Annotated in this window: 52 protein-coding genes and 1 pseudogene (1 of these 53 running past the window's edge); 31 read left to right on the top strand and 22 right to left on the bottom strand. The window is 33.5% G+C overall.

What is annotated here, in order from left to right; all coding sequences use genetic code 11:
- Positions 1–1,486, top strand: the 3' portion of a protein-coding gene (gene gpmI / locus Fokcrypt_RS00370; protein WP_323722232.1) for a 2,3-bisphosphoglycerate-independent phosphoglycerate mutase. 56 nt of this gene lie to the left of the window's left edge; 1,486 of the gene's 1,542 nt are visible here — the last part of the coding sequence; its start codon lies beyond the left edge, outside the window; the stop codon is at positions 1,484–1,486.
- A 597-nt stretch (positions 1,487–2,083) separates the two neighbouring features.
- On the opposite strand, the gene tig is transcribed toward gpmI, so the two are convergent.
- Positions 2,084–3,415 (bottom strand): trigger factor, encoded by a 1,332-nt coding sequence (gene tig / locus Fokcrypt_RS00365; RefSeq protein WP_323722231.1) that lies wholly within the window; start codon positions 3,413–3,415, stop codon positions 2,084–2,086.
- Positions 3,416–3,550: 135 nt separating this feature from the next.
- Between tig and Fokcrypt_RS00360 the strand changes: the two genes are divergently transcribed.
- Complete coding sequence (locus Fokcrypt_RS00360) at positions 3,551–4,264, top strand: RlmE family RNA methyltransferase (RefSeq protein ID WP_323722230.1); 714 nt, start codon at positions 3,551–3,553, stop codon at positions 4,262–4,264.
- Here the strand turns inward: Fokcrypt_RS00360 and Fokcrypt_RS00355 are convergent, their stop codons facing one another.
- Complete coding sequence (locus tag Fokcrypt_RS00355) at positions 4,265–5,191, bottom strand: tyrosine-type recombinase/integrase (RefSeq protein ID WP_323722229.1); 927 nt, start codon at positions 5,189–5,191, stop codon at positions 4,265–4,267. It abuts the gene before it with no gap.
- Between the two features lie 122 nt (positions 5,192–5,313).
- Between Fokcrypt_RS00355 and Fokcrypt_RS00350 the strand changes: the two genes are divergently transcribed.
- From Fokcrypt_RS00350 to ssb, 8 genes are all read left to right on the top strand, one after another.
- Complete coding sequence (locus Fokcrypt_RS00350) at positions 5,314–6,657, top strand: alanine:cation symporter family protein (protein ID WP_323722228.1); 1,344 nt, start codon at positions 5,314–5,316, stop codon at positions 6,655–6,657.
- Positions 6,658–6,777: 120 nt separating this feature from the next.
- Complete coding sequence (locus Fokcrypt_RS00345; protein WP_323722227.1) at positions 6,778–7,401, top strand: thioredoxin domain-containing protein; 624 nt, start codon at positions 6,778–6,780, stop codon at positions 7,399–7,401.
- Between the two features lie 7 nt (positions 7,402–7,408).
- Complete coding sequence (locus tag Fokcrypt_RS00340; protein WP_323722226.1) at positions 7,409–8,410, top strand: cytochrome d ubiquinol oxidase subunit II; 1,002 nt, start codon at positions 7,409–7,411, stop codon at positions 8,408–8,410.
- A gap of 62 nt (positions 8,411–8,472) precedes the next feature.
- Positions 8,473–9,459 carry a pyruvate dehydrogenase complex E1 component subunit beta gene (locus Fokcrypt_RS00335; RefSeq protein ID WP_323722225.1) on the top strand — a complete coding sequence of 329 codons (987 nt, stop codon included), beginning with the start codon at positions 8,473–8,475 and terminating at the stop codon, positions 9,457–9,459.
- Between the two features lie 109 nt (positions 9,460–9,568).
- Entirely contained in the window at positions 9,569–10,966 is a 1,398-nt protein-coding gene (locus tag Fokcrypt_RS00330; RefSeq protein ID WP_323722224.1) for a hypothetical protein, read from the top strand.
- Entirely contained in the window at positions 10,966–11,685 is a 720-nt protein-coding gene (gene ubiG, locus Fokcrypt_RS00325; RefSeq protein ID WP_323722223.1) for a bifunctional 2-polyprenyl-6-hydroxyphenol methylase/3-demethylubiquinol 3-O-methyltransferase UbiG, read from the top strand. Before Fokcrypt_RS00330 ends, ubiG begins: the two co-directional genes overlap by 1 nt.
- A 111-nt stretch (positions 11,686–11,796) precedes the next feature.
- A complete protein-coding gene (gene glyS, locus Fokcrypt_RS00320; RefSeq protein ID WP_323722222.1) occupies positions 11,797–13,449 on the top strand; it encodes a glycine--tRNA ligase subunit beta in 1,653 nt (550 codons plus the stop codon).
- Positions 13,450–13,592: 143 nt separating this feature from the next.
- Positions 13,593–14,015 (top strand): single-stranded DNA-binding protein, encoded by a 423-nt coding sequence (gene ssb / locus Fokcrypt_RS00315; protein ID WP_323722221.1) that lies wholly within the window; start codon positions 13,593–13,595, stop codon positions 14,013–14,015.
- Between the two features lie 220 nt (positions 14,016–14,235).
- On the opposite strand, the gene Fokcrypt_RS00310 is transcribed toward ssb, so the two are convergent.
- From Fokcrypt_RS00310 to Fokcrypt_RS00290, 5 genes are all read right to left on the bottom strand, one after another.
- Positions 14,236–15,693, bottom strand: coding sequence for a peptide MFS transporter (locus Fokcrypt_RS00310; RefSeq protein WP_323722220.1), 1,458 nt, complete (start codon positions 15,691–15,693; stop codon positions 14,236–14,238).
- Between the two features lie 258 nt (positions 15,694–15,951).
- Entirely contained in the window at positions 15,952–16,785 is an 834-nt protein-coding gene (locus tag Fokcrypt_RS00305) for an adenylate kinase family protein (RefSeq protein ID WP_323722219.1), read from the bottom strand.
- A 60-nt stretch (positions 16,786–16,845) separates the two neighbouring features.
- Positions 16,846–17,853 carry a methionyl-tRNA formyltransferase gene (locus tag Fokcrypt_RS00300; RefSeq protein WP_323722218.1) on the bottom strand — a complete coding sequence of 336 codons (1,008 nt, stop codon included), beginning with the start codon at positions 17,851–17,853 and terminating at the stop codon, positions 16,846–16,848.
- Positions 17,854–17,877: 24 nt separating this feature from the next.
- The gene (locus Fokcrypt_RS00295) at positions 17,878–18,621 is read right to left on the bottom strand and encodes an adenylate kinase family protein (protein WP_323722217.1); all 744 of its coding nucleotides are present in this window, start codon (positions 18,619–18,621) and stop codon (positions 17,878–17,880) included.
- A 198-nt stretch (positions 18,622–18,819) separates the two neighbouring features.
- The gene (locus tag Fokcrypt_RS00290; RefSeq protein WP_323722216.1) at positions 18,820–19,140 is read right to left on the bottom strand and encodes a hypothetical protein; all 321 of its coding nucleotides are present in this window, start codon (positions 19,138–19,140) and stop codon (positions 18,820–18,822) included.
- Between the two features lie 550 nt (positions 19,141–19,690).
- On the opposite strand from Fokcrypt_RS00290, the gene Fokcrypt_RS00285 reads away from it, so the two are divergent.
- Positions 19,691–19,978 (top strand): HU family DNA-binding protein, encoded by a 288-nt coding sequence (locus Fokcrypt_RS00285; protein WP_323722215.1) that lies wholly within the window; start codon positions 19,691–19,693, stop codon positions 19,976–19,978.
- A gap of 83 nt (positions 19,979–20,061) precedes the next feature.
- Here the strand turns inward: Fokcrypt_RS00285 and Fokcrypt_RS00280 are convergent, their stop codons facing one another.
- Positions 20,062–20,829, bottom strand: coding sequence for an enoyl-ACP reductase FabI (locus Fokcrypt_RS00280; protein WP_323722214.1), 768 nt, complete (start codon positions 20,827–20,829; stop codon positions 20,062–20,064).
- Positions 20,830–21,164: 335 nt separating this feature from the next.
- On the opposite strand from Fokcrypt_RS00280, the gene Fokcrypt_RS00275 reads away from it, so the two are divergent.
- Entirely contained in the window at positions 21,165–22,535 is a 1,371-nt protein-coding gene (locus Fokcrypt_RS00275) for a TolC family protein (protein WP_323722213.1), read from the top strand.
- Between the two features lie 17 nt (positions 22,536–22,552).
- Here the strand turns inward: Fokcrypt_RS00275 and Fokcrypt_RS00270 are convergent, their stop codons facing one another.
- A complete protein-coding gene (locus Fokcrypt_RS00270) occupies positions 22,553–23,110 on the bottom strand; it encodes a NuoB/complex I 20 kDa subunit family protein (RefSeq protein WP_410519732.1) in 558 nt (185 codons plus the stop codon).
- A 337-nt stretch (positions 23,111–23,447) separates the two neighbouring features.
- Here Fokcrypt_RS00270 and rpsQ point away from each other — a divergent pair, with 337 nt between their 5' ends.
- From rpsQ to uvrA, 8 genes are all read left to right on the top strand, one after another.
- Positions 23,448–23,687, top strand: a complete 240-nt coding sequence (rpsQ, locus tag Fokcrypt_RS00265) for a 30S ribosomal protein S17 (RefSeq protein WP_323722514.1) — start codon at positions 23,448–23,450, stop codon at positions 23,685–23,687.
- 45 nt (positions 23,688–23,732) lie between these two features.
- Positions 23,733–24,104, top strand: coding sequence for a 50S ribosomal protein L14 (rplN, locus tag Fokcrypt_RS00260; RefSeq protein ID WP_323722211.1), 372 nt, complete (start codon positions 23,733–23,735; stop codon positions 24,102–24,104).
- 35 nt (positions 24,105–24,139) lie between these two features.
- Positions 24,140–24,487: a 50S ribosomal protein L24 gene (rplX, locus tag Fokcrypt_RS00255; RefSeq protein WP_323722210.1), complete on the top strand. Its 348-nt coding sequence runs from the start codon at positions 24,140–24,142 to the stop codon at positions 24,485–24,487.
- A 281-nt stretch (positions 24,488–24,768) separates the two neighbouring features.
- Complete coding sequence (locus tag Fokcrypt_RS00250) at positions 24,769–26,082, top strand: hypothetical protein (RefSeq protein ID WP_323722209.1); 1,314 nt, start codon at positions 24,769–24,771, stop codon at positions 26,080–26,082.
- Positions 26,083–26,143: 61 nt separating this feature from the next.
- Positions 26,144–27,073, top strand: a complete 930-nt coding sequence (locus Fokcrypt_RS00245) for an ABC transporter substrate-binding protein (RefSeq protein WP_323722208.1) — start codon at positions 26,144–26,146, stop codon at positions 27,071–27,073.
- Position 27,074: 1 nt separating this feature from the next.
- Complete coding sequence (locus Fokcrypt_RS00240) at positions 27,075–27,929, top strand: ABC transporter permease (RefSeq protein WP_323722207.1); 855 nt, start codon at positions 27,075–27,077, stop codon at positions 27,927–27,929.
- On the top strand, positions 27,913–28,653 hold the full coding sequence (locus Fokcrypt_RS00235) for an ATP-binding cassette domain-containing protein (RefSeq protein ID WP_323722206.1): 741 nt from the start codon (positions 27,913–27,915) through the stop codon (positions 28,651–28,653). The genes Fokcrypt_RS00240 and Fokcrypt_RS00235 overlap by 17 nt, the downstream gene beginning before the upstream one ends.
- A 257-nt stretch (positions 28,654–28,910) precedes the next feature.
- Positions 28,911–31,868 (top strand): excinuclease ABC subunit UvrA, encoded by a 2,958-nt coding sequence (gene uvrA, locus Fokcrypt_RS00230; protein ID WP_323722205.1) that lies wholly within the window; start codon positions 28,911–28,913, stop codon positions 31,866–31,868.
- A gap of 319 nt (positions 31,869–32,187) precedes the next feature.
- On the opposite strand, the gene Fokcrypt_RS00225 is transcribed toward uvrA, so the two are convergent.
- The 3 genes from Fokcrypt_RS00225 to pheT all read right to left on the bottom strand — a co-directional run bounded on the left by Fokcrypt_RS00225 (position 32,188) and on the right by pheT (position 37,843).
- Positions 32,188–34,497, bottom strand: coding sequence for an AAA family ATPase (locus Fokcrypt_RS00225; protein ID WP_323722204.1), 2,310 nt, complete (start codon positions 34,495–34,497; stop codon positions 32,188–32,190).
- Between the two features lie 111 nt (positions 34,498–34,608).
- Positions 34,609–35,268, bottom strand: a complete 660-nt coding sequence (locus Fokcrypt_RS00220) for an O-methyltransferase (RefSeq protein WP_323722203.1) — start codon at positions 35,266–35,268, stop codon at positions 34,609–34,611.
- 67 nt (positions 35,269–35,335) lie between these two features.
- Positions 35,336–37,843, bottom strand: coding sequence for a phenylalanine--tRNA ligase subunit beta (pheT, locus tag Fokcrypt_RS00215; protein WP_323722202.1), 2,508 nt, complete (start codon positions 37,841–37,843; stop codon positions 35,336–35,338).
- 134 nt (positions 37,844–37,977) lie between these two features.
- On the opposite strand from pheT, the gene yajC reads away from it, so the two are divergent.
- Together yajC and Fokcrypt_RS00205 are read left to right on the top strand one after the other, a co-directional pair.
- Entirely contained in the window at positions 37,978–38,394 is a 417-nt protein-coding gene (gene yajC, locus Fokcrypt_RS00210) for a preprotein translocase subunit YajC (protein WP_323722201.1), read from the top strand.
- A gap of 128 nt (positions 38,395–38,522) precedes the next feature.
- Positions 38,523–39,125: an ATP-dependent Clp protease proteolytic subunit gene (locus tag Fokcrypt_RS00205; protein WP_323722200.1), complete on the top strand. Its 603-nt coding sequence runs from the start codon at positions 38,523–38,525 to the stop codon at positions 39,123–39,125.
- A gap of 62 nt (positions 39,126–39,187) precedes the next feature.
- On the opposite strand, the gene mnmE is transcribed toward Fokcrypt_RS00205, so the two are convergent.
- From mnmE to Fokcrypt_RS03585, 3 genes and pseudogenes are all read right to left on the bottom strand, one after another.
- Positions 39,188–40,579: a tRNA uridine-5-carboxymethylaminomethyl(34) synthesis GTPase MnmE gene (mnmE, locus tag Fokcrypt_RS00200; RefSeq protein WP_323722199.1), complete on the bottom strand. Its 1,392-nt coding sequence runs from the start codon at positions 40,577–40,579 to the stop codon at positions 39,188–39,190.
- 19 nt (positions 40,580–40,598) lie between these two features.
- A complete protein-coding gene (locus Fokcrypt_RS00195; RefSeq protein ID WP_323722198.1) occupies positions 40,599–41,144 on the bottom strand; it encodes a ComF family protein in 546 nt (181 codons plus the stop codon).
- Between the two features lie 48 nt (positions 41,145–41,192).
- Positions 41,193–41,378: pseudogene (locus Fokcrypt_RS03585) on the bottom strand (double zinc ribbon domain-containing protein); the annotation flags it as partial.
- Between the two features lie 108 nt (positions 41,379–41,486).
- Between Fokcrypt_RS03585 and Fokcrypt_RS00190 the strand changes: the two are divergent.
- Positions 41,487–41,963: a ClpXP protease specificity-enhancing factor SspB gene (locus tag Fokcrypt_RS00190; protein ID WP_323722197.1), complete on the top strand. Its 477-nt coding sequence runs from the start codon at positions 41,487–41,489 to the stop codon at positions 41,961–41,963.
- On the opposite strand, the gene Fokcrypt_RS00185 is transcribed toward Fokcrypt_RS00190, so the two are convergent.
- Genes Fokcrypt_RS00185 through Fokcrypt_RS00175 form a run of 3 tightly spaced genes read right to left on the bottom strand, consistent with a single transcriptional unit; the run spans position 41,956 to position 45,566 of the window.
- Positions 41,956–43,746, bottom strand: a complete 1,791-nt coding sequence (locus Fokcrypt_RS00185; protein WP_323722196.1) for a M24 family metallopeptidase — start codon at positions 43,744–43,746, stop codon at positions 41,956–41,958. The two genes, Fokcrypt_RS00190 and Fokcrypt_RS00185, sit on opposite strands and share 8 nt — an antisense overlap.
- An 18-nt stretch (positions 43,747–43,764) precedes the next feature.
- Positions 43,765–44,421 carry a DNA polymerase III subunit epsilon gene (dnaQ, locus tag Fokcrypt_RS00180; protein ID WP_323722195.1) on the bottom strand — a complete coding sequence of 219 codons (657 nt, stop codon included), beginning with the start codon at positions 44,419–44,421 and terminating at the stop codon, positions 43,765–43,767.
- Complete coding sequence (locus Fokcrypt_RS00175) at positions 44,418–45,566, bottom strand: cation:dicarboxylate symporter family transporter (protein WP_323722194.1); 1,149 nt, start codon at positions 45,564–45,566, stop codon at positions 44,418–44,420. The genes dnaQ and Fokcrypt_RS00175 overlap by 4 nt, the downstream gene beginning before the upstream one ends.
- A gap of 70 nt (positions 45,567–45,636) precedes the next feature.
- Between Fokcrypt_RS00175 and pdxY the strand changes: the two genes are divergently transcribed.
- The 3 genes from pdxY to Fokcrypt_RS00160 are packed head-to-tail and all read left to right on the top strand — an operon-like array spanning position 45,637 to position 49,245.
- Positions 45,637–46,521: a pyridoxal kinase gene (pdxY, locus tag Fokcrypt_RS00170; RefSeq protein ID WP_323722193.1), complete on the top strand. Its 885-nt coding sequence runs from the start codon at positions 45,637–45,639 to the stop codon at positions 46,519–46,521.
- Between the two features lie 42 nt (positions 46,522–46,563).
- A complete protein-coding gene (locus Fokcrypt_RS00165) occupies positions 46,564–48,156 on the top strand; it encodes a glutamate--tRNA ligase (protein ID WP_323722192.1) in 1,593 nt (530 codons plus the stop codon).
- Positions 48,157–49,245, top strand: coding sequence for an RluA family pseudouridine synthase (locus tag Fokcrypt_RS00160; RefSeq protein WP_323722191.1), 1,089 nt, complete (start codon positions 48,157–48,159; stop codon positions 49,243–49,245).
- Here the strand turns inward: Fokcrypt_RS00160 and lnt are convergent.
- From lnt to cutA, 3 genes are read right to left on the bottom strand one after another with little or no spacing between them, the layout of a single operon-like run.
- Positions 49,218–50,819, bottom strand: coding sequence for an apolipoprotein N-acyltransferase (gene lnt, locus Fokcrypt_RS00155; protein ID WP_323722190.1), 1,602 nt, complete (start codon positions 50,817–50,819; stop codon positions 49,218–49,220). The two genes, Fokcrypt_RS00160 and lnt, sit on opposite strands and share 28 nt — an antisense overlap.
- A 6-nt stretch (positions 50,820–50,825) precedes the next feature.
- Positions 50,826–51,434 carry a recombination mediator RecR gene (gene recR, locus Fokcrypt_RS00150; protein WP_323722189.1) on the bottom strand — a complete coding sequence of 203 codons (609 nt, stop codon included), beginning with the start codon at positions 51,432–51,434 and terminating at the stop codon, positions 50,826–50,828.
- An 18-nt stretch (positions 51,435–51,452) separates the two neighbouring features.
- A complete protein-coding gene (gene cutA, locus Fokcrypt_RS00145) occupies positions 51,453–51,785 on the bottom strand; it encodes a divalent-cation tolerance protein CutA (RefSeq protein WP_323722188.1) in 333 nt (110 codons plus the stop codon).
- A 98-nt stretch (positions 51,786–51,883) separates the two neighbouring features.
- Between cutA and Fokcrypt_RS00140 the strand changes: the two genes are divergently transcribed.
- The 5 genes from Fokcrypt_RS00140 to fusA are packed head-to-tail and all read left to right on the top strand — an operon-like array spanning position 51,884 to position 56,663.
- Entirely contained in the window at positions 51,884–53,092 is a 1,209-nt protein-coding gene (locus tag Fokcrypt_RS00140) for a cation:dicarboxylate symporter family transporter (protein ID WP_323722187.1), read from the top strand.
- A 49-nt stretch (positions 53,093–53,141) separates the two neighbouring features.
- Entirely contained in the window at positions 53,142–53,636 is a 495-nt protein-coding gene (locus tag Fokcrypt_RS00135) for a hypothetical protein (RefSeq protein WP_323722186.1), read from the top strand.
- Between the two features lie 4 nt (positions 53,637–53,640).
- Complete coding sequence (gene rpsL / locus Fokcrypt_RS00130) at positions 53,641–54,018, top strand: 30S ribosomal protein S12 (RefSeq protein WP_323722185.1); 378 nt, start codon at positions 53,641–53,643, stop codon at positions 54,016–54,018.
- 28 nt (positions 54,019–54,046) lie between these two features.
- Positions 54,047–54,520 carry a 30S ribosomal protein S7 gene (gene rpsG, locus Fokcrypt_RS00125; RefSeq protein ID WP_323722184.1) on the top strand — a complete coding sequence of 158 codons (474 nt, stop codon included), beginning with the start codon at positions 54,047–54,049 and terminating at the stop codon, positions 54,518–54,520.
- A 46-nt stretch (positions 54,521–54,566) separates the two neighbouring features.
- A complete protein-coding gene (gene fusA / locus Fokcrypt_RS00120; RefSeq protein ID WP_323722183.1) occupies positions 54,567–56,663 on the top strand; it encodes an elongation factor G in 2,097 nt (698 codons plus the stop codon).
- Positions 56,664–56,912: 249 nt separating this feature from the next.
- Here fusA and Fokcrypt_RS00115 read toward each other — a convergent pair.
- The coding region (locus Fokcrypt_RS00115; RefSeq protein ID WP_323722182.1) for a hypothetical protein at positions 56,913–57,671 on the bottom strand (759 nt) is incomplete at its 5' end.

Genomic DNA, 57,671 nt, shown 5'->3' with positions numbered 1-57,671 from the left:
CCGAGTTTCTTTACCTCTATTACCAGTAGAAAAAAGCAATCCGCTAAGTGTAGCTAGAGTGCCATATTTAAGTCATTTATTTAGCACCAGGGCCTATACTCTTTTACATGCAAGTGGAAAGTATGTTGGAGTGCAAGATGAGGTTATCGGAAACTCTGAGGTAGGACATACTACTATTGGAGCAGGGAATATAATAAAGCAGATTGGAGTTAAGGTTGAGGAATTTATATCTCAAAATGATATGGATTCATCATCAATCTTTACTCAGCTCAAAGTAGAACATATGAACAATTCTTCTAGTAATTGTCATGTTATTGGTATGCTTTCAGATTCTAAAGTACATGGAAGTATTTATCATATGTTAGCGGTAGCAGAATATCTTGCTAAGAATTCTATTAATGTAGTATTGCATCTTATTACAGATGGTAGAGACTCTAGGAGAGGTGAAGGATTGAAAATGGTGAAATTTATAAATACTCTATGCGAAAGGTTTGATAATATAAAAGTAGGTACCTTAGCAGGACGTTACTATGCTATGGATAGAGATAATAGATGGGATAGGACGGAGAAGTATTGTAAAGTATTATACGGAGAGGAATATGAAAATTTTGATTCTGTAATGGAGAAATTAAAGGAATCTTATGAGGTAGGAGTTACGGATGAATTTATTAAGCCTAGTACTAATATACACTATAAAGGTATCAGAAGTGGAGATTCTATCTTCATAACAAACTATAGAACCGATAGAATACGACAGTTAATCCAACTCATATCAGAATATCATACTGCTAAATATATAGAGATAAAGATGAAGGTATGTTTTGCTCCAATCGGTACTGATAGTAAGAATTTTGGCTTTGTGACCCCAATAAATAAAGAAGTAGTTGAAAGACCTATAGGGCAAATAATTGAAAATTATGGATTATCACAGCTTAGGATTTCGGAAACTGAAAAATATGCTCATGTTACGTACTTTCTTAATTGTGGACGAGAGACACCTTATAAATTAGAAGAAAGAATTCTTATACCATCACCCAAGGTATCTACATATGACTTGAAACCTGAAATGTCAGCGTATGAAATGACGAATACATTAAACGGTTTACTGATAAAGGGTGAGTATAAATTTATATGTGTAAATTATCCAAATTTGGATATGGTTGGTCATACTGGTGATTTTCAAGCAGCGGTAAAGGCATGCGAAGCGATAGATCATTGTGTGAGAGAATTAACTGAAGTATGTATAAAAAATGAATATGAAATGTTGATATGTTCAGATCATGGTAATATTGAAGAGATGCTTTTTCAAAGTGGAGAGGTTAATACACAGCATACTACGAATGTTGTGCCGCTTTGTTATGTTGGCGATAAGTCAATTACTTTCAAAAAACTAGATTTAGGGTTAGCGAATATAGCGAGTACAGTATTGGAATTATTGAACTTACCAAAAGAGCCGAAGATGAGAGAGTCATGTATCTTGAAATAAGTACCATAAGTAGTAATTGCTATGGAATTATTTTTTAGAAGAATTGATTTTGAGTGATGGTTTATGAGGAATTTTAGAATGGTATTTTTATTATATTTGCAATATTGCAGTAGAAAAAGCCACTGTATAGATACAGTTGTAAGGGCTATGAAATGTACTTATATAAAAAATTCAGTTATTTCTTTAGTATAAAGTTTTTTTTATATGTATTCTTGCATGTCTTTGATTTTAAGACACTTATATTTTAGAAATGCTTGCTCAAAAATGTACCGTTTTTGCGACATTCAAGAGAGTGCTTCACGGCATTTGCTTGGTAAATTCCAGGACTACCATAATTTGAAGCGATTTTTATATCGAGAACATAAGTTACATCACGCTAAGTAGCAAAGAAGTTTGATGTATGAGGTTATCCTTGAAAATAATAGCAATCGTATATCCGCAAAAGTAACAACCCAGGATTCTTTTCGGTAAAATTAGCAGTGCAGTAACGGATTTCTTCTAGGAAGTCATTAAAATCTTTTTACAAACACTCAACTAATTATAGAAGCTACAAGCATTATTCCTTCTTTTAACTAACAAATTTCACTTAATGTATCTCTATATCATTTCACTTTCATAATTTTTGATTTCTTTGAATGATATCTGTTTATAGGAAGCTGCATTTGTAAGTTTCATCATAAAATCCACCACTTTTTGTTCGAGGATGGATGCTCTTATCCTAGTTCTGTACCCAGAATCTTCTTCCATCTCTTTGAATTTTTGTGCAGATTGAGGATAATCCTTCAATATTTGATCCATTTTTATTCTCATTTCCTCTTCACTTACGACTAGGTGCTGTTCTCGGACGATAGCTCCAATGATAGCACTTACCTTAAGCATATTTTTTACCGCTTTATTTAATCCCTCTTCTCCATCTTTAGCAAGAAGAGCCTCCTTATATTCACCTACTAAGTTGTCTTTTTCCTTTGCTATCATATCAGCAGATGGTTCGAAATCTAGTGAAGTTGCACAAAAATCTAGGAGTCTCTTTTTATTAATAAGAGCGATGATATTATCATACCTTCTCATAATGTCTGTTTGGAGCATAGTTCTGAACTCTTGTATGCTAGAGAATCCCATCTGTGTTGCAAATGCATCGTCCAGAGATGATTCTTTCTGTACTGAGAGTACCGTTGTCACTGTAATGTGGTATCGTACTTTCTTTCCTCTAATTTGAGGATCGTGATAATCTTGAGGAAACATTCCGTCGAATAGATGTACATCTCCAGTTCTTAATCCTATAAGAGAGTCTTCAAAACCTGGCACAACAAAGTAATTGTCACCTATCTTAATGCTTATTCCAGTTCCAGATGAACCGTCAAAGTCAATTTCTTTTTCGTCTTCTAGCAATTTACCAATTAAATCAATAACTACTGTATCCCCTTTTTTTGCTTCATAATCTTTATCCTGCGCTACTTCCTTTGCTAGTTGCTGTGCAATTGCTTGTTCTGCTTCGCTTGTATCAATTACTTCATCTTTATCTAGAGATAGGAATTCTATTTCCTTATCATGTAACATTTTTTTTACATCTACTTTTATCGGTAACATACCAGTTACCTTTACTATTACTCCGTCTTGTTTCATCTCAACAAGTTCTATCTTTGAATCTTTAGATGAAGTATCAATCTCACCTTTCTCATGTAATTGACGAATACCCTCAGATATCAGCTCTCTAATGTATTGACTTGTCACGCCTTCAATTTCTTTCTTTCGTACCATAGCTAGAGGTACCTTACCTTCTCGAAAACCATGCAACTTGTAATTTTGTGATAACTCAAGTATTTTGTTTTCTATGCTTCGACTCATTTCACTATCAGTTATAATAACTTTATATTCTACTTCCACTCCATTAGAATGGAGTTTTTCGAATTCGAAGTTGGCGCTTTTCATATGTAATACATTAAACAAATATTTATTATAGGATAAGTGATTATCTCATAATAGTCAATATACGTATTATATCTGAATGCTAATATGCTGTTATGCAATAAAGTCGATGATACGCACTAACTATACCACTGACTAATGCTGAACAAGAAATTTTCTTACTCTTCTCAAAGGTGGCTTAAAAGAAGAGAGAAAGATAGGTATGCACATATGGCAAAGGAATTGCAATATAGGTCTAGAGCTGCTTTTAAGTTGATAGAAATTTTAGAGAAATTTTGTATTATAAAAACGATAAAAAATGGGGAAGTGATTCTCGATCTAGGAGCTGCTCCTGGAGGTTGGTCTCAAGTTATAAGTGAAAAATTGCGACAAGTTTCAGTATTAGCACCTATTATTGGAATCGATTTATTACGTATTGAGCCAGTGGGGGGAGCTTATTTTATACAGCATAATTTTCTTTCTCATGATCTTGAAAAGAAGATACATGAGATTTTATTTCAACTTAATAGTGAGCATGTGATAGCTCTAGATTCTGAAATATCAGAAGAAAAAAACCTAAAAATTCCGGAAAATTTTAGCACAGCTCTAATAGTAAGTGATATGTTACCTAATTCATCGGGAGATAAGACTACCGATTATTTAAGATTTGCAGAGCTTTTTGACGGAATTTTATTGTTTGCTACGAAATACCTTAAGAAAAATGGTTTTCTTGTGACCAAAGTAATGAGATGTGGTAAAGAGAGCGATATAATAAAAAGATATTCCAAATGCTTTAGTAGCTGTCGATTTTTCAAACCATGTTCTAGCTACTCCAGTTCGGCAGAAATATTCGCCATCTTTAAGAAGAATTAATCATAAGGTCTTTTTCGAAAGAGGATGCTTATCATTGAGCATATTTCTTAGATCGTCGTTCAATACTGATGTATATATCTGAGTTGAAGTAATAGAAGAATGTCCAAGGATTTTTTGTAATATGTGAATTTGTGCTCCTTTTCTTAGTATATGAGTAGCAAAGGCATGTCTTACTTTGTGTGGTGATATCAATTTTCTATCCACATTTGCATATATTGCTACTTCACGAATAATTTGCCCAATTCTTTGTCTTGTAAGATGGGTAGATGGAGAATCTTCAGGGAAAAATAGCCATTTAGAATCATTTGAACTCTTTTTTAAGATGGCAATATATTGCTGTAGACTTGTACATGCGATGTCGTTTAGTACTACGTTGCGTTCTTTATTACCTTTCCCAACTACCTTTATCACTCTTTTTACAGAATCTTCATTTGAAAATTCATTCTCTATTACATCGGAAAATTTAAGTGTCACGAGCTCCGATACTCTAAGTCCAGTAGAATATAATACCGCGAATATTGCACTATTTCGTGATAATAGGAACTTATCGTCTGAGTACAACTCTTGTATACCGGTGAACATCTTCATTATATCAGTTTCACTTGGTACGTTTGGTAATTTATGTTCTCGCTTAGGATATTTAATATTAAGCATTGGATTTTCAGCGATATCTCCTTCAGTCAACAGGAAATTATAAAACCTTTTTAAGACTGATATCTTGCGCCTTATGGTGGCAAGAGACTCTTTATTTAATGTTATAAGATAATTTGTAATATCCGAATGAGTAATGTACAATGGATCGATTTTCTTTTCTTGGATAAATGAGTGAAAAAACTTCAGATCAGATACATACGATATAACGGTATTATTACTTGCTTGAAATTCGCTGATAAGCATTTCTTTGAATTTTTCTATTATTCTAATCATGATATAGGTGTTTTATTTGTTGTATTGAGAAACGTGCAATTACATATTTCATATTTGATATATACTATATTCAAGGATATAAGTGATAGAAAGTAATAAGATAAGCTTACTAAGCTAGATTTATGGGATGTATTTTTTCGCTTTTTGCATGGATAGATCGTTTCATATGGGAGTATTTAGGGATATTCGTAATTTTAATTGGAGGAATATATCTCACTTATAAAGCGCGTTTCCTACAGATGCGTACATTAAAAAATCCAATCAAAAATATAGCTGAAATTTTTGACATAACTTCTCATAAATCTGACTCATCTTATGGACTACTTCCATGGAAGTTATATTTCTCTTCAATTGGAGGGATGGTTGGAGTAGGTAATATAGTTACAATAATGGGAGCCGTAACATTTGGAGGAATGGGGAGTATTTTGTGGATGTTACTGGCTTCTTTTATTGGGATGATTATAAAATATTGTGAGGTTTACCTTGCGATACGATATAGGATTAAGAAAAAAAATGGTGATGGATATGATGGTGGATTGATGTACTACATTGCTGCGAGTTTCGCTGAAGGTAGCGTGTGGAGGATAATATTGCCTTTGGTAATATCTCTATTGATGTGTGTGTATGGAGTAGAGGTTGTACAATTCTTAGTTATCACGGATAGCATTTCTACGTTATTAGGAGTTGATAAAGCAATTATAGTTGTGGTGACTTTATGTTGTGTAATGGCTAGTGCTCTTGGAGGAGTAAAAAGGCTTAGTGAAATATGCGCCATTATGATGCCAGTATTATTAGTATCGTATATCGGGATCGGAATATACGTAGTAGCAGTAAATTATTCTGCCATTCCTGAGATATTATATGAAATCCTATATCAAGGGACTAAATTTTATGATTTTCCCAGAGAAAAGTGGAATATAGTTGGAGTTGTTATAGCTATACATTATGGCTTTGCGAGAGGGATATACTCAGGCGATATAGGAATGGGGTACGACTCAGTTGTTCACAGCGAAGCTAAGATCATTAAATCTCCAGCTTCTTATGCTAGAACGACATTCTTCTCTTTGTTTACCGATACAGTCATATCAATAATAAGTCTCTTGATTGCGAAACTGGGTGGAGCTTTTGAACAAAAAGGATTGAGTCATTTTCAATATGTCTCTTTTTCTCTTGAAAAATTTCTGCCAGCATTTTTTACAGAATTTTATATCACTGTAGTAATCGTAATCTCTGGTTTTAGTACTATTATAGGGTATTTTGTGGTAGGGCAGAAAGCAGCATCTTACATAAATAGTAAATATGGCAGAGCGTTGTATATAGTGTATGCAATAATGGCGTTTAGTGTTTTCGCTTTTCAAGAACAAGAAGACGTGATGTTGATAATGAGTATTTCAGGAGGAATTATAATGATCGTCAATATTATCACGATTTTACGTCTTAGGAATCAGATAAAGTTCCAAGATTAGTTGTATATAATAAAAAATTTCTATTGAATTTCGTGTGTAGAGTTTAGATACTGTTACTTAGCTATTAGTGGCGTTTTATCTTGAAGTATGCTTTTTTTGAGAAATCTGCAGTGCTTTTTGATGGTTGTACTGTATTTTGTATATCTACTTTTTGCATTTAATGATGCATATTCTACAGCGACAGCTTCTGTTGGAGAGCATGCTGTGATCACCAATTCTCCACTATTCAATAAAATGCATGATGATTATTATATTGGAGATCTGAAAGCAAAGAATGTGATGATAGAGTACTCTTCACTTACGTGTCCTCACTGTGCTCATTATCATGCTTCTTTATTTACTCAGATACTGGAGAAGTATATCAAAACTGGCAAGATGTTATACATATATCGACCATTTCCTCTTGATACTCAGTCTCTCGATGCAGCGGCTTTATCATTATGTATTGGCCATGAAAGCCATGAACTCTATTTCAAAACAATAGACATTTTATACAAGAATCAGCTTTCTTGGATTTTTGGAGATTATAAAAAAAAGATGATATCGATACTGGAGTTCAATAACATACCTAAAAGTAGAATAGAGCATTGCAAATCAAGTGATTTATTTAAACGTAGGGTGGTAAAACAGTCGTTTCAAGGAAAACAGGAGTTGAAGATAGAGTATACACCATATTTAATACTTAATGGTGTGCCATTAAAGAGTGATATATCACTTGAGGTGATAGAAAAATTAATAAAATAATTGCTGTATGATAACCTATATACTACAAAATCATCTTCCCGATATTTTTGGGTTTCTTGTGGTTTTTGCACTATGTGCTTACTGTATCCTCGATGGTTTTGACTTAGGTGTTGGTATGTTGCTTGTGCGATATAAATCTCGTGTTCAAAAAGATAGTATCATTGGTTCAATTGCACCTTTTTGGGATGCTAATGAGACGTGGTTAGTGTTATATGTAGGACTTATCACAATAGCTTTCCCTAAAGCACATGGTGAAATATTAGGTAAGCTTTATATTCATATTTTTGTATTGCTTTTCTTTCTTATACTACGAGGTGTATCATTTGAGTTGCGACTGAAGACGGCGAATTATTCGTTATGGAGTAACATTTTTATGATTTCTTCCTTTGGCATGAGTTTTGCTATAGGTCATATGATATTCTACTATATTAGCGGATTTAGTGATGGCATAGTGGAATTTGTTGCGTGTTGTAGCGGTGGGATGGCGTTTATAATGGCTTTCGCGATTCTAGGGGAATTGTGGATAACGTGTACGCAAAAATCGGTAGTTATCGATTTTTCAGCTTATAAAAAGCATTCTGGAAATATAATTGGTTCACTATATGGATTTGTATTATTTGCGATGTTAGCATATGCGTTACTGTTTCATAAAAATGAAATAATGTGGGAAAGGTTGATAGAAATGAGGTATTGTGGTGCTACCGTGATTGCAATGCATATTGTAGCTGGTTGTATTGCGGCGTATGTGTGGCGTTTTATATATAGTTGGGCTAATTTTGTGACTTTAATAGCTATATTTTTCTTCTTTGCTACATTCTTCGCTTTTTCCGCAATGGTAGTATATCCATATATATCTCCTTATAATATCTTACTTGTAGATGGTGCGGCACATGAAAAATCTCTTATAGCGATATTAATATCAGCACTAATATTTGTGCCTTTGCTTTTAAGTTATACCGTGATAGTACACATCGCATTTAGAGGAAAGCTCCATGACATAGATTATTGAGTTGAATCTTTTAGTTATTTTGGTACCTTAACTAAGTCTTGTTGACATCTTGTAACTAACTCATGAAGTCTGTCAGAGAATCTATAAGAGATGGAATTGCTAAAAGTATGCGTGATAACTGTAACGTCGTACTGCTTGGAGAAGAAGTAGGACAGTATCAAGGAGCTTATAAGGTAAGCAGTGGTCTTCTTCAGGAATTTGGTGAAGAGAGAGTGATAGATACGCCAATAACAGAGCATGGTTTTGCAGGTATCGGAGCTGGAATGGCGATGAGTGGATTATTGCCGATAGTGGAGTTCATGACTTTTAATTTTGCTATGCAAGCGATAGATCAGATCGTAAATTCATGTGCTAAGTTGCATTATATGTCTGGTGGCACTATTACATGTCCAATCGTATTTAGAGGGCCAAATGGAGCGGCGTCTAGGGTTGGTGCACAACATTCGCAATGCTATGCATCATGGTATGCTCACGTTCCAGGATTGAAAGTTGTAGCGCCGTATTTTTCCTATGATTTTGAAGCTTTGATGCAAATTTCTGTAGAAGATAAAAATCCTGTTGTGTTCTTAGAAAATGAAATTCTCTATAATGAAGAGCATGTTATGCCAGAAAATTATATACCACCAAAAATAGGGGAAGCTAGGGTAGTAAAAAAGGGAACTGACATTACGATAGTGACGTTTTCTATTCAAGTTGGAAGAGTTTTACGTGCAAGTGAAATTCTTCAATCCAAATATGGTATATCATGCGAAGTAATCGATCTTATTACGTTACGTCCTATAGATACTGCTACGATAATTGAGTCTGTCAAGAAAACAAATAATTTAGTCACAGTAGAAGAAGGATGGCCAAAGTGCGGAATTGGAGCTGAAATCAGTATGATAGCATTGGAATATGCTTTTGATTTTCTTGATTCGCCACCACGTCGTGTAGCTAGTATTGATATTCCACTTCCATATGCAGAGAATCTCGAGAGTGCTACTTTACCAAAGGAAGAGGAAATAATACAAAACGTTCTTCATGCATTAAACAAAGAAAGTACCAGATAATTAGATAATATCTTCTAAGAGACATTTATTAGGGTAAAAGTATTTTTCACTTTCTTTTTTTAACAAGACTTTTTACTATCTGAGGTATAAGTGCTTTTTGTAATCCCGTATGTATATTGTCGGGTTACTTTTCCTGTTATTACCGTTTACTTCTATTTCGGCGGTTGATGATACAGATTATTTTTTCGAGGAAAGAAAAAATTTCACTTTTGGTGGAGGTATAGTTAATATCTCACCAATTATTGGACTGAATAAGGGATTAGAATACGAGACTACTGCAGGTGTAACTTCATGTGAGATTAATTCAATTACAAAGAGTGATATTCAGTCACTAGGTTTTACATTTGGAGTTGGCCGTATGTTTGGTTCATTTAGTGCATTTGCTGGTATAGATTTTTTTAGTGATAAAATAAAAGGAGAGAATCTTACTTTTGCTAATCAGTTACTCATTAACAGTTTTACTACCAGTATTGGGGTCAATAAATATTTCAATAAAAAAAGAATAAGGCCTTTTGTTGGAATAAAGATAGGGATGTTAGATCAGATATATGAGATTTCCAGTGTGAAGGTCATGAACGATAGTGGTCAGATGACCGATGCAATTGCTAGAGCTATTGACAGTAGATGGAGTAAACCAAGTGGTAAAAATATATCATTTTCAGCATCGAAACTTGGTGAAAGTAACCTTGTTAATACAGATCTGATATGTTCTGCATTTTCTTTAGGTGGTGAATGTATAGAAACTCCAGGTGATATAGGTTGGAGTAGCCCTACTTCAAATAAGTGTCAAACAGCATCATTTGTGCATGAATGTTCCGTGACACCAACTGCAGCTTCTCCGTGTTGGTCTGATGGTGTAGGTAATCAGAATATGTGTGTTGGAACAGGTTGTGGAGTATTTTTTGAAAAATCTTATTCTTGCACATATTTATCCATCAGTTGTCAAGAAAATGGACAATATGGAGTTGTAGCTTTTCCTGGGAAAGAAACTGTAGTACAAGAATCTCTTTCTGATTATGTCGATGAAGAAATAAGAACATCTGATGATATTCGTATAGTTACCTCATTTACTGGAGGTCTTGCAACAAGATTTAGTAATGTGCAGTTAGAGGTATTTGGCTCTATAAATGCTACAACACCTGTAGTTTTACAGTCTAAGAATCAATATATTTCCCCAAAAGCTGATCTAAAACAAAGCACTAATACGCTAAGTGTTAACAAAATACCTATCCAATATATGTATGTACCGAATAATGGTAGCTGTCAGATTACTAACTGTTCTGCTTTAAGTGATACAAATATGAAAGAAGCTGTATTTTCAAATGAAGGAACTACACCTATGGCTGGCGATATAAATAACTATTCTTATTACATATACGAGAGTAATAATAATCAATATACCAGATATCAAGCTACCTACGATAATACCGTAAGAATGAAGATAAACGGACAAATAAACCACCAAATAAGCTACACATTAGGTATACGTGCTTTAGCTATGTTTTAGTGCTATATAATGGTTATGTACAAAGAAGTTTAGATAATATGCAATACGAATGTTTTGATAAAATTGCTCAAGAATGGGAAAAAAACGATGGAGCTTTTAAAATGCTTCATCGTATGAATGTTATGAGAGTAGAATATGTAATACGAGTGCTGAGAGAGATTTTTGCCACTTCCAAAGAATTAAAAATACTAGATTTAGGTTGTGGAGGAGGGATACTATCTGTACCACTTGCAAAATTAGGATTTGATGTGACGGGAGTAGATGAAAGTGAAAATTCTATTTATTATGCTTTTAAGTTAGCTGAAAAAGAGAATGTTGCAGTGAATTTTATTTGTGAGAATGCACTCACTTTTTTGAATACAAAATGTTATTTTGACGTATTATTGGTAATGGAGAGTATAGAGCATGTGGAGGAATGGAAAGTTTTACTTCAGAGGATAAAAGAAAACAGTATGGCAAAAGTTGTCATTATCTCTTCTATTAATAGGACTATACTCTCATATATTAAAACTATTTTTTTAGGAGAATATGTTTTAAATCTTGTTCCTAAAGGAACTCATGATTGGTGTAATTATGTAAAACCATCGGAGTTAATAGATACTATGTATCCGTTATATCAATTATATAATGTTCATGGTACGAAATACGATTTTATTAAAAAAAATTGGATTCTTAGTAGTAAAATAGATTCCAACTACATCATATCTTTTATCAAATGAAGAGCTACTTCTGTTACAGGTATATGATATGAAGATATCTGGAAATATTGTATGACATCATATGGAGAAAATGGTATCTAAGTAGAATTACATCATACATTATAAAAATACATGGCTTCTTTAGTCTTAGAACTTTTATCTGGCGAAATACCAATGAGTATGCAGAAGAAAGCTGCTGAGGGTATAGGAAAGAATATAGTAAATGCTATTATAGCTTACTATGAGAATCACGATGATTTTCACAAGGACAACATTATTGTGTCGTATGATTTGTATTCCACAAGGAGGATAGCATTATTTATAGATTATTTACCATCTCTTCATTCAGAACTTGTTTTAGTGAAGGATATAATCAAGGGTCCAAAAATTAGTTGTGACGATGACATACTTACTGCGTTTATGAAAAAGCATGAAATAGCGAATAAAGATACTTTAATGAGTGATGGCGTAAATTATATATATCATCAAAGAATACATGGAAAAAAAGCAATCTTAGAAAATCTTGGGATAATAATACGTAATGCGATTACAGCATATAAGTGGGAGAAGTCAATGAGATGGGGAAGTTATGAGTTAGAATGGGTAAGACCATTATATTCTGTACTATGTATGTATGACGAAGATATAATACCATTTACGTTAGGGCATTTGCACTCATCTAATAAAACAGTTGGGCATAGAATATATAATAATGACGTATATATAGCACCTGTTGTGATGACACAGTGTAGTCTTGAGGTTCTTTCTGGAAGTTATTTTGGTGAATGTGTTACGCTCTCTCATTCCTCTGATTATGTGAATATTTTGAAAAGATATAACGTTATTATATCGAATACAGAACGTATAGAATGTATCAAAAATGCTATATCATCAATTATTCCAAATTATACAAGCGTAATAGAAGATGAGACGTTGTTGTATGTTAATAGTGCAATTACTGAATTTCCTAGTGTGCTACTTGGTACAATACCAGAAAAATATATGTCATTGCCAAGAGAAGTATTGATTACGACCATTAAGCATCATCAGAGATGTATGATGTTGCAGTATGAAAATGGAGATATTGCCCCATATTTTATTATAGTTAACGATATCATCTCGGAGCACTATGATGTAGATAGTATTATTCGAGGTAATGAAAAAGTAGTACAAGCTAGATTGGAAGATGCAAGTTTCATTTTTCTGAAGGAGTGTAATGCTCCACTTGATCTATTAATTAGCAAGCTTAAGGAATTGATATTTCATGAAAAAGTAGGCTCGATGTATCAAAAAGCAGAGAGAATGAAAGATATCTGTGTGAAATTGTATGATGAACTAAGAATAAAAGATGATTTTTTTACTGTAGTAGATTTAAACTCTATCGAGAGAGCTTGCTTTTTATCAAAAGTGGACTTAACTACAGAAATGGTGAGAGAATTTCCAGAATTGCAAGGGATAATAGGAGCATATTATGCTAAAATGCATGGAGAAAGTGATGAAGTTGTGATGGCAATTAAGGAGCACTATCATCCATTAGGTAGAGGAGATAAAATACTTCCAATATCAGCTTTAGGTATAATATTGAGTTTAAGTGATAGACTGGATACTCTGAATCAAATGTTTGCGATTGGAATAAAACCTTCTAGCACTAAAGATCCATATGCACTCAGAAGAGCTGCGATATCAATTAATAGAATATTGAAACATAGCAATATTCTTGAGTATGATATAATGCAAGAGTTTGTACGAACAGACGTAATAGAGTTTCTGCACGAAAAAAGGTAAATTATCGTTTGTTGCAGACATTAGTAAAGTCAGAGTACTATTTTATGTGGTGTAAGCGCTATGTCTTATTTTGTATATTGACTTTCTCTTGTAACATTATCAGACTCAATAAATATTTTTACTGAGACAAGTAGCTGTACAATATGAAAACAAAAAATAAAATAACGTTAGTTGGAATAGTGGATCGTGATCCTATAGTCAGAAAAACATCTGGAACTGATAAAATGGGTGAAGAAAAGGAGGTAGTGAATTTTACCTTGTATACGGTAGAGCATTGGATTACGAGAGATAGAACTAAAGTAACAAAGAAAGAGTATCATAGAGTATGTGTTTTTGTTCCTTGGATTGTTAATTTTATAAAGAAGAATGTACGTGCAGGAGATGCGCTATACATAGAAGGTTCTGTTCATACTAGATTATGGAAAGGTAGCCAAGATGAGAAAAGAAGTGTTACTGAAGTAGTATTGCAAAGTAATTCATCATCTCTATTAAAATTGGAGCATGTAGGGCAACAACAAAAGATAGAGCACGATTCAGAAGAAGATGATGACATTATTGATTTTTAAACTAATTTTTGCTCCATGTTGTGGTGAGTTTTGGAATTTGTGATATCAATTTGATGCTTTGTTTTTTTTAGTTTGTGTATTTTTCAGGGAGAAGGCTATTAGTATTAATTACATATTTGATTGTTTTTAGAGGAAAATACGTAAGAAAGAGCGAAGATTCTTGATTGTTATTCATTTGTGATAACGACCCTTTATTAATCTGTGTTGATTCTATAGAAAATCACTTCCTTTGCGACAGTTTTCTGTGAATATATAAGCCGAATGGAATAAAAGCTACAGCTATATAAAGATTGAAAATAGCTATATTTAAGAAGCCTTCTTTATATATTTGAAGAGAGTTAGATGCTGCGAGTAATCCATTGTCATTCGATATAGACATAAATTCAGCGATTATCACTCCTCCAAGATTAGAAAAAGCAAGAGAAAGTAACATTATTCCCATAATAAGCCCTTTATATTTTTGAGGGGCAAGTAAAGAAACGTATGATTGTACTATAGGAGCAATAAAAATTTCTCCCAGTCCCATAATAGATATACTAACTATAAGATATATGTAATGTACACGGCTTGTAGAATCGGCGTTCATACAGCCAATGTAAAGTATGAAAAAGCATACTGCGATTGCGATTATCCCAATTAATATTCTGAAAGTATCTAGCGACTTCCGCATTTTAAAAAAAGTGTTAAATAAGAGTCCAAATAAAATTACAGAGATTGGGTTAATTGCTTGAGAGATAGCGGCTGGGATTTGTATTCCAAAAACAGTACTAGCAACATTCCTTTCCGTAAATAAATTGATCAATGATCCAAGTTGCATTTCTAGTGCAAAGAATAGCATTAAAAAAACTATCATTATTGCTATAATGTACATATTTTCTCTGTTCTTTGTATCTGTTTTATAAGTGATATATCCAAATATTATAAGAAGCACACAGCCGAAATATTGCAGTGCATTAACGAATAATTCTGAATTTTCGAATGATGTAGCACAAACAAGAGAAAGAATGATACTAAATGCCATAACTCCCGAAAATTGGAGTATATTTGCTGCTTTTGTGTTATCGATAGGGCTTTTCCCTGTATCTCCTAAAACATATTGAAATTTAATAAATGTTATTAATCCTAAGAACATTCCAAACCCCGCTAATCCAAAACCGCAATGCCATCCGTATTGTTGTGCTACAATTCCACATGAGATAGATGCTAGAAATGAGCCAACATTTACACCAACATAGAATAATCCAAATCCTGTACTTCTGTCCTCTTCTTTATTACGATAACACTCTCCGAGAAGATTAGTTATATTGCCTTTAAATAAGCCCGTTCCTACTCCTATCAAACTTAGCCCTAAAAATATTGCGTATGAGTCCATTCCAGAGAATGCTAATGCTGTATGTCCAAATGTCATGATAAGAGCACCTATTATGACCATTTTCCTAAAGCCCATAATGCGATCTGCAAGATAACCACCTATAATCGGTACAGCATATGACACTGCTGCAAAAAGTGAATATATAACGTATGCCTTCTTATCTGTAATGCCGATATACGAAGTTAGAAATAGTATGAGTAGAGCTCTCATTCCGTAATAACTGAAACGTTCCCACATTTCTACAAAAAAAAGCAAACATAGAAAGTTGGGAAATGTTCTATTTGCGAGAATTTTAGTATTACTCATAGAAAAGGAAGTGAAGACTTTACAAAATAATTATGAGCGTTAGATACAAACTTATATCCTATCTAAGGCGGCGATTTTAAAGATTGAGACGTAAGAAGTAAATAGACATTTAAGTATCACAATAGATTTAGAAACTGCCAATTCTTATTACGCATATCGTATAATATTCAAGTTACAAAAAAATAATAAAATGAAAGGATCTTTGGAAAACTACGTGAGCAATAAAAAATGTTCAGATAATTTTCCAATTTCTGGATGTTATTTTTTTAAAGCTAGAAGAGGGCGTAAATTTTGTGCTAGATCGATTGCTTGCTTAGATAAGAGAGAAATATCACAGTTGCCATCGACATCAAAGAAAGCTTGATACTTTTGATAATGCTTTATGAGAGGTAGGGTATTTTTTCGATATTCGCAATACCTGTATAATATCACCTTACGCGTATCATCTTTTCTAGCATAAAACTTACTACTTCCGCAGTGATCACACGTACACATATTACTACGTGCTAACATTTGTTCTCTTGTAATCTTACCGCTATCAAGAGATTTATCATGCACTTTCGGTAAACTAGAATATATGTTGTAGATTGCATCGCATTTTGCACACATAAAGCGTCCAGAGCTTCTTTTTTCTATTGCACTAAGAGTTGCGTTAACATTTACGATGATTAAAGAACCATTTCTATCGCCCAAAGCTTCATCTAGCATTAATCCTTGAGCAACTGTTCGTGGGTATCCATCTAATATAACACCATTTGCGTATTGTGGTTCTAGTAACTTCTGCTTCAAAATTTGAGTGACGGTTTTATCATCCAGCAGCTTACCACTTTGTAGTTGTGCTATTTCAGGATTTGTAGATGATTTGAAGTACTCTCTCATCGCACTACCCATCGAAAGTATTGGGATATTGAGTTGAGATGAGAGCATTGCACCAAAAGTGCCTTTTCCACTACCAGGAGCTCCTAAAAGAACTATCTTTACTCTATGTACAGGATTTTCTGAAACGGAAGTCTTATGATCTGTGTTCTGTGGACTACATGAGCTGAGTAAAGTAACTACAGAAAGCAATACAGCTACTAAGAATTTCTTCATCTTTAAAAAAAAACTTTTATACTCGTAGATATTACTGAAAGGTTTGCAACAAACAACCTTTTATATGAAAAAAAAACAAATAAAGTGAAAAAAATGCATTTTCCCCCATAAGCCATTTAAAAAATCGAGTCCCGACATAATTTTTTTGCCTTCGAGTTGAACTTTTTCAAGTAGAAGTACGCTTTTGTCAAGTGCGAAATATATTCCTATTCCTTTTTTCTTAGCAAATAAAAGATCTGCGTTTTGTAACTCTAACTTAGATTTTGTTTCGATCTTTGAAGAAAATTCCAAATTGTAGATTACTCGAGCTGTATGCAAGTATTCTTCATATTCAATACTTTGGAATCTCAAAAGTGTACTTTTAATTAAATTTAGTCTTTTTTGCTGAAATGCTAAAAAAGCACTTGTAACTTTGGGTAATCCTCTTACTAAGTTATGTATTTCATATCCAGATTTACCGTAGTCTACTATGCATTCTGTGTTCTTGATCTTATTGGCATATGTGATTCCGACTTCGGTTTGTTTTTTTAATGTTACTGAATTTTCTTGTATTAGTTCTAAGACTTGAAGGAGTAGATTACCTCCTATGTTAGAAAGGGTTGGTAAGATCTCGGAGTACGTTTCGTTCTCAATGGCAACCGTTTGAGATAGCATCACATCTCCAGTATCGAGTCCAGCATCCATCTGCATAATGCATACTTGTATATTTTTATCGCCCGATATTATTGCACGTTGAATTGGTGCTGCGCCACGCCATCTAGGTAGAGATGATGGATGTATATTGATAAATCCGTTTGGTGGGATGCTAAGCATAAGTGACGGAATTATGAGTCCATATGATGCTACTATACATGCAGACGGTGCAATTTTGGTCAATTGTATAATATGCTCTTCATTTTTTAAAGAGTTTGGAGTAAAGGCTTGAATGTCGTACTTGTATGCTAAATCTAAAATTGGATTATTTTTTCCGCATTTAGTATATATTGCAACAACCTCATGCTTGCTTTTGAGTAGTTTTAACAATGGATGCAAAGCAAACTCTCCGGTTCCCATAAATACTAATTTCATATAGCATTAGGAATAGTGTGAAAATTAATGTATTGGTGTGTTTTTCCTAATCTGGAGTATCTTTTGTACCTTATCGTATAAAGATTGAGGCGAGTTGTTTCCATCAAAATTAAAGTACAGTCTTCTGTCTTTGTAATATTCGCTAAGTGGTAGGGTATTTTTGACGTATTCTTCGTACCTTTTTAGAGCTATTTCTTCTGTATCGTCTTTACGATTGTAGAATGTTTCACTACCACAATTGTCACATTTACATAACGAAGAGCCATTTAGTAAATCTTTTACAGTCATGTCGTGTGTCAAAATGATACTGTTCGACTTAGGTAATTTGAAAAATAAGTTATATATACTATCGCATTCACTACACATGAATCTTCCAACGATTCGTTTTATCGCGATTTTAGCATCTACTATCACATCAAGTATTACAACATGAGTTCCATTTTCTTTTGTTTCGTCATCTAGTAGTTTTGCCTGTCTAATAGTTCTAGGGTATCCATCAAGTATTACTCCATGAGAATATTCTTTTTTTATTAATGTTTCTTTTAAAATACTTATTATTTTTTCATCTTCTATTAACATTCCGTTATCTATACCACTGCTATGATCTTTTTCTTCATGTGGAAAGCGTGCTCTGAGCAATTTTCCGGTAGAGAGAACCGGAATTGAAAAAAATGTTGATATCCTTTGACCTAAAGTGCCTTTACCACTACCAGGGCACCCTAATAAAATCGCCTTAATGGAGTTTAGCATAAAGAACTTCGTACTCATATAACAACTATTAAATTTACTATGATTTGATATGATATGCAAGGTTGATAAGGTTCATCAGTAGATAGTATTGCGGAAAATTTAAAGTGACTTTGCATGGTGGGTAATAGAAGATAAATATGCTTCATATAAAACACTTATATTGGTTTTATATTTCAAAAAATTGCTAATTATCATAGGTTAATGTGAATGTTTTTTTTACCTTTGTTTATCCTTATTATTACTATTGTGTAGTAATTTTTCCCTAAATGAGCTTACTTTATGCTTCATTTTTTCTATAAGACTTTCTTTTAGAGAAGTTCCTATGTTACGTTTCTTTTCTTTTGTTAATTCCAAAATTTCCGCAGTAGTTTTTGTGATATTTTCCTTTATATCTGGGGTAGCCTTGATAAAAAGTCTATTTTGTATTTTTTTGTATCTTGAATTGCTGAATTTAGCTAATGACATCGCGATGCCTTTTGAAACCTCATCCCCTACTGCTTCGAAGACTTTTGGATTCTTACCGTTATTGATTTGCATTTTAAAACGTAACAAGTATGAAGATATATGTTTAATTATAATATACATTATTCTAATATATCAATAATAATTAAATTTATCTTTAATGTTAAATGGCAGCTATAGGATTTATATTTTATGATAAAAAGATGTTCGAGCTGCTATTATGCGTGTATTTTTTATTGTGTTAAAAGTTCTAAATTTATGTCGTATCAATTCCATTTATATTTGGTAAAAAATCGTAATATTACTCTACTATGGTTAGTAATGATAAAAAGTAGGGAAAATTTTTACTAAATTCACAATAAAGCTAGAAGAAATAAGAGAGACGATATTTCTTTGTTGAGTGATATGATTTTACATACATATTTTATACTTTTAATTTATATCTACATAATATTTCTCTTGTGATAAATAGATGATTGTAGTATACTTCCGTGAAGTGAAGCTTTTAGCATTGTTGCAATATTACATCTCGTTTGTATGATTATGCGGATTTTGTATGTCTGTTATACTCTTGGTGCATCGACTACAATCTAAAAGTAAGTAATAATAAACGTAAACATCTAAAATGGAACCAAATAATTCTATGTTGTTGCTGCAACAGGTATCTAATGATATAGGTTACAGCACAGAGAAAACTTCAAAATGTTTGAAGACGATAGTAAGTGCTATGATAGAAACTCTCGTAACAGAAAAGAAGTTGACCATAAAGTATCTTGGTACAATTTCCGTGGACGAAAAAGATTTACAAGAAATTCTCAAATTTACTCCTACGAATTTCATACTAGAGAAAATGGCTGAGAATAAAATATCGCTCGATCACTTCTTTTTTAAATCAAAGAATGATTTAGTTTGACTTTTATTCAAGGGAGGAGAAATACGGACTAACTATATTAGGTGAATATTGTTCTGCTAGCACTCTCCTCCTGTTTTTTTTAACTACTCTTCCAGCTTCATACCGACGACACTATAGCCAGAGTCAACGAATAAGGTTTGACCTGTGACATTTTTACTCATATCGCTTACGAGATATACTGCACTATCTCCAACATCTGTACCACTTACATTTTCTTTCATGATAGAGTTTTTTTCCACCCAGTGAAGCATTTTGCTAAAACCTCCTATCCCTGAAGCTGCTAGAGTTTTGATAGGCCCCGCCGAGATAGCGTTAACACGTATTTTTTTGATACCAAGATCTAAAGCGGCATATCTAACGCTAGCCTCTAGTGCTGCTTTAGCTACTCCCATTATGTTATAATTTGGTATTACTTTTTGTGAGCCGTAGTATGTCATTGTAACTATGCTTCCTCCATCTTGCATTATTTCTGATGCGACTTTTGCTAAGTAGATAAATGAAAAGCATGATGTATTCATTGTTAATGCAAAATCAGCATATGAAGTATCTAAAAAACGTCCTGATAAGCAATCTTTAGGAGCGAATGCTACGCTATGTATAATAAAGTCTAATTTGCCAAATTTCTCTTTAATCTGTTTGATCATTTCATCAACTGAAGTAGCGTCAATGGCATCGCATTCGTATAATGTTCCTTGTACTTTCTCAGCTAGTGGTATTGCACGAGATGCAAGCTGTTTTTGACATGAAAGAGCGAGAGTAGCTCCAGCACTATGGCACTGTACAGCGGTTTTATATGCGATTGAGTATTCGTTTGATAGACCTACTATAAGACCTACTTTATTCTTTAGCATGTTAGGTAAGGTATATGTTTTTAAAGTAAAGCAGTTGAGAATCCTCAACAGCTGGATACTTGCGGTAATCTATAATCATGGAATGAAATGATCAAGAGTATCGTGAAGTGCTGATAAGATTTTAGTATCTGGAATTTTTTTTAATATATTTCTTGATAGATGTTTATTATGTCTTATCTGAGTCAGTGCTAGAATTAGTTTTTGTCTCTCCAAATTCATGAATGTATATGACTTTCTAGATTTTACTAATTTAAGTAAAGGCATAGCATATTAAGTCAGCCTTGACATTGTTCTGCTATCTCTCCAAAATCCACTAGTGGAAATTTGAATAGTAGATGATAATTATAGTGTCGAAGTTCTTTTTCGTTGTAGTGACGCTTGTGTCGTCGTGTTTTTCGTTTGTGGAGTCTCATGCATATGATGTCTCTATGGCTATAGATGTGGCTCTGCAAAATAATCAGAAAATAGCAGCAGCAAAGGAGCGTGTAAATGTGTCATCCGGTAGAGAAAATGTTGCTCTTGCGAGTTTACTACCGACAGCAAATTGGGGTTATACGATTGCTACTGTAAAGGATGCACGAACGTTTACAGGGCAAAAAGTAGAGCGTGATATCAGCGAAAATGCTTCATTGCAAGTAAGTTGTAATATATTTAAGAGTGGAGCAGATATGATGGAGATCGTTTCTTCAAATGCTGACAAAAATGCTGATACATATGGATTTTATGATACTGTCACTAAGATAGTAGCGCAGGTAATATTGAGTTATGAAAAAATACTGCACGATAAAAGTGTAGTTGTGATTAGGAAAAGACAGAAGAAGTACTATGAAGGTGCCTTAGAAAAAGCAAAGATAAAATTTTCTCTTGGAGTGATTGCATCTTCTGACTTAGCGGAAGCGGAATACCAAATGGCAAATTCAGTCAGTCAGCTTACTACCGCTGAGGAGACCCTTAAGGAGGAAAAAGGGAAATTTCGCTACTTGACAGGAACAGAATTTCCAGAAGATAACATAAAACTCTCTCATGTTGACTTTAGTAGTGTTTCTATTCCTGCTTCTTTAGATGCTCTAATCGACATTACAATGCAATATAACGATACTATCGCTCAAAGCTCTTTTGCATATAAGAAAGAGAAAGCTCATTCTGTAGCTGCATTATCTAGGCTAGGTCCTTCTGTTGATGTATCTTATAATATTGCTCCTGATACTTCTCAGAGTGTGTACGATTCAGAGACTAGTGCTTACTTATTTGGAGGTAGAACGGTTTCTCTTAACGTAAAGATGCCAATATTTGTTCCTGTAGATTATACTAGAATATACACTCAAAATAGCGAGAAAAATCGTGCTAAAATCGTTTGGAGAGATGCAAAAGCGGTTGCTGTCGAAGAAGCTAAGAAATTATGGGGGAGAATGGAGAGTAACATGGTCTTGATGAAGGCTCGTGAAGCTGCATTAATACATCGTACAAAGCTTGCTAAAGATACAGCGGTGGAATATGAGGTAGGCACAAAGAATTTCTCAGATTCTATGAGGGCACAGGTTGACGCATATGAAGCAGAGATAGCGTTTTATGATAGTGTGCTGTATTACACTATTTCAATAGTCGAAATGTTAAGCAATGCTGGTACTCTTAAGTATCTTTCTCCTAAGGTTCTTATAGGAAAAGAATGGATTCAACCAGTAGAATGTGGCAACGAAAATGCCTGAAATTGCTATAAAGAATTTTAGTTCGGAAGTGGTGTGATGTTTTGTTTTAGTTTGTCATAGGTAGCTTCTCTATGTTGTCTTCTAATTTTTCTTTGAAGAATCATAAATCCATATAGTAATGCTTCGGGAGTTGGTGGGCATCCGGGAACGTATACGTCCACCGGTATAATTTTATCACAACCTCTTACTACAGAATATGAATAATGATAATACCCACCACCATTAGCACAGCTCCCCATCGATATCACCCATCTTGGCTCAGGCATTTGATCGTAGACGGTACGTAATGCAGTTGCCATTTTATTGGTTAAAGTTCCTGCAACTATGATTACATCAGACTGTCGTGGTGTTGCACGAAAAAGCATTCCAAATCTGTCCATATCATATCTGCTTCCTGCTGCATGCATCATCTCCACGGCACAACATGCTAGTCCAAATGTCATAGGCCACAAAGAGCCTGTTCTTGCCCATGCAAGTAAATCCATAAATTTAGCTTTTATAAACCCAGTTTTTGAGTACTGAGCTGAGATTTCTTTAATCAAACGCTCTTCCTCTGTAACCGTAACGTATTTAATACCATTATAGCTACACAGTATATCATCACTTTTTTTATTGCTCATACCAATATGTCTTATAGAAAGTAATGTATGTGAAGATCAGTGGAATTTTTCATAAAACTAGTAAAATCCAAGAATTAGTATTTTGCATACCCGACGAATCATAAAAGCATCATAAAATAATTTGATATAACTTATCAATATATGAATACTAAATAAATTACTTCTTAAATGGTCTTATTAAGCTACTTTTGAAGATAGATTGTATGTTAATTGTGTCCATCATAGCTTGACTTTTATTTATGAATTATCTAGCATCCGACGTAGTTCTGGATATGTGAAAAAAATAATAGAAATGCCAAAAAGAGTGCTAAAAGGTGTTGTCGTGAGTGATAAACAACAGAGTACTGTTGTTGTTGAGGTTGAGAGAAAATTCCAGCATCCGAAATATAGAAAAATAGTATCGGTGACGAAAAAGTATCATGCCCACGATCCTAATTCTGCTTTTAAGTGCGGAGATGTAGTTTCTATCATCGAATCGAGACCTATTTCTAAGTTAAAGAAGTGGTTAGTGTTGTACGATAAGGCTCGTTAATTTATCTGTTATTGTGACTACTGAAACTATTTTGTTATTTTTCTTATGATTATACCTGGTACTGTATTGCTAGTTGCTGATAACTCTGGTGCTAAATTTGCCAAATGCATAAAAGTGCTTGGTGGTTCGAGGAGAAGGTTTGGTTCTATTGGTGATAGAATAGTGGTATCTGTAGTTGATGCGATACCAAATCCAAAGCTAGTGAAAGCGGGAGGAGTATATAAGGCTGTTGTTGTGAGAACAAAGAAAGAAATTAGAAGAAAAGATGGCAGTTATATAAAATTTGATGTAAATGCTGCGGTTATAATAAATGAAGCTGGTGAACCTCTCGCGACTAGAGTGTTCGGTGTTATGCCTCGTGAATTGAGAGGGTTGGGTTTTACTAAAATTATTTCCTTAGCACAAGAAGTGTTATAGCTTGTTTTTGATTATTAAATTAATTTATTTTTGTTATGGCTGCTAGAGTTGTAAAGGGTGATGAAGTCGTGGTGATTTCTGGAAAATATAAAGGAAAAACTGGGAAGGTGCTTGCTGTTCTAGTAGACGAGAATGAAGTGGTAGTTTCTGGTGTAAATATTAGGCGTAAAAAGCAAAAAGCTAATGCCAATGGATATCAGAATATAGAATGCCCGCTTTCATTGTCCAAAGTAATGCATATTGATCCTAATGACAGAAAACCATGTCGTATAGGCTTTAAGATACTAGATGGCAAAAAAATAAGATATAGTAAAAGGAGTGGTGCTGATATACATCATCCTGAGTATGTCAAAAAAGTAGACGTAGAGAAATCTCTTAGCTGAAGACCTGATTCCTTTAGATAAAGGTGTGGGTACATAGGGTAGGAAAGTTATAATGCTGCAAATTACTCTCGATTCTTTGTTGGAGGTGTTTGCAGCGTCTCAATTTACGATCTTGCGATTTGTGATTTAATGAAAATTAGAAACGCTGTCAGATTTCTTTTTAGTACAGTTGTTTCAGTTAGGGCTTTGGTAAGAAAAAAGTTTGGTGTTATTGAAATTGTTGACATTTTCGTTGTATGTATACACACTCAGAATCATACGAGAATTAACCAATTTCTGCGATGTGTCTTTCTACTTTTAGGCGCATAGTAGCCTTCTTTCTCTCTTCTATTGTACTTTCTTTAGCATTTGCAAATATATCACATGCTGTTTTAGAGCTGAAGGTTTCTCAAAATAGAGTGCGTTTTGTAGATTGTGCGATTCTTCCATTTCGTAGTAATGCGCTTCCAATATCACAAAAGATTTCTACTATAATTGCAAAAGATCTCTCTTTTTCGGGAGTTTTCAGTGTTCCGGATTCAAAAAGTTTTTTAGAAAAGGTAGAATTTACTGGTATTCCAAATTTCTCTTTGTGGAAGAAAAGCGATACGTCCCTTATAGTGTTAGGTAAAGTGGAGTATAATAAAAGTACCGAATCATTGTCTATATCTTATAAATTATTTGATGTGAGACTAAAGGAACAGGTAGATGCATTTTCTAAAGTAGTGCAAGTTAGTAAATGGAGAGAGGTAGCTCACACGATATCAAACCGAATTTATCAGTATACAACTGGAAGAAGTGGTTATTTCAATACGAAAATTGCATTTGTAAAAGAATTGAAGAAGGCAAAAAAGCAGATTACTAAGTTAGTAATATCAGACTACAACGGAGAGAATGCTGTATATGTTACGAATGGTCGAAATATAGTGCATGATCCGCGATTTACTCCATGCGGTACGAAGCTATATTACATTGAGTACTGGAATCATAGAACAGTGGTAATGAAGCTTGATCTAGAGAGTGGTAGTGTTAAGCCAGTTCTTTCATTAAAAGGGACAATCTTTTCAATAAATTTCTCTCCAGATATGAAGAAGATGATTTTTTCTATTGCATATATGGGGACTACGGGTTTATATGAGCATTTTTTCAAGAATGGTAAGACAGTGCCATTACTTTCTGTGAAAAATGCTATTATCACAAATGCTCAGTATTCATATGACGGAACGAGGATGGTATTTACTTCTGATCATAGTGGTACTAATAGAATCTATTTTCTTGATGCAACTACAAGAAAAATAACACCAGTCAGTACAGGTGAGGGGCAATATTTTACTCCTTCGTATTCTCCTGATGGCAGTTATATAGCCTTTAGCAAGCGTTTAGGTGGCATGTTCTATCTTGGTATTATGAAATCTGATGGCAGTGAAGAGAGGCTTTTGAATAGTGCGTTGTTAGTAGATAATGTTGTATGGGCTCCAAATGGATTTGGTATGATGTTTAGTGCTCGTAAAGGAAATGGAGGTATTAGCAACATATATTTTGTTGACATAAATGGGCATAAAGAGTCTATAGTAGCAAATCACGCTAGTTCTCTATCGTGGAATAGAATGAAATAATAATTTGCAATTTGTTTGAAAATGAATATATGAGAACACGTTACTATTTACTGTACGCCTAATGATTAGATATATCTTAATAAAGATATTTATATGTTATGCATTTATTGCTAGTGCATCAGAAAATACAGTATTTGTTGTCAAGTCAGCAGATCATCCAGCTCTTGATGTTGTTGCTTCTGCAATTTACGATACTATCAAGGGGATAGCGTCAGTAAGCGTAAAATCTGCGCAAGGCAATATAGTGCTTGCTCATCAGATTGCTTCCCAGTGCTTTGCATCCCATCCGAAAGCAGTAGTTGGTATAGGGACAATGGCTGCTCAGATGTTGTTAAGTGCTAGAAAGAAACATGATACTCTTGTTGTTTTTTCATCTGTCACCGAACCATATAAAGCTGGTTTGCTAAAAAACGAAAATGTAGCTGGTGTGAGCAATTTTTTGCCATCAGAAAGGTATCTTGCAATAATGATTGAAATGCAACCTTATATAAAAAAATTGGGAATATTATATAATCCGAGTGAGATAAATTCGCAATATATAGTAAATGATTTGTCAAAAGCATGTTCTAAATATAATATTAAATTAGTTAAACGTGCTTTATTAAAAGTAACTGATGTAAATTCTTGTTTAGCTTCCATTATTGAAAAAGTTGATGCGATTGTAATAAGTAATGATAATACTGCATTAAGTGGTATATCAAATATTGCTGAATTTTGTAAAAAAAGGAAAATACCTTTGTACTGCACAGACGTAGATACAGTGTATGCTGGCGTATTGGGAGCGATAGGGCCAAATCAGTATAAAATTGGTGTCATGACTGGGGAATTACTTAAAAAAGCATTTAATCACGAAAAAGTAGATAGTACAGTTCTATATCCAGAAAAAGTTGAAATTGCTATTAATAAAGTTACGAGTGATGAGATAGGTTTTTCCATACCACGCAGTATTATGGAAAAGGCATCTGTGATTGTTAATGATTTGCAGAAATAATATGGAAGAGATTTTTGCCTCTATAGAAGTAGGGTTGATATACAGCATAGTAGCTATAGGTATTTATCTTACTTTTAGGATAATAGATTTTCCTGATCTGACATGTGATGGAAGTTTTATGAGTGGTGCTGCCGTTTCCGGATCCTTGATTGCGAATGGAGTATCTGTGATGTTAGCTACAATTTGTGCTTTTATTGTTGGAGTAGTAATAGGTGTTGTTACAGGAGTTTTGCATATATACTGTAGGGTGCAAAATTTACTTGCCGGAATACTGGTGGCTTTCATGCTATACTCTATAAATATGCGTATTATGGGAGGTATTTCCAATATATCGTTAGTGGGTTATAAGACCATATTTTCGGACATTTCTCCAATTTTAGTATTATCATGTATTTTAGCTTTTATATTATGTATTTTTTCATATGTCTTAAGTACCGATTTTGGATTAGCTGCTCGTGCAATAGGACGTAATAAATCAGTATGTAAAACGGTAGGTATATGTATTAGTGGTATTACGTTGGCAATGTTAGGGCTTAGTAATGGTGCGATAGCATTAAGCGGTAGCTTGATGGCTCAATATCAGCAGTTATGCGATACATCACAAGGAGTTGGTACGTTGGTAGTAGGATTTGCTGGAATTTTTCTTGGGGAACAGATATTCAAAGGGAGGTTTATCATTTTTTCCATACTTTCATGTATAGCTGGTTCTGTTTTATATAGAGTAATTATTGCTTTTGCTTTACATGCAGATCTACTTCATATGGAAGTATATGATGTGAATTTAATCACAGGTATTATAGTAACAATAGTAATTTATCTCACAAAAATACGTATATCAGATGATAAAAATAAGTAATGTATGCTTAAAAGCGAAATCTGATGATTATTCCATATTTCGGAATTTAACAATTGATATTATGGAAAATGAATTCGTGATGATTATAGGTAGGAATGGCGTAGGAAAGTCAAGTTTTTTACGTCTTATAAATGGTGAAATAAAGAATTTTACTGGAAGTGTAGTGGTAAATGGCCATAACATTAAATCAATGTCTTCTTCTGAACGGACAAAACTTTTTTCATATGTAACGCAATATCCTGATAGCAATACTGTCAGCGATATGACTGTCTTTGAAAATCTTAATCTTGCTTATATGCAGGGGAAAAATAGAGGAATGAAGTTGTATAATACGAAAGAGAGGAAGAGTTTTTTTGTAGAAAAGTTAAAGGAGTTGAATATAGGGTTGGAAAGGAAATTAACACAACTTGTAGCTACCTTATCAGGAGGGCAACGGCAACTTCTTAGTGTTGTGATGTCATTACTTTCTGAGTCTAAGATACTTCTTATGGATGAGATAACATCAGCACTTGATCCAAAGACATCTGATGATGTAATGAAATTGACTAAAAAAATTTTGAGAGATCGAACGGTTTTGATGATAACTCACGATATGCATCACGCAATAGAATATGGTGATAAGTTAATTATTCTGAATGATGGTAGTATAACTCACCAATTTAAAGAAAAAGAAAAGTCTTCACTCAAATCTCTAGAATTAATTCAGTTTCTAGGAGAAGGATAATCATTTATGGTTGAGCCTTTTTATTTTTTTAAGCATTATAAGCGATATTAAATCGTCGATAGTAAAGAAAAAAACTCCTATTTAAAGATGAATTAAATCACTTATAAGATGTTCTATTTTTATATGATGATATTGAAAAATATAGAGTAAGTGCATATTCAATGAATCTGAATGGATTTTTTTCCTAGTTGTGGTATTATTGTAATGTCAGATGGCGAAGCAGCTATTGAAAAAATGGAACTTACTGTGTGCATGGCATGTCAACTTCTTCTAATAAAGTGGAATTTATAACTATCTCGGATGCATCTGAAAACAATCTTAAAAAAGTAAGTGTTAAAGTACCTAAAGAGAAGTTTGTTGTCTTTTCTGGAGTTAGCGGTTCTGGAAAGAGTTCGCTAGCGATAGATGTATTAAATGCAGAGGGAAAAAGACTATATCTTGGCCTTAGTACGTATGCAAGACAATTTGAAGAGCAAGCAAAACCTAAGCTTGGTAACATACATGGCATGGGTGCTCCGATAGCAATTGATCAGAAAGGATTTTCTCGAAATCCACGCTCTACTGTAGCTACAATTACGGATATATATGATTTTTTACGTGTATTATTTGCTTCGGTTGGAGAGCCGCATTCACCAGTAACTGGAAAGATAATAAAAAGACAAGCTGCTACGGAAGTGGTGGAAAAAATATTATCTTTACCTCCAGATTCGAATATTACATTTTATGCTTTGATCGCAAAGAATCAAAAGGGAGATTTCAGAAAAGAATTGGCTCTTCTTAAAAAGAATGGTTACAGAAAATTTACTATAGATAATGTTCAGTACGATGTAGATCATTTACCTATACTGGAGTCGAATGTATCGCATACGATAAAGGCTGTTATAGGTAATCTTTTCCTTTCTGAGTTATCATTGTCCGGAAAGAATAAAACAGCGTATCACGGTTTAAAAGAGCAAATTTTTTCATTCGTTAATACTGCTACTAGGCTAAGTAAAGGAATATTGGAGTTGCATATCGTCTCAGTAGATCAGCAGCAACAAGAGATGATACTATCTCAAGGATTTTCTTGTCCCGTTTCTGGATTTACAATCGAGGAGCCTAATCCAAAAATGTTTTCATTTAACGTACCTCAAGGAACATGTCCGGAGTGCGATGGCCTTGGTAAAGAGTCGTTTTTTTCCAGAGAATTAGTAGTACCTCAACCTCGTCTTAGCTTAGTGGAAGGAGCAATACATCCGTGGTCAGCAGAGAGCAAGATTGTTCCTGAAAGTTTTCGTAAAAAGTGTGTACAAGTTTTTCGAGCATTATCTGAAAAGTATTCGTTCGATCCTACAACTCAGTTTTGTAAATTGCCTGAAAAAATCCAGAATATTATTTTTGATGGTTCGAATGGAGAATTGCTCAGAATTCAGTATAGCGATGGTGCGAGGTACACGGTAATTGAAGAAGAATTTGAAGGTGTTATTCAATTTCTTGAAAAGAGAGCAGATGCTACAACTAACACACACTTAGCGGATGAATTGACGAAATATAGAGATGTAAGGAATTGCAGGTGTTGTAACGGATATAGACTTAATAACAAAGCTCTTCATGTAAAAGTTGCTGGTATACATATTGGAGAATTGTGCCAAATGAGTATTACAGATGCAATACAATGGTTCAGAGAATTGGATGGAAAATTAGATGAAAAGAAAAAACAAATCGCGAATCAATTAATAGAAGAGGTTATAAAACGTCTTATGTTATTGGAAGAGATAGGTGTAGGATATTTAAGTTTAGATAGACAAGCCCAAACTCTTTCCGGTGGTGAAGGTCAGCGTGTAAAAATTACACGGCAAGTAGGATCCAGCTTAAGCGGAATAGTATATGTCTTGGATGAACCATGTGCTGGTGCTCATGAGCACGATAAACACAGGATAATAGATATCATATGTTCACTTACTAAAATGGGTAATTCACTTCTGGTAGTTGAGCATGATCTGAACATAATAAGAAGAGCCGATTATGTGATCGATGTCGGTCCAGGGGCTGGAAAATCAGGAGGCTATATAGTAGCAACAGGAACTCCTGAGGAAATTGGAGAGTGTCCTGAGAGTATCACTGGTCTTTATCTTTCAGGTAGAAGAAATATCGGTTGTCCGAGTGTGAGAAGGACTCTTAATACTGATATGTTATCCATTTATGGAGCAACTGCATATAACATAAAAGATGTTAATATTGATGTTCCATGTGGTGTACTTACAGCTATTACGGGAGTTTCTGGTAGTGGGAAATCTACTTTTGTTGAGCTTTTTTATAAAGCTGTAAATAACAAAATCAACGGAATGCTCACTAATTCAAGTCTTTATAAAAAAATTACCGGAGTTGAAAACGTTGATAAGATTATCAGAATAGATCAATCTCCAATAGGTAGAACACCGCGATCTAATCCTGCTACGTACATTAATGTATTTACGCAAATTAGAGAATTATATGCTAATCTTCCGGATTCTATTAGTAATGGTTATACCGCGGCAAGATTTTCATTTAACATTAAAGGTGGAAGATGTGAAGTTTGTGAAGGTGATGGTGTAATTAAGGTAGAGATGTACTTTTTGCCAGATGTATATATACAGTGTGATGCATGCGGTGGGAAGCGTTATAATCAGGATACATTGCAAATAAAATGGAATGGCTATTCCATAGCTGATATACTTGAGCTTTCTATAGATGAAGCAATGGAAGCTTTCACAGATGTACCAGCTATAAGAGAAAAGATATCTTTATTGCAAGAAGTAGGTTTAGGGTATATGCAGATGGGGCAATCAGCAACGACTCTTTCTGGTGGTGAAGCACAACGCGTCAAATTGTCTAGAGAATTGTCCAAAAGAGCACATATAGGTGTAATTGGTAATGATAGGGGAGGAGTGGAAGAGTTTTCTAAAAGTCATACTGTATATTTATTAGATGAACCAAGCAAAGGACTACATCCGGAAGATGTCACAAAATTGATATCTACGATTAACAGGTTGGTTGATAGAGGCGATACCGTGATTGTTGTGGAGCATAATATGAGTATTGTAGCACAAGCTGATTATGTTATAGATTTTGGTCCGGGAGGAGGACCTAAGGGAGGTAAAGTATTGTGCGTGGGTCGACCAGAAGATATATGTCAACATCCAGATAGTCTCACAGGGATATATTTGAAAGAGTATCTGAGTAGGCTATCTTCATAGATGTATCAAAGTATTTATTATTTATTATTTATTAGAAAAAATTGATAAATCGAGCGTTTAGGGGGATTTATAGTTAAGGTAAATGTTCGATAGATTTTTGAAACTCTTTACGTAGTTTTAGTAATTGATGTGTTGTGTGATATCAAAATACTCCATCTAAAATACTGAATTTCTTTCAGTAAGTATTGAACACTGCTTTATCTTGGCTCTTGCTTATTATCTTTTGGTGTATGGTTAGCTATACATACAATTCTGTAAAAAGTTACGACAAAAAGTTGGTGTATACTTTTAGTAGGAATTTGTACGTTGTGCTTCTTTATCAATTATTAGCTTGTCCTGATTCTGTTGGTTCTTCTCTATTCGTTTTTTCAGCTTTTTTTCTCTTCCTTATTATTTCTATCAAGCCTTCTATTGAAAATTTCAACTCATCATCAGTATAAGGGGCATTTTTGTTGTTTTCAGGATGATGTATGGAATGCCTGATATAAGTGCATATCGTCACATCATAACTCTTATTACTTATTTCTATCCAACGTTTTATCTGCATCTTTTTATATTTTTCCAGCTCTTTATCGAACATCTCTGTTTTATATTTTTCCTTTTGTGTTTCTGGTTCATATAATGAGTATAAGTAACCATAAAGTTCATTATGGAAATCCGTAGTACAGATACCAAAAGCATGAAAAGCTATCGCTCCTCGTGATAGTGGATAAGGATAGTCAGAACTTTCTGGTAATGGTTCCGTTAGTTCTATCTTCCCGTTATCGTTTCTCTTACAAAGGTAGAATTTAACTGGTGCATGAGATTTCGTTTCTGTATCTTCGCTTTTATTATTCTGATCTTGAGATTGAGCGTTATCTTCTGTATCTCCGCTTTTACTATTCTGCTTTTGAGCTTTATCTGTGGTTCTTATAGGTCGAAATATCCTACTTATCAGTTCTATTGAATGAGTGGAGATTACTATTTGTTTTGTTTTCGACTCTTCGAGCAGTAATTCCATCAGTGCGTTTTGTGCTTCTGGATGTAAGTGTAGCTCAGGTTCATCAATCAAGTAGATGAAGTTTGTGCTTTTTATTTCTCCATCTTCCTCATTTTCTTTCTTCGTCTTTGATGGTTCTAGGATGTGTTTCAAGATAAGTAATCCCGCTAGCATTTGAACACCAGATCCTAAATTTGATATATCTATTTGAGATAGTAATGTGTCTGTGTTTAATGCAAGAGATGTTTCACCAAAGTGAGACAGTAAATTGAATGGTGCGATCTTATGTATATTTTCAAATTTTTCGGCAATATGAGCATACTTCTCATTTTTGTACATATATTTTTTGTTAAGAAGTCTAGGAATTTGTAGAAATATGTGGTGGAGTTCTTCATATGCACGAAAATATTTTGATAGTGGAATTTCTGCTATTTCATTAAAATATTTCAACAATTTTTCTCGTTTTTTCCAATAAGGAATGTAGTTGAGGTTGGTTAGTTCCTGATGAGAAAGATGATTGCGATCGGTTAGTCCACAATGAGGAATGTAGCTGGTGTCGGTTAGTTCCCAATAAGAAAGATGGTTGCGGTCGATTAATTCCTCACCAAGCTTTTGAATCTTAATTAGTATATCATCCTCATTGAGAAAACCAGTTATTAGTTCACCAAGCTTTCGACTAATTAGTATATCATTCTCATTGAGAGATCCAGTTATTGGTTCACCATACTCTGTAATCCTAATTAGTATATCATGCCCAGTTATTAGTCCACCAAGCTTTTGAATAAAGATTCGTTTCTTACAGTCACTGACAAATCTAGTTACTAGCTCATTACGTTTTTGAAAGTAAGCTCGTATCATCTCATCTATCTGGATAGCAAGCCTATCATGATTGTAGTAGTACTCTATTCGATGATCATCTATTTCCATTTTCTTAAATTTCTCTTCATATTCTTTGATCTTTTGGCGAACGTCTTTCATAACGCCTTCTTGATACTCTTCTAACTCTGAAAAAAAATTTTGAAGAATATCTTTTTGTTCGGAAAAAAGAGCTTCTAACTCTTTCCTTACCTTTTCTAATTCAGATGTATTGGTGTTTCGTTCAATGTCTCTGATACTTTTGTCAAAACACCGATTTAACTCATCTATAATTTTCCGAAATGCCGTTCTATATCCTGAGACGGAAATTTCTTTCCTTTTGTTGCGACAGAAAAGGAGGATGCTTACATTTTTAAGATCAGGAGGTTTCTGGAATATTCTACCTTTACGAGAAAAAGCGTGACATGTTTCAGCGATTATTTTAGCAGTCGTTTCAATGGTAGTGGAAGAGAACACTTTGCCCTCTATTACTTCTACCTTAATTGCACTAATTTTTATCAAGCTCTGACGATTAGGAAACTCACTACCATCAATATTTGCAGGATAGTCTAGGATGGATATAGCCTCTAATATACTAGTTTTACCTGTTCCATTATCTCCAATAAGGACAGTAAGACCTCTTCCCCGCTTTCCATTAGGAACGTTCAGCTCGACAGTGAGGCCGCTTCCCCGCTCTTCATTAGGAATCTTTTTATTTTTAAAGAATTTATAATTTTCTATTGTTTTAAAGAATTTATAATTTTCTATTGTTACTTCTTTAAAAAAAATGCTCATTCTTCCAGCGTAATCGCAAGTATAAAAAATAATCCGTAGGGTGAACGTAAAACATTTTCTATTAATTGTCTATTAAAGAAATTCGTAACAATTAAATTCGTAACAATTAGTTTACTTTTTCCTTGCAATCATTAAGCCATCACAAGTTGGGATGATGGTTGTATCGAATGCATCATTACTGCAAACATATGAGTTGAAAGCATCTATAGCGTTTCCGATATCAGAAGTACAAGAATGGAATGATGTGACATTATCCGCAATAAACAACCCACCTTTTTTCAAGTATTTTGATGTTGTTTGAAAGTAATTAATATACTCAGCTTTAGCTCCATCACAAAATATAAGTCCAAAGTTGTCACCATATTTTTCTAAGATTTTTCTAAGGTTTGCATCTCTTTCTTCTTTGGATTTACCATCATTTAAAAGTAATTGTATTTCGCATTTAAAATGACATCGTTCTATATTTCTTTTTGCCAATTCAAGTCTCTCATATGATTTTTCTATAGAAATCAGAGTGCTGTCATAATGCATATGATCTGCTAACCATGCGGTAGAATATCCGACAAATGTTCCAATTTCTAATGCCAAAGTTGGTTGTTGTGTAGCTACCAACCATCGTAATATAGAACCTTCTACCGATGTGATTTGCATATGTGAAAGTTCAGCGGGTGCTGAGTCTCTAATTTTCTCGAAACAACTATGTTGCTCATTTTTAATGAATTTAGAGATGTATTCATATTGAGATGAGGGAGATGTTCTGATTTTGGACATGAAAGGGGACACTATAAAATTAGTGGATATCTAGGTATTTTCTACAGACTTATGGATTAATTATGATTCATTGCAATCCTCTTATTTCTGCTGAAAACTGTTCTTTTACAAAGATAACTATTTTATTCAGAATAGAATCAATTTCTTCAGTCAAAAGAGTACCATTATCTTTTTGCAATTCGAATCTTATTCCAAAGTATGTAATATCTGCTGTTGATGGTTGATATACATCGAATAATCTTATTTCTTTGATAACAGCAAAATCTTTGCAGAAAGAATGTAGCTTTTGAATTATCAAAGAAGATTCTATTTGAGAAACAACTCCTATAGATAAATCTCTTGTTGTTTTTTGAAATTCTGAAAAAGTTTTTTTCCTAACTGTAGCAGCTTGTAAATTATTTAATTTTTCATAAAAAATTTCGAATAAAAATACATTGATGTCGACTTCATAATGTTCCGCTATAGTAGGGTGTAGTCTACCACAATATCCCACGATAGAGTTATTACACGTTATTACAGCACTTTGATAAGGATGATAATATTGTGAAGTATTTGCATTACTTAATTCGTAGTTATAGTGAAGCATATTGTCGTCCTTTAGTAATGATTGCTCAAAATTTGTGAACTTACTGATAACGGCTATTACGTCGTCTCTGACATCAAAGAAATCGTATTCCCTTTGGGAATTACTTCCCACTCTCATGCCGCTAATCATTTTGTATTCTTTTACTTCTTCATGTTGCTCAAAAACACTCCCGATTTCAAAAAGAGACATGTTTTTATTACCTCTACTAAGGTTTTTTTTAATCATACCGAGCATACTGGAAGGAATGTTATGCCGCATAATTGTAAAATCCTTATTAATGGGATTTTGTATTTTAAGTTGGTTATTATTGTAGAACAGTTTGCTAGTTTCCTCACTTATGAAGCTCCATGTTATAGCCTCATTTAAACCGCGTGCCAGTAATATTTTTTTTATTGTTTCTTCATTATTGTTTGAAGTTATGGCTAAATTTTCAGGAGTTAATTGCACATTAATACCTTCGAATTTGTTGGAAATTTCATCTAAATTAAGGAATCTTGCGATTTCTTCTGCGATGTCCTCAATATGTGATACATCACCTACCCTATAATATGGAACACTTAATTCAAACTCATTATTTCCGATATTTTTTACATAAAAACCAAGTGGGTGTAGAGTATCGACAAGTATTTTCTCCGACAATTCTATTCCTATAATAGATGCGATTTCTGTGAGTGAAAATGATATTATCTTTTTCGCAGATTCTGGCATTTTAGACTCTCTACTATCTATCCCTTCTACAGAGAAATGAAACTCTTTTCTTAAGAAATTTATAAATTGATTGATAAGAGTTTTTCGAAAAATTTCTTCCTCATTGTTTTGATATTTATAGCAAGTTTTTTTTCCGATAAATCGTAGTGCTGCTTCACTAATAATTCCTGTTGAATTAGCGACTCTTTGTACAGCAGAAGGTTCAAATTCTGCAATTTCTAAAAGAATGTTGCGAGTTTCAGATGTAATTTTAGTATCATCAGAACCCATGATACCAGGTAGTGAAATAAGTTGACTTTCATCCACTACTCCCCAATCGGTAGCATCATACTCTTTACCATTTAACGCTACAAATTTTTTAGGTTTCTCAAATTTCTTGATAGAAATTTTTCCTGATATTCTTGCCATGTCATACATGTGTATGGGAATACCGCTTTCCATCATAAAGAAATTCCCAACGTCTACAATAGGGTTATCGGATAAAGCTTTCATGCAAAACATAAGTAACCTTATATCTTGTGTTTTTACTCCTTCTTCGGATATTTGCCCATTTTTTAATGATACCGCGATAAAGCTTTTGCATAATTCTTTATCGATTTCATGAATTTTTGATATCTTATTGACTTCGAGTTTTTCGTTAGTCTTAAAATAAGATGGTATTTTCTGATAGTCGTCATGCAACTTAATTAGTTGAGCTGCATTCATTTCTCTTAGTAATCCGATCATACTTAAACAGTCGCTTCGTCTATTTGGTAGTACTGATATCTCTATTAGCACGTCGTCGATATTGAGTGCTTCTACTAACGGTGTACCTGTTGCTACGTCATCGTTTATTATAACAATACCGCCAATACTTTTTTCCATTTGTGCTCTTGGTTTGAAGGCAAATTCAGGAATTCCCAGTTCTTCTATGCTGCATAACATACCACTACTTTCTACATCTCGAATTACCCTTTTGACAATGGTTAAACCATTTTCTGTAGGGATAACTGCTCCGATTTTTGCAACAATTACTTTACCTTTTCTGACATTACTTGCACCACAGACGATTTGTTCTGGAGAGCCGTTTTTCTCAGTGAGAACCGAACATACAGACAAATTCGATGCATTAGGGTGCTTTATATGTTCAATGACTTCTCCTACTACGAAGTTGTTATATAGCTTTCTATAGTTCTCCTGTATCTCGCATTCAAACCCAATTCGTCCTAATCGATCAATTAATTCATCGCATTGTACGAGTAGATTTCCATACTTTTTTAACCAATTTAGTGTCAACAGCATGGTATTTTGAAGCTTATATTTACTTATTGATATCGTAATACTTAGCTTTTGCAGAACGTAATTGCAATAATTACCGATATAGTATACCTTTCTGCAGTAATAGAAATTTCGTTATATTTATACGTAAATAGATTATGTCATCAAACGAATTGACGACGATTTTAGTGAATATAGGTCCTTTAGTAATCATAATACTGATATTTTGGTTATTCATTGTAAGACCACAGCAAAAAAAAGCTAAAGAACATCAAAAAGCAGTAAGTGAAATGAAGTCTGGTACTGGCGTGATATTTGCAAATGGCATTAGGGGAATTTTCTTGAGAAGAGAAGATGAGAAATTTCTAATGCTAGAGATAGCTAGAGATGTAGTAGTAGCAGTTGTTGCTGAATCTATAACGCACATTATTACTGAAGATGATAGTAAAACAACTGTAAAAGCAGAACTCAATAACAATAAAGAAAAGAGTGGCATCGTTAAAAAAGAAGGAGACTTCAGTAATAATAATGGTAACAGAAAAAAGCCGAGATTTAGGCTAAATAATAGTAAGTAATTATTGTTTTATATTATTCTATATTTTTAGTCTGAATGGCAATTTATAGTATGTTTGTTGATCTTGTATTGTGTCATAGTGCGTTTTTAGTTAATCTCTAAGATATTTAGAAAAATTGCATATTTAGTATGGAAAACACTCTTGTACCAATTGTCATAGAAAAATCTGGCAGAAGTGAGAGAGCTTTTGACATTTATTCAAGATTACTGAGAGATAGAGTTGTGTTTGTTAATGGACAAATTGAAGATAATATGGCTTCTGTTATAGTGGCTCAGCTATTATTTTTAGAGTCCGAAGCTTCGGATAAACCTATATCAATGTATATTAACTCACCTGGTGGAGTTATAACAGCAGGTATGGCTATATATGATACAATGCAATTCATCACATCAGATGTAATGACAGTATGCATAGGGCAGGCCTGTTCTATGGGCTCAATGTTATTAGCTGGAGGAGCTCCTGGAAAACGGTATGCATTGAAAAATTCTAGAGTGATGATACATCAGCCATTAGGAGGGTATAGAGGGCAGGCTACCGATATACAGATTCATGCTGCTGAAATGGCGAAGGTAAAAAAGATGCTGATTCAGTTATATTCCAAACATACAGGACATAGCGAAAAGGTTTTGTTTAATGCCATGGAGAGAGATAATTTTATGTCTGCAGATGAAGCTATGAAATTTCGTATAGTAGATAAAGTACTAGAGAGTAAGAGTGGTCTTCTTTCTTAGGTTTTTTCTTTAATATTTTTGTGAAAAGCAAGTGGTAGAATCTTTAAATTTCTATCATGGTGCTATTTTCCTATACAAAAATTGTGAAATATGTTGTCTAATATCTCCTCTATATCCACTTCACCTATTAGTAGTTCGAGGGATTTTGCAACTTCTCTTATTAGGTGTGCCTTTATGTCGATGTATGTTACTGGAAGATTGATGTATTCTTTTATTTTTACAAGAGTGTGTTTTATAACGTCTAGCTGACGAAGATTGCTCGTAAGAGTAAGATCGTCGTACTCAATATATGTTTTTTCCAGTGCATTTATTAATTCAGATAATCCTGTTGCTGTCTTAGCGGAAAAAATGATGAAGTGTACTTCAATGTGATCCTTTATACGAGTTTTTATCGCCTTTATTATATCTATATTACATTCTTGTGTAGTTGATATATCGCTTTTATTATATAGAAGCAACACTTTTTGTAAGAATTCTATATTTTCTAGAGGTATCTTAGATTCTATCTGTTGATACTGTTCTTCAATATTAGTAGTTGCATCTATCACAATAAGTATTATGTGAACTGATGTAGAATATTCTATTGCACGGTGCATTCCGAGCTTTTCAATAGTATCTGAACTATTTTCTCGAAATCCTGCAGTATCGTAAAATGTGTATTTTATACCATTAATTTCTTTAGATACGGAAATTATATCTCTGGTAGTCCCTGGAATCTCAGAAACTATAGCTACTTCCTCGTTGGTAATAAGATTAATAATAGAAGATTTACCAACGTTCGGTGAGCCAATAATAAGTACTTTAATTCCTTCGAATATAGTGCGGCATTTATTGCTATGCGTGTAATGTTCTTGCATGTCATTTTGTAGCTCTAAAATTATGCGCTCAACGTAATGCAACTCATTTTCTGGTACTTCATCTGATGAAAAATCTATTAATGCTTCCATTTTATACATGCATTCTACGACAGTAGTTCGCCATCGTTTATATGTTTTATGTAATTTTCCTGACATTTGCGCCAGTATTGCACGTCGTTGCATACTAGTCTCAGCTTGCAGTAGTTCGGATAATGCTTCTACGTCTGATAGTGACATTTTGCCATTTTTGAAAGCAAGTTTTGTGAATTCACCTCTTTCTGCTTTCCTTAAAAAAGGTATTTTTTCTAATTCTTCAAGTATTCCGTTTATAACGGCAATACTACCATGTGTGTGCAATTCTACTATATCTTCCCCTGTAAATGTATTAGGAGCTCGAAAATATACATACATGCAGTCATCGAGTTGAGTACCATCAGAGGGTGAGAAAAGTTTTGTCCGAAAAAGTGTTCTATCTCTCGAATGTGTAGTGCATTTGAGCAATTGTGCAGCATCTATAGCACGACTTCCTGTGATTCTGATGATGGCGACACCTGATTTACCAAATGGAGTAGAGAGAGCGTAAATTGTACTATCCATATTATGAAGTTATGAATTATTATGTTTTTGCAAATGATAAGATTGTGACAAAAGAAGCACCATTGTTTAATAATAAGCTTGTACATTGTTGCATTGTAGCACCAGTTGTCATTACGTCATCTACTAGTAATATGTGCTCATTCTTTATTTGATGTAATAATTTCCTGTTTATTGTAAAAGCACTTTTTACGTTTTTCACTCTATCTTTTTCCGATAGGGTTTTTTGTATTTTATTATATTGTTTTATAAGAATGTTATGTAAGTACGGTTTCTTGATAGAAGTACTGATGTTTTTAGCCATTATAGCAGTATGATTGTATCCTCTTCTGCGAACAGCACTATCATGCATTGGTATTGGTACTACTAATGAAGTCATTTCAAATTTTTCTCTATGTATAAGGAATATTTTGGAAAGTAAGATATGGATAAAGTATTGAGCATTATTCTTAAATGATATCATTAAATTGATTACGATATGAGTATATAGAGTGAGACATATTATTGTATACTGTTCTCTGCGCTCATATAACTCTTCAAAAGGTATAAATGCCTCTTTATCATGCATCAAATATTGTTTCTCGCATAAACAATAAAAAGGGCTATTATATTCTATTATTTCTCCACAGTACTTACAGTGTGAGTTCCATATAAAATAGATATCATTCCAACAATTAGCACATAAAGTATCGTAATCTAGCACCTCACTTTTACAGCATATGCATGAAGGTGGACTTATGAAGGTTAAAAGGAAACGTATTAATCTTAATATTAAATGAAATATTTTTTTAGTTGATATCATAAAATCCAAAACTTAAATACTAATTAAAGTGTGATGAATGTATAAGATAAATTGAAATGTTGAGCTTTTTATGCTTATCATATATGTATATTGTAAAAAAGAGAGATAATGAAAAAAAAATTTGAGTATGGTAAGTTATATCCTAGCATAGTACGTCTTATGATTACTGATGTATTAAAAATGATAGAAAACAAAGAGGATGTCTTGCACTTTTGTATTAACATTACATGTGATATTCATCATCATGGTGTTGAAGTGCCACCTGTTCTGAAGGAGAGATATCCATACGAATTAAAGATTACATTGCAACATCCATGCCAGGATTTTAAGGCCTCTCATGAAAAATTTTCTGTTACCGCATCATTTGACGAATTGACAGAGCACGTCACCATACCGTTGGCAGCTTTGAAGCAATTTGAAGATGTAGTTGCTGGTATTAGTATTGATTTTGAAGCACTCAGAAGTGCTGATAAAAGACCCGCTAATTACCAAAGTAACATCGATCTAACTTCTTTAAATGAATTTATTGATAGTGATGGAGTTGCCGTATTGGATGCAAGGAATATTTTTGGAAAAATTAAGTGATTTTCATCAAATTGATAAATCGATTATATCTTTCAAGCCATGCTATTTCATCCTTGTGAAGCATAGAATATTCTATAAGATTTGAGTCGAATGGTATTATAGTAAGCGGAATGAAACACATATAAGAGCTGTGTAATTGTTCCTTTAGCATGCTTCTTTCAATTGGAGATAGAGATGAACATCTTTTCACATAGTAAAGATTTTCTATTCTGATTCCATATTTTTGTGTGAAGTATAATGCAGGCTCTATCGATAAAACTACATTCTCGACAATTGCTTCATTACAATTTTGAGATATATAGTATGGTCCTTCGTGTACATTTAAAGCAAATCCAACTCCATGACCGGTGGAATGTTGATAATCTAGATGTTGTTGCCATATGTTGTAGCGTGCTAATGAATCTAATTGTGCTCCAGTTGTCCATTCTGGGAAAATAGCACTTGCAAGCATAATATGAGATTTTAGTACAACGGTAAAATGCTTTTTTATTTCTATCAAATCGTTTTTTGAGAATTTTCCATGAGCAGATCTTAACAATATAGTACGTGTAACATCTGTAGTGCCATGTGTATATTGAGAGCCTGCATCTATGAGATATAGATTATATGAATTATTACAATATGTATGAAGTGAAGGTTTTTGTAAGGAGAATTTATAATTGTAATGAGGTAGTGCGGCATTTTCATTAAGTGCTGAGATTGTTGAAAAGCTTTCTTTGATATAATTTTGTTGTTCAGCTTTATATCTATGTAAAGCATCAGAAAAATCTTCTTCAATGGTAGAATTAGTACCTTTAAAATTGTTGATGAATTCAAAAAATTTATCAAATGCAATAGCGTCATTTTTGTGAGCTACTTTCATATTTTCTAGTTCTTCCGGAGTTTTTATTGCTCTTAATTTTTTTGAAAGATCGATACTATTTATGAATGTTTCAGAATGCGCATATTCAAAAGTTGTTGCAATAAGCTTATTATAAAGATTAGCAGGAAAAGACCAATGTTCTATTTCTATTTTGATGTTATTGTTTGCTAAGTTTACAACATTTTTTTGTAATTCTGAGATATGCACCACGTCATACGAAATATTCGATACGCTATTTGCATATTCGTTTTGAAAGAGGATATCTTTTTGATTATATATAGATGGCATTATTAGCAGCATTCCATTAAATGCAATGCTATAGCCATTTTCAATATCTCTGATCCCAAGAAGCCATGAGACAGATTCTATTGATGATATAAGTTTAGCATTTTTCTTATCTCGTATTTGTTCTATTCTAGCATTCGTCTTCTTGTCTAAAAAAATTATATTTTGCTTAAACTGATTCTTATGTTCAAAAGCACATAATATATCATCTGGTATAGCTATAAAGTCGAATTTAGAGAATTTCTGGTAAAGAAAAAGCTCACTTATTGTTGTATTGTTATCATCGTACCATACTTTAGCTTTTTCGTTAGATAATAAAGAATTTAGTGTTTCTAAGAAAGAGCGCGTTGTTACGTTGAGTATTGTAATACTTTCTTGCAAGTGTATTGGTTGTTGAAGCTTGAAGTCTCTTTCTGCATACGATGTATATCGTCCATCTACCATTATAGTAAGATGTTTGTGCGTGAGAAGAAAAATATAATTTGAAGACTGAAAGTTTATGGTGTGTGATACGACATTTGGAAAAATATTGCTCTTTGGAGAAGAAAATACGTCTTCTTTTTTATTTGTAATAATTGCACAATCAATATTGTGATGTAGCATCTTACTTCTAAATGAAGATAGAAAGTTTTTCATAGAATATTAATATTAAGATTATTTTCTTTTCCAAAGATTTAAATCGAGCGTCTCTATCAGATTGATATGTTTTTGTTTTTCTTCCTTTGAGAGAGGAATCTTTGATATGTCTCGTACTTTTTGTATTTCTGTATGAATTGTTCTAGTCAGTAAGATCTCATTTTGAGTTGGTGCCATCATATTCATGAAGACACGAGCTAAAAGGTTGACATCTATAAGAGCTCCATGCTTCTCTCTTTGATTTAATGATATAGAAAATCTTCTACATAAAGCATCTAATGAGTTTTGTGCACCAGGATACTTTTCTCGTGCTATTTGAAGTGTATCTATTACTTTATTAGATATAAGTCTTTTATTTGGTATTTGCCCAAGCTCGTGATTTAAAAATTTAATATCAAATTTCGCATTGTGTATTATCAGTACAGAATTTCCTATAAAAGCTAAAAATTCATCTACTATCTTTGAGAAGTCGCTGTATTTTTTTAGAAATTCAGCTGAAATACCATGAATTTTAAAAGCCTCTTCTGATATAGTAACATTCGGATTTACATACGTATGGAAAGACTCTCCAATTGTTTTACGATCTAGAACTTCTATACATGCAATTTCTATTATTTTGTCGCCCTTTTCCGGATTCAGACCAGAAGTTTCGAGATCTAATACTATTTCCCTCATCGTAATACTTTATAGTTTACTCTTATGACAACTCTATTCAGAAGTACCATAAACATTGCATTGGCAAGTACGTTAACGAAAGTAATGAGAAAATCCAACAGTATGTATAATGCCGTAATAGTTGCAAGCTCTCTCTCTCCATACCCGAAACAATGCTGAAGAATTGGTAGCATCACAATAATTCCACCACCAGGTATTGCTAATATTGAGAATTTAGCTATTACGAAATAGACGGTAAAAATAATATATGAGTAAATATCTATAGCAGGAAATCCATACATTTTTCCAACTATAAAACTAATGATTGGTATTGTAATACAGTCTCCTATTAAATGATTATTGATGCTTATTGGAGCTGCTATTTCAGTAATTTCATTGGTATTGTATTTCTTTTTAAGAGTTTGAAGTAGCATTGGTAGTGTTATCATACTACACATACTTACTCCTCCTAATAGCGCAATTGGTATTACTTTACCCATAAATTCATACATCTCGTCAAGACTTTGGAAACATATGAATCCCACCATAAATAAGTAGATAGCATATGCAACTAGTAAGAGTACTATTACATCCTGAAAATTTTCTGACAACATGGATATCAGTCCATCATGTTGTAGTTTAGATACCCCTCCTATTACATAAAGCGGTATCATAAGCCTTATGAATCTGAAGAAGTATTTCAAAACAGTTTCTAATCCTTCTAATAGCTTGCTATTATTTATTTTTTTTACTGCTATTCCGATAGCAATACCTAGTACTATTGTGAGATGAGCTGGAATAGATTGAGGCAATTTCATGCGATAAAGAGCATTCAATTTCTCGGGATTATCAGCGTGTGTAGTCACTGAGAATGTTTTATTTATCATGCTTTTGAATGCATATGCTGAAAGGGTTCCAAATGTATTAGACAGTACAATACCAATTATCGCAATAGCTGCGATTTTCGTCATATTCATACCTATTTTAGCAGTATTTTTGGCAAAGAGAGTAATTATTCCGAATGGTAATATGAATAATATTATTTCTTTCGCGTTTACACTAATTGTGTATAGTATCTCTTTGACATGCATTGACATGTATTTACCATCATCCAATATTATGAGGACTATTATGGCAAAGAAAATTAATTGAAATGCTCTATTCATTGTTTTTTCTATTAACTAATTGTGGACGACGCAAACTATACTATTTTTTACAAAAATTTAAATTAAATAGATGCATACGATATTATCATTTCAATCGCATGTTTGTTATGGATATGCAGGCAACAGTGCTGCAACCTTTATTTTTCAGAGATATTTTTTAGAGCCAGTTATAGTACATACAGTATATTTCACTAATCATACTGGCTACGGTAAAGCGTTTGGTAGAATAATTCCTCACGAAGATGTGAATGTTATTTTAAATGGTTTGTGGGAAATGGGCTTTTGGCAAAATATTAGTGCTATTGTATCTGGTTACGTTGGTTCTGAAACAAATGGAAATGCTTTGCTAGAAATGATAGAAAAATCCACACAATGTTCTTTAGAAATACCGATATTTATAGATCCAGTAATGGGAGATATAGGAAGGGGAATATTTGTGAAAGATGATGTTGTGAATTTTTTTAGGAAAAATGCTTTAAAGTATGCCGATGTGATCACTCCTAATCAATTTGAAGCAGAACTTCTTTCAGAAATGAAAATAAGAAATATAGAAGATGCGAAGAAAGTAGCTATGTGTTTATATAAGCGAATGAAGGGTAAAAATAACGGAAAATTAATCATAATAAAAAGTATTTTACATGATGTTGGTCATGAATTATCAAATCTTATGTTTGATGGAAGTGAGTATTTTTTGATTACTACTAAATCATATGACTTTGCTATGCATGATATGCGTATTCCTGGTGGGTTTGGCGATGTTTTTATGGCTTTATTTTCAAGCAATCATATTGTTACAAAAGATCCAATATCTGCTTTTGAGAATGCTACAAATATTATTTTTATGATCACAGAAAATACCTTTAAAAAAAAGAGAAAAGAATTAGATGTCATTAATTGTCAGGAAGAAATTGGAATATTACAGAGGTGCAATAGATTTCTAGCAAAAAAGATATAGAACATGAAAAATGATGGTGATATTATATAGACGGATAGTTTTTTGTTTGAGGTTATTTTTTCAGTGGCAGTAGTTGTAAGATTTGCACCATCTCCAACAGGTTATATACACGTTGGCAATGCACGTGCTGCACTAATTACTTGGTTGTTTGCGCGTTCGCATAAAGGTTATATGTTATTAAGAGTTGATGATTTAGATCCTACTCGCTCGGAGGAGCGCTATACCGAGCAAATAATGACTGATTTATCTTGGCTTGGTATCGACTGGGATTATAAATTCACTCAAACTTCGAGAAGGAATAGGTATCAGGAAGTAGTGCAGATGTTATACGAGGGAGGATTTTTGTATAAGTGTTATGAAACTAAGGACGAGTTACAGGCAAAAAAAGAAAAAAGCTTAATAGAGAAAAAGCCACCAATCTACGATAGAGAATCACTTCACTTAACGGACGAACAAAGAAGAAAATTTGAGGCTGAGGGTAGAAAAGGCTATTTTCGTTTTAAGATTCCGAATGATATCGAAATTACTTGGATGGATGAGATAAAGGGGGCAATTTCTGTTCCTAGTAATTCTTTGAGCGATCCAATAATAATGACGTCAGATCATCATCCGTTGTACAATTTCGCATCAGTTGTTGATGACTATGATTATGGAGTAACTCACATCATTAGAGGAGAGGATCACCTTACAAATACTGCTTCTCAGATACTATTATTCAAAGCATTAGGAGCTGTGGAAAGAGGAGAAGAGGAAAGTATTACTGATGATGTGATGTTGAAGAATCGAAAATTCTGCTTACTGAAGCAACAAAGCGATAACTTAGCAAAATTTAAAGAAATTGATAGTAAATATAAGCCTCAAGAGGATTTTCAGTCTTTTAATGATAGAAAAAAAATCAGGGATATACCGATTTTTGCACATCTTTCATTGTTCTATGGACATGATGCAGAAATCTCAAAACGTCTTGGTGGGTTTGATATTAAAGGTCTCAGAGAAGACGGAATTCATCCTATGGCGATCAATAGTTTTTTAGCAAAGATCAATACATCTATGACAATAGATGTTTCTAATTCATTGAATGAATTGATCAATGATTTTGGTATAGAATGCTATAATAAGAGTAATGTTTGCTATGATAAAAGCAATCTTATATCTTTAAACGCTGCTCTATTTCGTAATATGAGTAATAGTATTTTTATAAGAGCCTTTCGAGAATATCACGATGTGTGTGTAAAGAATAATATAGAAAAGAGTATTCAGGGTCATTCCTTAGTTGAAAAAGCAGAAGGCGACAATGATATGTTTTGGAGAATTGTAAGAGAAGAAGTGAGTACGTTTTCAGATGTGTATGAATGGTTGATAGCATTATACGGTAATATAGAATCACGTTTTTGCATGAGTAAAGAATTTGCCGATAAAGCTTTAACGTTGATACAGAAATACGATTTCTTTGATGAGGAAAAAGCGAAGATGTTCATGCACGAATTGAAGGATGCAATTGGATTAGATAAGGTGAAATTTTTTAAAGTATTTAGAAAGACCTTGATAGGAAGAGAAGTTGGTCCCGAGGTATGGAAAATTCTTACTGCACTTGGTCGTGAGAGAGTACAACGTAAGCTTGAGTTTGTGGAATAAATGAATGAAAGTGCGGTATGTAAGTTATGTGTGGATAATGATAGTGCTGGTCTAAGAATAGACTCATTCATACTTTGTAATCTCAAAACGATTTCGGCATACGATGGTACGATCTATTCTAGAAATTCAGTGCAAAATCTAATTGTGGGTGGATTCGTATCGTGTAATGAGAATGTTATTGTAAAGTCATCCCATAAGGTTAAAAGAGACGATATCATACAAATTTTATTTGTGGCAAAAAATCACATCTCAGATGCTATTACTTTAAAGAAGAGTATGAATGATATTTTTGCTGAATATGATATACGATTACTTTATGAAGATGAACATTTTCTTGCCATAGATAAACCACCAAATCTTATAGTTCATCACGGAGCAGGAACTTCGGGAATTATCACTCTCACCGATGTATTATCTCGTGTTGTGGGTTTGCAATTATCATTTAGTGATTCTTTTAGAGCTGGAATAGTTCATCGTTTAGATAAAGATACTAGTGGAGTGATGCTCATTGCTAAAACAGAAATATTTCATAATAAAATTTCTGAGAAAATACGAAATAAGGAAATGAGAAGAAGATATATATGCTTTGTATATGGAGTGCCAATTCCTCCAGTAATGAGGATTGCTAGTTATATTGTGAAAGATAGGAACTCAAATAATGTTAAGATGAAAAATGCTGAGAATGAAAATGGAAAATATGCTGTCACAAATTACCGAGTATTAGGAAATATATCGAATATATTTAGTGCTGTTGAATGCGAATTAGAAACAGGGCGCACGCATCAGATTAGAGTACATATGAGCGAGCATGGTCATCCTGTTATAGGAGATTTAGTATATTCTAAAGAAAAATGTGTAAAGCATCTTATTGCAAGGTTACAAAAATTAGCGACCGAAAGTGACACTAATGAAGTTCAAATAATCGAACAAATTTCCAATGATTTATCAAAAGTCAAAAGGCAACTTTTGCATTCAAAAGTTGTATCTTTTACACATCCTATAACTGAGCAATATTTTACAATTGAAGCTCAGTTAAGACAAGATATGGAAGTATTAGCCACTTATACTATATCACCATTACGTAAATAATGTTTATCTCTAGAGATGAAATGCATTCCAATTCGGAGTATCAAGAGAACATATAAAAATATTCTTAAAGGATATGCAATTTGTGGATATAAAGTATTTTTTGTGGATGGTATGATATCGGAGGAAATTATACATTCCGTATCCATTTCACTCTTTTTTATTACATCTCCAAGTGGATTAATGATGGCACTAATTCCATTATTAGAAACTCTAATAACTGATTTTCCATATTCTAAAGCCCTAGTTATTGCGTGTGAGAAATGTTGTTGCATTCCTATGGTACCAGAGCACCATATATCATTTGTAATATTTAAAATGACGTTTTCATTTCCTTTAACATTATCGAGATAATAACAATCAAAAATAATTTCATAACATATGTATGGTGCAGCTCTAATATTACCATTCTCCATAATGATAGTGCTTTTACTAGAGCCTGCTGTATATTCCTCTATGTTAATAGATACAAGAGGGTAAACAGACTGTAATATGAATTTTAAAGGATTATATTCTCCAAACGGGACAAGAGCTCGTTTATCATAAATAGTTTTAATTCTTCCTGAATGATCTATATGTATCATGGAGTTATAATGCGTGTAGTTTACGCGTTGTCCTATCTGATGCTTTGAGTATGAATCTGCTCCTATTATTAGCTCGAGGTTACCATATAAACATTCTACACATTCAACAAATGGAGTATCTCTAGATAATAAGAATGGAAAAGCACTTTCGGAAAAAACTATTATGTTATGGTTTCGAGTATTATTTTTTAATACTGTATGTGTTGCATTATTCAGTTTATACAATGATTCATAATTTGATATATTAACTTCCTTGCGATGGTTGAGTTGTATGATGTGGATTTTCGCATTTTGGAGTAAGTTAGTATGATTTTCTTGGTATTGTGATATACCAATGTATTGAGCTAAAAGTGAACAAATCAGCAAGCATAATATAGAGATATACATTTTGTTATCTTTCTTATCGAGCATTCCTAAAAAAAGAGCTGGGATGAAAATTGAGAAAAATATTACTAATAGTCCTCCTCCCCAACTTCCAACTGATGAGATGAATTGTTTAAGAATTCTAGAATTTAGTAAAATATGACCAAGTGGATTCCACGGAAATCTTATACAAATAAAGTGTCTTAGATCTTCGAATGCTACTGATAGAACGCTAAATGTTATTATTGAATTTATTGCTATACGTTTAGAATTCTTTGTCGTATATCTTTCCAAATGATAAAAAACAACTGCACATAATCCTTGAAACAGTGCTAATGTTGGAATAGCTATTGTGAATAATCCAACTGCTAGTAAGTAGCATACTAATTTCTGTTCCGGTATTGCTAGAAATGGTGGATCTTTCAGCCATGATAGACTGGTGTATAGATATCCTAAATTGAAGAAGAAACCGCTTTTGAATGCTTCAGTATGGCTTTTATTACAAAAATAGATGCAATAAAAGAGCGTAAAAAAACTTACTGGAGTACTTGTAAAAGAATGATATGGTGCAAACCCTAAAGTAAGAAGTATGCCTGCAATAAAGCATATTATATATTTAGTGTAATTCATCGTCGTTTATACTGGTGTGACATTTGTACGCATTTCTAAGGCAACTTTCAGAGTGCTTTCATCCATATAATCTAAATCTCCTCCCATTGGTATACCGAATGCAATTTTTGATACTTTTATGTTGTAATTATTTTTTGCTATAATACCAGATATATAATGTGATGTTACTTGTCCGTCTAATGTTGCACCTATACCAATTATTATCTCTTTTACTGAATCGTTAGCAATCCTAGAGAGTAATTGTTCTATAGGTAATGATGTAGGAGTAACATTATTTAATGCTGATAATAGTCCTCCAAGGACGTGATATTTTCCTTTAAAAGCATGTGCTTTTTCCATAGCCCAGAGAGCATTTACGTCTTGCACTATGCATATTACGGAGTCATTTCTCCGTTCATCTCTGCATATATAGCATGGATTTTCAACGTCAATATTGCAACATATATCACATTTTTGAGCTTTTTCATCTATAATGTGCAATGCGGTGATTATTTCTCTGAGTAAGTTTTTATTTTCGGTGAGATGCAGAAGTACTCTTTGAGCAGATCTATTACCGAATGTTGGTAATCTTCTCATCAGAGTTATCGTATTATTGAAAGGATGTGTCGACTTCATAGTTGTAATAAATGCAGATTAAGAAATATTGCTTAATTCAAGTGTTTTGAGCCAACTTACGTATAAATCATTGCATTTATCATTAGAGATTGAAGCTATTTTTGCTACAAAAGGAATATCATAAGGATGATGTTTTGAAATGAATCTTATGAGCTCATCCTCATATTTTTCCATAGTCTTTACAATGAGAACAACTTCTTCACTATTTTGTATTGCAGTTTCGGAAATATAAAAAGAAGTGATTTTCGGTATCATGTTAACGCAAAATGCAAGCTTTTCGTGCAATATTCTCATTGCTAGTTCTTTTGCATCATGTTCTGTTTTAAAGGTAGTATAAATAATTGATATCATATTCGAAAATAGATTAAAAAAGCAGGTAGACTCTAGTGCTTTAGATACTTAGATTGTTTATAAGTATTCACATCATAATATTTTATCCGGCATTTACTATGTTGTTTTTGAAGTTTTTTCCGATTCTTGCAACTGTATTGCTATGCATAGTAATAGTAACATGTGAAAGTATCATTTCACTTAGCTGTAAAGAGATATTACTTGGTATTAGTATAGCTCTTAAAAATATTTTAATGAGCGTGATACCTTTTGTAATTTTTTCTTCTATTTATAAAGCTTTTTCCAGAATAGTGACGGAAAGTATTGTTTTTATTTTTGTAATACTACTCACTATAATAATATCTAATTTCTTAGCGGTGACTTTTGCTGGAATTGTAGGATATTCATTTCTTGCTTCTAATACTAGTGATATGTTGTTGCAAAAGATATCGAATGATGGCTGCTTGAAGCCAGCATTTATACTTCCTATGATAAAATCCCTTTCTAATGGAGAAGCTTTTTTAGCGAGTGTTTTATGTGTAATTTTTGGGAAGTTAGGTATTAGAAAAAAATGGTACATAAGTATTAACGCTTTTATTATTCAAGTAACTAATTATGTCGAAAAAGCATGCGTATTCTTTTTGCGTAATTTATTTTTTCAATTGTTACCACTGTTTGTTGCTGGCTTTGTGATGAAGTTAGTGTATGAAAAAACGTTCTATGATCTGATGCAATTTAGTGGAGAATTCATGATTATAAGTTGTATTAGTATTACTTGTTATCTGTTTGCTATATTTGGAGGAACATTATTAATAGATCCGTTGAGGAATTGGAAGGAAAATATAGCAGGTGCGATTGTACCAGTAATGACAGCATTTTGTACGATGTCTAGTTTAGCTGCTCTGCCATTTACAATAAGAAATATAGAAAATGGTACTCGCAATAAGGAATTATGTGTAGCATCCGCTAATGCTACTGTTACCACTCATATGATTGGAGATGCAATATTTATACCACTTTTAGCCATTACTATATTATTGACAAACGGTTTTGTGATGCCGTCATATTCTAGTTATATGCTTTTTACTATATGGTTTGTTTTAACCAAATTTTCTGGTGCGGGAGTACCAGGCGGCACTATTATTGTGATGATACCTATATTAGAAAATTATCTTTGTTTTGATGAAACACTTGGCATGGTGATTACCATGTTGTATATAGTGTTAGATCCTTTAATTACTGCGTGTAGTGTTTTTGCAAATAATATTTTTATATTGTATTTGGATAAAGTGTTTTCGTTGGTAAAAAGATATAGGACGCCTCATTAATATTATTCCATATGAATAAAGCAAATAGCTAAACAAAAACAGGGAAAAAATGAATAAAACATATCGTGATAAATGTAGTGCAAAGGATATAGATGAGTTAGTTTATGAGATAAAAAGACTTAATCTTGGTGCTTTCCCATCTCCAGCATTTCTAGAAAGTTATGAAGAGATATGTCCTGGTATCTCTAGAACATTAGTACAAATGGTTTTTCAAAACGTAAAAAGGCAAAGAGAGTTGGATAAGGTATATTCATATAAAACTGGTCTTATGATTCAAATCATGAATTATCTAGCTTTTACTTCCGGACTTGCATTTATATTCACATCAGTTGTTGCTTATAAAATCACGAATAGTGTGCCTGTAATGCTACTTACTAGTACTTTAGGCTTGACATTCACAGTAGTAATGTATTACCTATTTAGGAGAATGTTTTTTCTTGACGGCAGATTATGCGTTGTTCCGATGTTTTATAAAGATAAGCAGAGTTGGGATTTTGGTAATGGCGTCGTTTTGAAAAAGAGTAATACGCGAAAGGTTAAATGAATTTATGCCAACGATTAATCAGCTCATAAGAAATAAAGTAAGAGTAAACAAGAAAAGGAAGTCAAAAGTTCCTGCTCTGTGTGGGTGCTCTCAGAGACGTGGTGTTTGTACGAAGGTGTATACTACTACTCCTAAGAAGCCTAATTCCGCGTTGCGTAAGGTAGCTCGTGTTAGACTTACTACTGGCTTTGAAGTGATAGCTTACATAGGAGGTATAGGACATAATTTACAAGAACATTCCGTTGTTCTTGTAAGAGGTGGACGTGTGCCAGATCTGCCAGGTGTTCGTTATCATGTAGAGCGTGGTACCTTAGATACGCAAGGTGTGAAAAATAGAATGCAATCTCGCTCTAGATATGGTGCGAAGCGCCCTAAAAGTTAATTTTGTTTAATAAGTAAATTTCTTTACTATGTCTAGACGTTCTCGTGCTAAGATAAGACAGATACCAAAGGATCACAGATACTCTGATTCTGTAGTTCAAAGATTTATAAATTACATGATGCACGACGGTTTAAAGGCAAAAGCTCAGTTTATAACCTATGAAGCAATGGAAGAAGTTGCTGAGTCGAAAAAAATCGAGCCACTTGTCATGTTTTCAGAGTGTATAGAGAAATCGAGACCCTTAGTAGAAGTACGCTCTAAAAGAGTAGGAGGAGCTACGTATCAAGTACCTCATGAAGTTAGTTTACGTCGTGGTATTGCTCTTGCAATGAGGTGGATTATTAGTGAAGCTAGAAATAACAGAAAGAGAGGTGGAATGAAGGCTTCTCTGGCAGCATGTTTTGCTGAGATTGTAGAATCTCGTGGTACTGTATTGAAAAAACGCGAAGAAGTACATAAAATGGCTGAAGCTAATAGAGCTTTTGCTCACCTGAAATGGTAATCTCGTTTCGTACGGAGATTATAAAAGTTTTGATTTTTTTATTGCGATGAGTGTTAATGTTCCTTCCGAAAGATATAGAAATATAGGTATTGCTGCTCATATTGATGCAGGAAAGACTACAACTACTGAAAGAATACTCTACTATACTGGGAAATCTCATTCTATTGGTGAAGTACATGATGGTAGTGCTACCATGGACTGGATGGTGCAAGAACAAGAAAGAGGAATTACTATAACTTCAGCTGCTACCACGTGCTTTTGGAAAATGAATAATCTTGATTATAGAATCAATATAATTGATACGCCGGGACACGTAGATTTCACCATCGAAGTAGAAAGGTCTATGCGTGTTTTAGATGGAGCTATAGCTGTCTTTGATGCTGTGAGTGGTGTTGAGCCTCAATCAGAAACTGTTTGGAGACAAGCAAATAAGCATAATGTAGCGAGAATATGCTTCGTAAATAAGATGGATAGGATAGGTGCCAACCTAATGCGTTGTATTGACATGATGAATGATAGATTTGGAGTGAAGACAGTGCTTATGCAGCTTCCTATTGGTACGGAAGATCAATTCGTTGGAATAGTGGATTTAGTAGAATTTAAAGGATTTCGTTGGAGTAGTGATGATAATGGTGCTAAGTTTGATGAAATTCCAGTTCCCGATCATATGTTGGAAGAAGCTAAAAAGTTTCGTAGTCTGATAATAGAAAGTGCAATAGAGTATGACGAAGAGTGTTTCGAAAAGTATTTGAACGGGCAGGAAATAACCATTCAAGAAATAAAAAAATGTATACGTCGTGCTACGATTAAGTGTGCTATATTTCCCGTTTTTTGTGGAAGTGCTTTTAAAAATAAAGGAGTGCAGATGATATTAGATGCTGTTGTGGATTATCTTCCTAGTCCCTTAGATCTACCACCTATTAAAGCTTTGACAGTTGCGAAAAATGAAGAAGTTGAATTTTCTCATTCTGAAAAAGAGCAGACGGTCGCTCTTGCATTTAAGATAATGAATGATAAATTTGTTGGCTCAATCACATTTGTACGAATCTATTGCGGTTCTATTGAAAGCGGTACTGCACTGACTAATACCTCTAAAGATTCTGATGAAAGAGTTGGTAGAATATTGCTTATGCACGCTAATGAGAGAGAGGATATAAAAAGTGCAAAAGCCGGAGATATAGTAGCTCTTGCAGGCCTCAAGAATACTAGTACGGGTAATACTTTATGTTCAAAAGCAGGTTCAAAAGTAATATTAGAAAAAATTGAAGTTCCAGAGAGTGTGATAAAAATTTCTATAGAACCAAAAAACAAGGCAGATCAAGAAAAAATGAGTTTGGTGATTAATAAACTTAGTAATGAAGATCCAAGTTTAAGAGTTGAAGTGAATCACGAAACAGGTCAGACAGTATTAGCAGGTATGGGAGAGCTACATCTCGATATTATTCTTGATAGGATGAAAAGAGAATTTGGTTTAGAAGTAAGACATGGAGAGCCTCAAGTTGCTTATCGTGAAGCAATTACTAAGAGTTATACTGTAGACTATTTACATAAAAAGCAAACAGGTGGTGCAGGGCAATTTGCACGTGTTATTATTACATTCGCACCACTTGAGAATGGCGAGACAGGGATAAAATTTGAGAATAAAATCGTTGGAGGAGCGATTCCGAAAGAGTACATTCCAGCAATTGAGCATGGTATATATGATGCTGCGGAAAATGGGGTACTTGCTGGGTATAAGTTACAGGATTTTCGTGCTGTGCTTACCGATGGAGCATACCATGATGTAGATTCTAGTGCATTAGCATTTGAGATTGCCGCAAAAGCAGCCTTCAGAGAGGGGATGGCTAAGGCAAGTCCTAGGCTTTTGGAGCCGATAATGAAAGTTGAGGTGGTGACTCCTGTTGATTTTATGGGAGATGTAATGGGCTTACTAAATAGCAGACGCGGTAGAATAACAGAAATTGAAGATAATTACAGTGGAAAAGTGATCACTGCTAAGGTTCCTCTTGGGACTATGTTTGGTTTTGTTAGTGTTTTGAGATCTGCGACACAGGGAAGAGCCAATTATACAATGGTGTTTGATTCATATGAATTTGTGCCACAAGCAGTAAGTGATGCTATAATTAATAAAGAGAAAGCATAAGGAGGAGTGTAGGAAATACATAAAAAAAAAGAGTTAGATGGAAAGGATTAAAAAGTGAATATAAAAGGAAAGAGGAGGATAGAAGGATCAGTATGGAGAAGGTATTGAGTTGTGAGATCTAAGGTGAGGGAGGAAAATATAGGTGTTGACAAGAGATAAAAATTAAGAACTGTAAGTCATTTAGGTGGGACTGTATAATACCAAGCAAGAAGGATAATATTTTTGTGGAGATTGATAAATTTCTAGGATTTATTGAGTATCAGAAAGAATACTTATTGCATCATCAATGCCAGTAGAATATTCAACTTGACCATCATAATTAGTATATACAACATTACCTTGAGTAAGTGAGAGCATATCTATCTCGTCAAAATTAAAATGAGGATGGAATACGTCGAATATTGACATCTCATTGCCTGGACAACAATTTGGTAAGTTTCGCGTACACATAGGGAGAATTTTTATCTCACTCTTTCTTTCTCCACTAAATATAGCGGGATTATAATGCCCAACATATCTAGGCTTACAGAAATATATATTACCTGCATATAATTTTAACGCCTCTGCAAATTTTTCAGAACTATAGATAAATAAGCTGCTTTTATCATGAACGTGTACCGAAGTATACATCCTATCTGCAATTTTCTCATGACCTTTCATTGTAACATTTTTATCGGACAATTTTGATGTTTCGACAATCACTGCTGTTAGATCACGCATCTTTTCACCAAATCTAGCACCTTCTTCGACAAGGATTCTTTGTTGCTTCATAAGCTCAGCTGCTTCTTCATATTTACCTTCTATTTCCTTTTTATCTGCTTTATTATGTAGTATATCTGCTTCAGTAAATGACTCATTCATTTTATGAGCCAATAATGTCATTCTCTCTTTCTCAGTTTTTACTTCTGGATGTGTTTCTATATATTCTCGTGAGTCCTGTAATATCCTTACAAGTTTTTCTCCTTCTACCTCCAATCTCTCATATACTGTCTTTAGCTTTTCTTTTTC

Origin of the sequence: Candidatus Fokinia cryptica (assembly GCF_034359305.1) — a bacterium.
Taxonomy (GTDB): Bacteria; Pseudomonadota; Alphaproteobacteria; order Rickettsiales; family Midichloriaceae; genus Fokinia; species Fokinia crypta.
This window is presented reverse-complemented; position numbering and strand designations above follow the sequence as displayed.

Bases quoted from the DNA above. Each gene is read 5' to 3' on its own strand.
- Fokcrypt_RS00175 (WP_323722194.1), bottom strand. From the start codon at position 45,566: ATGAATAGAGCATTTCAATTAATTTTCTTTGCCATAATAGTCCTCATA.
- Fokcrypt_RS00290 (WP_323722216.1), bottom strand. From the start codon at position 19,140: ATGCAAATCAATAACGGTAAGAATCCAAAAGTCTTCGAAGCAGTAGGG.
- pdxY (WP_323722193.1), top strand. From the start codon at position 45,637: ATGCATACGATATTATCATTTCAATCGCATGTTTGTTATGGATATGCA.
- Fokcrypt_RS00340 (WP_323722226.1), top strand. From the start codon at position 7,409: ATGATAACCTATATACTACAAAATCATCTTCCCGATATTTTTGGGTTT.
- dnaQ (WP_323722195.1), bottom strand. From the start codon at position 44,421: ATGAGGGAAATAGTATTAGATCTCGAAACTTCTGGTCTGAATCCGGAA.
- Fokcrypt_RS00250 (WP_323722209.1), top strand. From the start codon at position 24,769: ATGTGTCTTTCTACTTTTAGGCGCATAGTAGCCTTCTTTCTCTCTTCT.
- Fokcrypt_RS00240 (WP_323722207.1), top strand. From the start codon at position 27,075: ATGGAAGAGATTTTTGCCTCTATAGAAGTAGGGTTGATATACAGCATA.
- Fokcrypt_RS00355 (WP_323722229.1), bottom strand. From the start codon at position 5,191: ATGATTAGAATAATAGAAAAATTCAAAGAAATGCTTATCAGCGAATTT.
- Fokcrypt_RS00280 (WP_323722214.1), bottom strand. From the start codon at position 20,829: ATGCTAAAGAATAAAGTAGGTCTTATAGTAGGTCTATCAAACGAATAC.
- Fokcrypt_RS00220 (WP_323722203.1), bottom strand. From the start codon at position 35,268: ATGTCCAAAATCAGAACATCTCCCTCATCTCAATATGAATACATCTCT.
- Fokcrypt_RS00305 (WP_323722219.1), bottom strand. From the start codon at position 16,785: ATGAAGAAATTCTTAGTAGCTGTATTGCTTTCTGTAGTTACTTTACTC.
- Fokcrypt_RS00160 (WP_323722191.1), top strand. From the start codon at position 48,157: ATGAATGAAAGTGCGGTATGTAAGTTATGTGTGGATAATGATAGTGCT.
- Fokcrypt_RS00275 (WP_323722213.1), top strand. From the start codon at position 21,165: ATGATAATTATAGTGTCGAAGTTCTTTTTCGTTGTAGTGACGCTTGTG.
- ssb (WP_323722221.1), top strand. From the start codon at position 13,593: ATGAAAACAAAAAATAAAATAACGTTAGTTGGAATAGTGGATCGTGAT.
- Fokcrypt_RS00330 (WP_323722224.1), top strand. From the start codon at position 9,569: ATGTATATTGTCGGGTTACTTTTCCTGTTATTACCGTTTACTTCTATT.
- cutA (WP_323722188.1), bottom strand. From the start codon at position 51,785: ATGATATCAATTATTTATACTACCTTTAAAACAGAACATGATGCAAAA.
- Fokcrypt_RS00235 (WP_323722206.1), top strand. From the start codon at position 27,913: ATGATAAAAATAAGTAATGTATGCTTAAAAGCGAAATCTGATGATTAT.
- Fokcrypt_RS00285 (WP_323722215.1), top strand. From the start codon at position 19,691: ATGGAACCAAATAATTCTATGTTGTTGCTGCAACAGGTATCTAATGAT.
- Fokcrypt_RS00300 (WP_323722218.1), bottom strand. From the start codon at position 17,853: ATGAAATTAGTATTTATGGGAACCGGAGAGTTTGCTTTGCATCCATTG.
- recR (WP_323722189.1), bottom strand. From the start codon at position 51,434: ATGAAGTCGACACATCCTTTCAATAATACGATAACTCTGATGAGAAGA.
- mnmE (WP_323722199.1), bottom strand. From the start codon at position 40,579: ATGGATAGTACAATTTACGCTCTCTCTACTCCATTTGGTAAATCAGGT.
- rpsL (WP_323722185.1), top strand. From the start codon at position 53,641: ATGCCAACGATTAATCAGCTCATAAGAAATAAAGTAAGAGTAAACAAG.
- Fokcrypt_RS00195 (WP_323722198.1), bottom strand. From the start codon at position 41,144: ATGCATGATAAAGAGGCATTTATACCTTTTGAAGAGTTATATGAGCGC.
- uvrA (WP_323722205.1), top strand. From the start codon at position 28,911: ATGTCAACTTCTTCTAATAAAGTGGAATTTATAACTATCTCGGATGCA.
- rpsQ (WP_323722514.1), top strand. From the start codon at position 23,448: ATGCCAAAAAGAGTGCTAAAAGGTGTTGTCGTGAGTGATAAACAACAG.
- Fokcrypt_RS00335 (WP_323722225.1), top strand. From the start codon at position 8,473: ATGAAGTCTGTCAGAGAATCTATAAGAGATGGAATTGCTAAAAGTATG.
- Fokcrypt_RS00140 (WP_323722187.1), top strand. From the start codon at position 51,884: ATGTTGTTTTTGAAGTTTTTTCCGATTCTTGCAACTGTATTGCTATGC.
- Fokcrypt_RS00360 (WP_323722230.1), top strand. From the start codon at position 3,551: ATGCTGAACAAGAAATTTTCTTACTCTTCTCAAAGGTGGCTTAAAAGA.
- Fokcrypt_RS00205 (WP_323722200.1), top strand. From the start codon at position 38,523: ATGGAAAACACTCTTGTACCAATTGTCATAGAAAAATCTGGCAGAAGT.
- yajC (WP_323722201.1), top strand. From the start codon at position 37,978: ATGTCATCAAACGAATTGACGACGATTTTAGTGAATATAGGTCCTTTA.
- Fokcrypt_RS00185 (WP_323722196.1), bottom strand. From the start codon at position 43,746: ATGAAAAACTTTCTATCTTCATTTAGAAGTAAGATGCTACATCACAAT.
- rplN (WP_323722211.1), top strand. From the start codon at position 23,733: ATGATTATACCTGGTACTGTATTGCTAGTTGCTGATAACTCTGGTGCT.
- lnt (WP_323722190.1), bottom strand. From the start codon at position 50,819: ATGAATTACACTAAATATATAATATGCTTTATTGCAGGCATACTTCTT.
- Fokcrypt_RS00310 (WP_323722220.1), bottom strand. From the start codon at position 15,693: ATGAGTAATACTAAAATTCTCGCAAATAGAACATTTCCCAACTTTCTA.
- fusA (WP_323722183.1), top strand. From the start codon at position 54,567: ATGAGTGTTAATGTTCCTTCCGAAAGATATAGAAATATAGGTATTGCT.
- glyS (WP_323722222.1), top strand. From the start codon at position 11,797: ATGGCTTCTTTAGTCTTAGAACTTTTATCTGGCGAAATACCAATGAGT.
- Fokcrypt_RS00295 (WP_323722217.1), bottom strand. From the start codon at position 18,621: ATGAGTACGAAGTTCTTTATGCTAAACTCCATTAAGGCGATTTTATTA.
- Fokcrypt_RS00345 (WP_323722227.1), top strand. From the start codon at position 6,778: ATGGTTGTACTGTATTTTGTATATCTACTTTTTGCATTTAATGATGCA.
- Fokcrypt_RS00135 (WP_323722186.1), top strand. From the start codon at position 53,142: ATGAATAAAACATATCGTGATAAATGTAGTGCAAAGGATATAGATGAG.
- Fokcrypt_RS00190 (WP_323722197.1), top strand. From the start codon at position 41,487: ATGAAAAAAAAATTTGAGTATGGTAAGTTATATCCTAGCATAGTACGT.
- Fokcrypt_RS00225 (WP_323722204.1), bottom strand. From the start codon at position 34,497: ATGAGCATTTTTTTTAAAGAAGTAACAATAGAAAATTATAAATTCTTT.
- rplX (WP_323722210.1), top strand. From the start codon at position 24,140: ATGGCTGCTAGAGTTGTAAAGGGTGATGAAGTCGTGGTGATTTCTGGA.
- rpsG (WP_323722184.1), top strand. From the start codon at position 54,047: ATGTCTAGACGTTCTCGTGCTAAGATAAGACAGATACCAAAGGATCAC.
- Fokcrypt_RS00350 (WP_323722228.1), top strand. From the start codon at position 5,314: ATGGGATGTATTTTTTCGCTTTTTGCATGGATAGATCGTTTCATATGG.
- pheT (WP_323722202.1), bottom strand. From the start codon at position 37,843: ATGCTGTTGACACTAAATTGGTTAAAAAAGTATGGAAATCTACTCGTA.
- tig (WP_323722231.1), bottom strand. From the start codon at position 3,415: ATGAAAAGCGCCAACTTCGAATTCGAAAAACTCCATTCTAATGGAGTG.
- Fokcrypt_RS00245 (WP_323722208.1), top strand. From the start codon at position 26,144: ATGATTAGATATATCTTAATAAAGATATTTATATGTTATGCATTTATT.